Source organism: Desulforhopalus singaporensis (assembly GCF_900104445.1).
GTDB lineage: Bacteria > Desulfobacterota > Desulfobulbia > Desulfobulbales > Desulfocapsaceae > Desulforhopalus_A > Desulforhopalus_A singaporensis.
In genome coordinates, this window is sequence record NZ_FNJI01000033.1 from 1 (window position 1) to 52176 (window position 52176).

Genomic DNA, 52176 nt, shown 5'->3' on the forward strand with positions numbered 1-52176 from the left:
CGGGGTAAGGACCAGGAGCAGAACCGGGTACCCGTCATAGCTGAAGCCGGTTTCCCCCATAAAAGCCACAGTACTGAGAAAACTTGCCACCAGGGTGCCGACTATCATCACCGTCGGCGCGTTGCGGCCGACCACATAGTAATCTTCCATCCCTTTTACTTTTTTACCGGCATAGTTTCCCACGATCACATAAACAATAAAGGTTGCAAAAACACCTATGGCATAGACACTCATATGTTTTGCTCCTTATCCGTTTGGGTGGTCCCCGGTTGTTCCGCAAAATCCCTGCGCAACTGCCAGATCGCAATAAGTCCTATAAAAACAAGCACTCCGCCATAGTAAATCGAAAAAAGGTTAACGGCCAAAACATACCTCCTCTTGGGAATAGGTTTATGGTTTACAGCTTTCAGACGTTTTTTGAACTATTTCTAGGGCCAGCTTTGTTTTGCAGAATTATCGATAGACCTTCAGGAAGACCCGTTGCCAACACAGTCATTGCGCGGCGATTATCGAGTAGCGGGGAGGACACCCTCTTTGGGGTTTTCAGTTATTTCCGCCGTTTTCAGTGATTGCGGTCGGGGTTCATCCTGGTCTTGGCTACTAAGAGCAAGATTTACGCCCAAACCGCGTTTCGTCGAAAAAACTGTGAATAACGAAAAATTACAGTGGGATGGAAACAGGAGCTCGATATGCGGAAAAAATTGCGTCAACCCGCAATGTCAACATAAGTTGACGCCGCAGCCATAAGTTGACCAGCAATTACAAGATGAGTCCCATTTACCACGGGAAACGATAAACTGGCGTCTTTTACTTCCCCGGAGCCGTTTTGGCTCTTCGCCTCTTGAGTCTTTTGCTCAGAGCCTGTTTGGAGATACCGAGCAGTTCAGCCGCCCTGCTCTGGTTATTGTCGCTTTTTTCCAGGGCTTCACCGATTGCATATTGGGTAAGCTCGGAAAGTTCGGGGAAGTGTCCGAATAATGTTTCAAGGGATCTGTTGTCATTAAGCGTTGCCGCAGGAAAACCGGTCAGCTTTTCACTCTGCATTCTCTCGTCAATGAGATCCACCGTCAACTCCCCGCTCCTGCAGCGGGCTACCGCGTCATAGATATAGGTTTTCAGTTCACGGACATTGCCGGGGAAGGGGTGGCGGACAAGGGTATCAACAAACTCCCTGCTGATTTCAGGACATTTCCGGTTCATACTCTTTGCCGCCTTTTCCGCCAAATGGGAAATCAGCAGGGGGATATCGTTTTTCCTTTCCCTGAGCGGTGGCAACCGGATCAGGTGGGTGCTCAGGCGGTAGTACAGATCCATCCGAAATTCACCTTCGGGCGACACCAGGTGATTCAACTCCCTGTTCGCCGCACCTACAATCCTCGCCGTTGATCTTCGCGGCTGATCGCTACCCAGCGGGTAATAGACACCTTCCTGCAGCAATCGCAAAAGCTTTATCTGGCTGTTTCTGCTCAACTCGCCGATTTCATCGAGAAACAGGGTCCCGCCGGCCGCTTTCTCAATAAGCCCACGGCGATCGATCTCCGCTCCGGTGTACGCTCCTTTTTCATGACCGAAGAGGGTGTCGCTGAACAGCGGATCGTCAAGGCCGGAGACATCGACCGCCACAAAATTCCCCGCAAGCCGGCTGGCGTCGTGAATCGCCCTGGCCACCAGTTCCTTGCCGGCCCCTGTCTCCCCCAGTATCATTACCGGCTGCCCGCTGGTCGCAACGGCTTCAATATAGTGGAAAACTCCATGCATCACAGGGTCCCGGGTGATAATAGACGAAAAGCATTGGGGGGAATTCAGTTTTTCACCATGGACCAGTCCCTTAAGGGAGAACAATTCGTTACGCAGGGTACAGATCTCAACACCATTTCTCAGGGCCGAACCGAAGGTGTTCATATTAACCGGCTTTACCAGATAGTCATGGGCTCCCAGTTTGAGGCACTCCACCGCCGTCTCAATTTCCGAATTAGCGGTACAGATAATAACCGGCACCCGGGGGTGTCTGTTTCGCATCTCCACCAGCACCTGCCTGCCGGATTTGTGCGGCATATTCAGGTCGAGAAACAGCACACAGTTGTTTTTTCCCGCCAGAATCCGCTCCAGTTTTCTGGAGTCATCCACGGTAGTAACGTTTTTGACCCCCATGGATTTAAGTAGGAAACTGTAAGCGTCGAGCTCTGATTTTTCATCATCGACAATAATCACCTCAGTATCAACGTGGTTAAAATTCAACATTTTCCCCCCTCCTCATCCACCAGAGGCAGCTCGACGGTGAATTGCGCCCCCGGCCTCAAGTCCTGTACCGTGATACTTCCCCCCATCTCCTTTTCAACTATCATCTTGGCCATATAAAGTCCTATCCCTGTCCCGGCAGCCGTTGACTTGGTGGTAAAATAGGGATCGAAAATCTTGCCGATCAGGGATTCTTCTATACCGATCCCGGTATCCTGGATAATTATGACCACATGTTTTTCCGTGGCACTCACCGTTATGGTGATTGCATCCGCACCTTCATGGTCCTGTTGCTTTTGCAGCCGCCGCTTTCCTTCAATCGCCTCTTTCCCGTTTGACAGCACATTGACGAGGACATGCACGAACTCGTTTCGGTAGCCGAGAACCAGAAGCTTTCGACCGGCTGTCTCACTGTTTTGCACCAGCTCGATGTGGCTGTGGCTGAGCTGGGATTTCATCAGCTTCACCGCATTCTCAATCGCCGCCGTCGCGTCAAAGGCCGTCTTGTGCTTCGACGGTTTGACATATTCCCTGAAATCGTTGATCGTCGAGGACATGAACTGGATCTGTGAATCCGCCTCGGTTACCAGTTTTTCGATAAACTGCTTGTCCATCATCTTATTGTAATACGCCGGCTGGATACTGGCGATATAGGTGGCAAGAGCGTTGAGCGGCTGGCGCCATTGGTGGGCAATTGAGCTTATCATCTCTCCCATGGCGGCCATTTTCTGCGCCTGTCTCAACTGGTTTTCGGCGTTTTCCCTTTTCGAGATATCCCATACGCTGGAGAGAATAACGACATCGTTGTCCAGCCGGAATTTTTTCAAGCTCACCTCGGTCGGAAACTGACTGCCGTCGTCACGCAGAAACATCCATTTGAACGTTACCGCTTCTTTTAAAGTCAGGCTGTCCAGTATCTTCGACAGCCGCTGCATGCTGTTGGTCCCGTCGTTCTGGCTCGCCGGGGAAAAGTCGAGCATCGATTTGCCGATTATTTCAAGGCGATCTTTTCTCAGCATTTCCGCCGCCCGGTCGTTGCACTCCACATAAACATTATCCCGGGTCAGCAGGATACCGTTGGTCGCGATGTTAAAAATTGTCTGGTACCTGGTTTCCATCTCCTTGCGGCGGCTTATCTCCCCTTCGAGGTCCTTTTCCTTCCAGTACAGAAGTTTCTGCTGACTGCTGACGGTGGTGTCAAACCGTCGCTTGGCAAGCAGCAGGGCAGCGCCGCTGCCGCAGACGACCAGCAGTGTCAGCAGCGCAAGAAACGTGAGGATCTTGAACACCACCTCCATGGCGAAAAGCATCGCGGTATTCCTGGCCAGATCATAGGCCTCTTTTTTTTCGACGGTGGTGCACAGATACCACTCGGATCCGGACAGCTTTTTGTAAGACAGGATCATATCCCTGCCGGATAATACGTAATCATACGTTCCGTTCGGATGGTTGGCAAAATAATCGAGCACCCCGGCAAGCGAAGGGCTGAGATCCTGAAACCTGACATGCATCTCGTAAGAGGATTCAGGATGAACCAGGATGGTACCCATCCGGTCAAGGATAAAGGAATACCCGGAGTGACCGATAGTCGCGTTCAGAACATTTTTTTTAATGGTATCAAGAATAATATCCGAACTCAGGACCCCGGCAAACGTGTCGCCCAGCCACAGCGGCTTGGTGATGGCTATAACCTTTCTCATGGTCGTCAGATCGGTGTAAGGACTGGTAAAAGCTACGCGGTTGGCCTCGGTGCCCTTACGGTACCAGGGCCTTGTTCTCGGATCGTACCACGTCTCCGGCGTCCAGCCGCTGCCGACAATAATGATGCCGTCGCTGGTACCGACGTAGACGTCGGCAAAATCCCCTGCCCGGGTAGCCATCTGCAGAATACGCATGGTTCCGGGATTGTGTCCGATGGGCACCTCCCGCACCGCCCTGGCGGTGGCGTCGATTATGTTCATATGCTGTTCAAGCCACAGCTCGACGGTGTTGGCAAGTTCCGTCGCAATGCCCTGCTGGTGGTTCTCCACAGTTTTTTCAGTTATAATCCTGGTACTGTTATAGGTGATCACGGTAAGCACCAGTATCACCATCAGCATTCCGCCTATTATGAGGATATTTCTCTTAAGATTCATGTACCACCGGATTAGCATCGATAAGAACCGAACGGACCAACACCACATTGCCTTGACAGTCCATCACCGGTTCCGGCCACGGACGATCAGGTGTAATACTACAAAACGCAGATAAATATTGCACAACCATGTGCAAAAAACAGCAAACATATCTGTCAATCGGCAAACCTTGTCTCTTTTTCTGCAAGGGTATTGGTATAGTTATCCGCACAAGCCCCCCAGAACGGCAGCTCTTTTTTTCAGAAATATTATTGCCAACCGCTCTTTTTTCGTTTTTTTTAGGGGAGATAAAGGTAACCCCGGCCGGAGTCCTTGACCGCAGTTTTATTTCACTGATCTGCGTCGGCCGATCTCAGCATATAACGCTCAGGCAGGAACAGGAAGATGATAACAAGACCGGATCATGTAAACATCGTGGTAAGCGATCTCAAACAAAGTTGTGATTTTTTTTCACTGCTGGGATTTACAAAGGGTCCGGGGGGCCGGTTGTCGGGCGTGTGGATTTCGGAGGTGGTCGGGCTTGAAAACGTCGATGCCGACTATGTAGAGCTCACTCATCCCGGTTCAAGGATGCGCATAGAGCTCATCTGCTACAGATCCCCCGTTTCCGGAAAATCACCGGATATCGGCAAAGCCAACCGGATAGGAATCAGGCATATCGCCTTTGCCGTTGACAATATTGAAGCGACGGTTGAAAAGCTTGCGGCGGCAGGGGTCAGATTCGACAGCGGGATTCAGCTCTACCCGGCAACCGGGAAAAAACTGGTCTACTTCAAGGGACCGGACAACATTCTGCTGGAGTTAGCCGAATATCCCTTGAAATAACCTTCGCAGGGACTCTATTCCTGTTTCAGGAACCGGCAGGGCTTTAAATATCCGTTCATTTATGGACAACCGGATTCGTCTCTGTTTCCGGCCAATAATGGAAATAATGGTCGCCGGAAAGCCTGAGGCAGCAGCCAGTCTTCACCATACAACCAGCGTATGCTACAATAAAAGAGCAGCAACAGCTTGCAACATAGCTGGACGACCATATAAAAACATCATGGCGGATATCCTCTACCACCTTCTGGCTAATCTGCTGTATATCCGCCGACACAAAAAGAGCATTCACCTCAAAGAAATGAACAACCCGTTGCTTTATTTCATCTTCAAAGGCGATCTGCATACTCTTTTTTCGGCGAAAAAAAGACCGTCGTCGTTCAGCCTGTCGCTAACCCGAAAAGCATCGATAAAAGATATAATCGAAGCTTTTGGCATTCCCCACACCGAAGTCGGCAAAATAGAAGCCGGCGGAACAGAGGTCGACTTCACCTTTTGCCCTGAACACAGCCAGACCGTGGTGGTTTTCCCCTTTGATTTCCGGACGACCCAAAAACTCCCCACCCTGCTGCACCCCGAGATTGGCAAACCGATTCGATTCATGGTGGACAGGACCGTCCTCAAGCTTGGCCGTAACCTCAGACTCGCAGGGTTCGACACGACGGTTGCACCGGCAAAAAGCTTCAGACAGACAGGACTACAGGCCGAGCGCGAAGGACGAATTATCGCAACACGCAACCGTGACCTGCTAAAATGCGCCCAGGTGCGCCATGGCCAGCTGATCCGCTCCCAAGATCACCGGATACAGATCGGCGAGGTGTGCGACCGCTACGGTCTGCGCCGAAAAATGAATATTTTCACCAGATGCCCGGAATGCAACGCAATACTAGCAAAAGTTGCCAAGGATGACATTTTGCACCTTCTCGAACCTCTTACCCAAAAATACTACACATCTTTTATGCGCTGTGTGGGTTGCAGAAAAATCTACTGGCGAGGATCGCACCATCATAAGATGTCCGTTTTCATGGACCAGATCCGTAATCGTATAAGCTTTTAAAAGATCTGGCTGCGGCGATCTTGCCCCGAAAATTTCACTGGGAGACGACAACACACCACGGCCCCACGGCCAGGACCTTTTTCGCGAAGAGCTCCTGCAACGATTCGGTCTAAAGAATACGGTCGCTTTCAGCGCAGTATGCGGCGAATTCCTTTTCAGCCAGTGGCTTACTGAAAAAATATCCCTGCCCCTTGGTGCATCCCGCCTGACAAAGCAGCCGTAGCTGCTCTTTGGTTTCAATGCCTTCGGCTATCACCCCGCAGTCGATCTTTTGGGCAACGAACAGGATGGCTTCAATGATTGCAAGATCGCGCGTATCTTTGTGAACATCCTGTACAAAACCCTTGTCAATTTTCAAGGTAGTGATAGGCAGATGCTTAAGGTGGTTCAGAGAGGAGAACCCCTTGCCAAAATCGTCGATGGCCAAACAGACTCCCATCTGGCGCAAAGACTTCAGGCGAGAGATCGTCTCTCCGACATTTTCCATTGCCACGCTTTCCGTTATTTCCAGCTCCAACAGCCGCGGATCCAGCGATGTCTTCTGCAGGATCTCGGTGACCAGCGTCAAAAACCCGGGATCCTTGAACTGGGACATGGATATATTGACGCTCATCTGCAGCGGCGGGATTCCCGCTTCCTGCAATGATTTGGCGTAAGCGCAGGCCGACTGGAGCACTTTTTTGCCTACCGGCACAATCAACCCGCTCTCTTCAAGCAGCGGAATAAAGTCGCCGGGAGCAATCAGCCCTTTTTCAGGATGGTGCCACCGCAACAGAGCCTCCACCCCGAAAACCCGACCGGACGACAATTCCAGTTTCGGCTGGTAATGCAGGATAAACTCATCATTTTCCAGCGCCTGCCGGAGATCATTTTCCAGAAGCAGAAATTCATGAGCGCGGATGTCCATTTCCCGGGAATAAAACCGGAAAGTATTCCTACCGCACTTTTTCGCCTCATACATGGCGACATCGGCACGTTTGAGCAGACTTTCATTTTCTTCATCGCTGGAACGGCACACACTTATGCCGATACTGGCGGACACATAACATTTCCGGTTATCGAGAAAGAAAGGCGACTCCAGACTGTTGAGGATTCTCTGGGCAATGCGGGCAACGTACTTGATCTCCGAAACATCCTCTATCAGAATGACAAATTCGTCCCCACCAAAACGGGCGATTGTATCCACGGCGTACCGCAGATGAACGGTCATCCGTTCAGCCACTTGCAGCAGGAGCTTATCTCCGGCCCTATGCCCCATGGTGTCGTTGATCTTTTTAAACAGGTCAAGATCGAGAAAGAGAAGAGCAGTCATTGCCTTGGTGCGTTCGACCCTTTTCACCGCCCTGGTAAGACGATCCTGAAACAGCTCCCTGTTGGGGAGCCCCGTCAATGAATCATAATAGGCGAGATAGTTGAGGTGGGACTGTTTTTTTTCCAGATCCTGTTCGATGAGTTTGAAGTCGGTGACGTCGAGAACGGTCCCGGTCGCCCGCACCGGTTGGTTGCCGTCGCCCAGGGTAACCTGTCCCTGAAAATAGACATAACGGGTGACGCTATCGCCGGAGTCTATCCGGCAATTGATGCTGTAGGATCCGCCGCTGGCCAGAGCCTTTTCCAGTTCCATTCTCACCTGGGCCTGATTTTCCCTGTGTACCGCACCGCAAAGTGCGTCTATGGAGAAAACAAAAGTGTCGGGATCCGCACCAAGTATTCGATAGAACTCAGCGGAACAATGAAAACTGTTGTTCTCAATATCCCAATCCCAGCTGCCAATGCGGCCTATTCGCTGCACTTCTTCCAGATACGCCCGACTGGTACGCAGTTTTTGCTCGATCACCTTGTGTTCGGTTATATCAAGCCAGCTGCCGACAATTTCCCTGCCCCCGCCGTCTTTTGACGCCACCATCCGCAGCTCATCCCGTACCCAACGATATCTCCCTTTTTTATTGAGCAGCCGGTATTCCTGGATGACCGTTTCAGATGCTGGAAGCGTTGCCAGATTTTTTATTACCCTGGCTCTGTCGTCCGGATGGATCCTGTCCAGCCAGAAAGCGGATTTCCCCTCAAAATCGCTGCGCTCATATCCGAACTGGTGTTTAATATTGTCGCTGACAAAGGTGATGGCAAAATCGTTATCCCCATGGCAGAGATAAACCACCGCCGGACAGGCCAGGAAAATATCCTGGCGGCAACCGGAAACAGTAACTATCGGTACGGCATTATCTTCGTCTGCCAGGACGTTATTGGGGAAATTCACGGATTTCATATTGGGTAAAGCGCGCAGTAGTAGTTTTTCGGTTGCACATCTTAGCACGACAAAGTCATCGTAGCCGCGTTGCATCGTTTCTGCGCCGCGGTATCATTTGGCAACAGCCGTCTTTTCGGAACAATCCCGGGTATAAAAAATTTTTCGACGAGGTTTTCCAGCTGAAAAAACATGCTTGCCACCCCAGTCCGGACAAGTTCGTCAGGACTTGGGTGGCAAGGGCATTGTTTAATCCACGGGGAGCCAGTCGGCACCCATCCTGCGGATAACGTTAAAGCCGCCCGGCAATACGATATTGTTGCCGTAGCCGACATGATCGAGAAAAACCTGTACTTCAAACGATCTTGACCCGGCATTGCAGAATATAACCAGCTCCTTGTCCCGGGGAAGCTCAGCAAAACGATCCCGAACCTCGTCGTAGGGCAGGGAGAGCCAGAAGTCGGCGCCAAAGGCCTCGACAAACGGTTCGGCCTGGTTTGGGTGCCGCACATCGAGCACCACTCGTTCGGGGTTGGTCGCAGGGCTTTCCATCCAAGCGTAAAACTGCTCCAGGCTCAACTGACGCATGCGATTATCGCAGAGGTTATCGGCGATATAGGCGGCGGCATTGATAGGGTCGATGGCCGGTGAAAACGGCGGAGAATAGGCCATTTCGATATTGGAGAAATCATCCAGCGTTGCGCCTGCGCAAAGGGCAACCGCGGCGGCGTCGATCCTGGCGGACAATCCGTCGGTAACCGGCCCGGTGCCCTGCAGCCCGAGCACTTTTCTGGTACGGCGATCAAAAACCAGCCCGATGCACATGATATCCTGGCCCGGATAGAAATGAGCCCTGTCGGAAGGCGAAGACAGCGACAGCTCAGCGTCAAAACCCGCCGCGCGCGCCGCCTGCAGACTCAGTCCCACAGCGCCGAGCGATACATCGAACGCTTTGACGATAAAACTTCCCACCCCGCCTTTAAAGGTTGATGGAATTTTTGCCATGTTATCCGCGGCGACCCTTCCCTCCTTGTTGGCCATGGAGCCAAAAGGCGCGATAAATTTTTGTCCGGAAACCAGGTGCATAATCTCGACACAATCACCCGCGGCATAAATATCGGGGTCGGAAGTCTGCATACGCTCGTTCACCACAATGCCTCCGGTTGCACCGACCAGAAGCCCCGCATCCCGTGCCAGTTCTGATCTGGCCCTTATCCCTGCGGCCATTATTATCAGATCGGTGTCAAGCGTACTTTTTGCTGTCCGTACCGCCACCCCCTTGCCGTTTTCGGTGATAATTTGTTCGGCGGCCTCATTCAGGTACAGGTCGATGTTGTTGTCACGCAGGTTTTTTTCAAGAATCCTGGCCATCGGTTTGTCGACAATACCCGGCAGCAGCTGGTCCATATACTCTATCAGCGAAGTTTCCACTCCCCATAAATCGGACAGAGCTTCCGCCATTTCAACACCTATGGCCCCGCCGCCGATCACCACGGCCCTGCTCACCAGCCCTTTAGCGATCATCTCCTTGATCGCAACAGCCTTGTGCAGGTCGCTTATGGTGAAGACATTGGAGCTGTCTGCCCCGGGAACGGGAAGCTGAACCGGGGTACTGCCGGTTGCCAGCATCAGGGTATCGTAAGGCAGACTGCTGACTTTGCCTGTGTTCAGATCCTCAACATCAACCGTCTTGTTTTTACGGTCTATGGCCAGCGCCCGGGTGGAGGTCAAGGCATGCACCCCTTTTGCCTTCTCAAAAAAATACTCATCCCGGACCATATGAAAACTGGTTGAACGGAGTTCCTTTTCATCAGCCACATCCCCCGAGACATAATAGGGGATGCCGCATCCGCCGTAAGAAATCAGGCTATCCTGATCGATAATGGTAACTTCGGCTCCGGGAAGGAGCCTCTTCACACGACAGGCAGCCTTTGGACCAGCCGCCACCCCACCGATTATTATAATTTTTTCCGCCATTGGCCTAACCACCTGCTGTTGTTTGCAAAAGACTTATTTTTTCAGGTCATTTTTCATACCGATAACCACTTGTCAGTTTCAATCATATGAACAGTAAAGGTAAAAAAAAACAATAGTCTTTCAAAAAAGTTCCTATTTTAGTTCTATAATTTCCACCGTATCCCACCCTCCCCCCTTTGATCCTGCGATAAAAAAGCAGCCGCCCGGCTGAGCTAAGATCAATGTATTGGCAAGAGCAACATATCAAGTGTTCAAACCAGGATATATAGATCACATTTTCAACGAAACAGAGTCAGGCTGACCAAGAAATCCACAAGAACCGTTCAGGAGAATTCAAGCTGCAGACACCGTAAAGCACACTCTTTGTCCACCAGGGCGGGATATATGAGGGTGTAGTTATGGCAACGGAGGCAGAGAGATGGTAAAGATGGTGCCGACATTCTCTTCGCTTGCCACCTCAATCTCCCCATGGTGACCGTCGACAATATTTCTCGTTATCGCAAGCCCAAGGCCGGTACCTTTGTTCTTATCGGTGAAAAACGGTTTAAAGATCTGTTTGCATTTCTCCGCCGACATGCCGATGCCGCTGTCTTTTACGATAAGTTCCGTCTGCTTCTCAGCTCCCAACCGTGTGGTTATCTGCAGTTGTCCGCCGTTTTCCATGGCCTGCAGGCTGTTGACAATTATATTTATCAGTGCCCGGTACAAAAGTTCCTGATCGATCAGGTTGCTGACAAGGCCGGGGGCAAGATCGGCGACAAGTTCAACCTTTCTGTTTTTGAGCTCCGGGGAGATGAAATCAAGCACCCTGTGTACCACGCTGTTCACCGAACCCGGCTGCAGGGCAGGCTTTTGCGGCCGCGCAAAATCTAGAAATTCAACCACAATATCGTTGAGCCTCACGGTTTCATCAACGACGATCCTCGCCAGGTGTTCATTTCCCGGCGCGATTTTTTCTATACGTTTTGCAAGTATTTCGGCAGTGCTGCGAACAATCCCCAAAGGACTTTTTATCTCATGACTGACAGTCGCCACCATGGTTCCAAGGTGAGCAAGTCTTTCCGCCTGATTCAACTTTTCTTCCAGTTTCTGCCGTTCGACCGCCCGCTTTTCTATTATTTCGCCGGCCCTTGATACAATCAGGCGAAGAACCAGGAACAGGATGGACATAAGAACGGAAGAGATGACAATAATTTGTCCCTGAAAATCGAGTATGCTCGAATAGCTCCGCGACAGATCCTTCTCGATCTCTATAACCCCCATGATCACGTCGCCTTCTTCACCGTCGCGGCGTACCTGCCTGAACGGTATAAAAGTGCGAAGCTCACACTGCACGTCTTTACCTATGTGCAGCTGGCTGAATACAGTTCCACTGTATTCCAGCCTGGAGTTGGGGATCCCCTCCAGCGCCTTCTGGTATTCCGTCCCGCCCGCATCCTTCAGGCCGACCAGGTCGGGAACCGTCGAATAGGAGATAATGTTCACGCTGGAGTCATAAATGGTCACGGAATCTATTTTAAGGCCCTGGGTAACGCTCTTTATTACCGAGTCAAGCAGTTCGAACTGCTCGGGTTTGCGCAAGGCAATACCGCCGTAGCGGATAACAGCCGGAAGCACGAAACGCCGAAACACCTGCTGGTTGAGATTTTCCGCCAACAGAAGAGAATATTCCTCGTTCTGCTCAAGCATCACCTTGCGCGCGTTGTTGGAAATGAACCAGGAGAGAAGCAGAGTAAAAACAAGAATTACCCCGAGGCTGCTAAAAGAGAAATACTTGACCAGCTTGAACGACCCCAGACCCGATTCCGCCAGGCTGTCTTCTGAGATCGAATGAAAATTGTGAAGGTTGTTTCCGAAGGCCATCAGCGATCACCCCGGACAAGAGAAAGCGAAACTGAACAGCAACGGGCCGGAGCCATCATGTCCTGCTCCGTTGCTGTATAGTTCGACCTTCTCCCTTGATGCATCAGTTGGCTTTTTTGCGCAGGTAGGTCGGTGTCTCCAGATAGTCATCGTTCCAGTTCATCGAGCTGGCCGTCGTTTCACCTGAAGCTTTAGGATTGCCAGGATTGTCATGGGTCTCGAAATTTGAACTCGGCAGCCTGGCAACCCGTGGATTTCTGTTTGGTGCGGCGGGGGTTCCGGTCTTGATCGGCTCGACCTCTCTTCTCACCTGGGGAGGCTGGCTCTGTGGCTTCTCGGTGGGGGTTATCGTTTCCTGCTGCTTAACCATCCCTCCTACCCCGGTGGCAATAACGGTAACATGCATTTCGTCCCCAAGACTGTCGTCATACAGGGCACCGATAACCACCTTGGCATCGTCATCGACTTTTTCCTGGATAAGTGCCGAAGCTTCCATAAACTCAGCCATGGTAAAAGTTTCTTCAGAGGCTGAGATGTTTATGAGCAGGCCCCTTGCCCCGTCAATACCGAAATCCTCGAGAAGTTGATTGTCGATTGCTCTTTTTGCCGCTTCCACGGCTCGTCCCTCGCCGACGGCTTCTCCGGCCCCCATGATTGCCGGTCCAACCTCTTTCATAACCGTTTTAAGGTCGGCGAAATCCGCATTGATCAGTCCCGGCACATTGATCAGGTCGGTAATTCCCTTAACCGCCTGGAGCAGCACGTTATCCGCCATCGCCAGCATTTCCGACAACTTGCTGTTTTTCTGCATGATGGAAAGCAGCCTGTCGTTGGGCACGGTGATGATGGTGTCCGCATATTTCTGCAGTTCCTGCCACCCGTCCTCAGCGTTTCGAGCACGGAATTTTCCTTCAAAACTGAACGGCTTGGTCACGACGGCGACGGTGAGCGCCCCCAGTTCCTTGCTTACCTTGGCAACCACCGGCGCCGCCCCGGTTCCGGTGCCGCCTCCCAGCCCGGCGGTAACAAAAACCATGTCACAGCCCCGGAGGATCTCCTTTATCTCCTCCAGGGACTCCGTTGCCGCCATACTTCCGGTTTCGGGATCAGCACCTGCCCCAAGTCCCTTGGTAATGTTCGGTCCAAGCTGGAGGCAGACATCTGCCTGGGATTGATTCAGGGCCTGTTTATCAGTATTTGCTGCTATAAATTCCACACCCTGCAGTCTATTCGCAACCATGGTGTTAATGGCATTTCCGCCTCCGCCGCCAACCCCGAAAACCTTGACTACCGCAACATTGTCTGATTCTGCCATCCTAAACGGCATATATACCCCCTGATATGACCTTAAACAACCACTCACAGTGGAGATAAAGTATAAATATTTTTAAGTCTTACATACTATAGCATCCTGTTTGAGCCACTCAAACAAAAATCTAAAATTTCTACATGATTTTTTTTATCCAGTCTTTCACACGACTGACCAGTGTATTTTCCTTGCGGGACATCTCGTCGCGCTTGTCGCGCCCGAACATCACGAGTCCCGCCCCGGTGGTGCAGCGTGGACTGTGGAGCACATCGACCTTGCCCGACATACCTGTCGGGTAGCCGATTCGTACTGGAATATCGAAAATCTGCTCGGCAAGCTCCACAAGATTGGGCAGCAACCCGGTACCGCCAGTGATGACGACCCCGCCGTTAATCTTGTTTTTCTGGCCCGAGGCCACCAGCTCGCTGTTCATCATTTCAAGGATTTCAACGATTCTCGCCTCGATGATGTCAACGAGTACCTTCTGGGTTACCTTGCGCGGTTCGCGGTCGCCTACAGTGGGCACGTCCACGACCAGGTTCGGTTTAATGACCGAGGAAATCGCTCCCCCATAGTCTTCCTTGAGACGTTCGGCCTCCTGCAACGGCGTTCGCAGCCCCACCGAAAGATCATTGGTCAGGTTATGTCCCCCCAGACCTATCTCACAGGTATGACGTATTGTTCCGTCGCAAAATACCGCAAGGTCGGTGGTTCCTCCACCGATATCAATGAGGGCCACCCCAAGCTCCATCTCGTCCCTGCTCAGGACCGCATTGGCGGAGGCGATGGATTCAAGAACCAGTTCGGCGACCTCAAGTCCGGCCTTGTTGCAGCAGGTAACCAGATTATGAACTGCGCCGATATCGGCGGTGACGATATGGACATTGGTCACAAGCCGGACACCGGTCATGCCGATAGGATTCTGGATGCCGGTGTGATCATCAACCATGTATTCCTGGGGCATTACATGGATGATCTGCTGATTTTCGGAAATCTTGACGGTACGGGCTGCGGCAATCACTTCATCAATATCAACCTGCTTTATTTCCCTGTTGTTGACCGCAATGATTCCGGGACTGTTGAATCCCTTGATATGGTTGCCCGCAATCCCGACATAGACATATGTCGAGCGCAGATCGCATCCGGCATCTTCCTCGGCGAGCCTCACCGCCTCCCGGATCGAATCAACCGTCGACTCGATATTGACAACCACACCTTTTTTGAGCCCCTTGGATGGAACCGTACCGACCCCGATAATCTCTATATCGTTTCCGGATACCTCGCCCACGACACAGCAGATTTTGGTGGTCCCTATATCCAGCCCGACAACCAGTTCGCCCGTCCTGTAATTGTCAGGTTGATCGCCATCGGAATCCGCCACCACCAGTTCCGCCCTGTCAAGCTCGATATCTATTTTCTTGTCGTCCATTGCTGTCTTTCTATTCTGATCCAGTCTGTGCCACCAGCACTTTATCCTGCAGATAATCCATCTGGATATATTCTATTTCTGAAATAAGGTTACTGCCTTTACCCTTTTTATAAAGAGCCTTGAGTACCTGAACAAGCCGCGCGTACTTCTGACCGGTGTTGCCGTTGCCAAAAAAGATGGGAAACGTATAATCCACCAGATAGACAACCATTTCTCCTTCCGGGGTAACATGTACTTCTGAGAGTGACTGCAGCGGCAGGTGCGGGTCGTTTCCCCTGACTTTTTTTAAAAACAACAACACCTCCGCAAACGCCTTTTGCCGCACACTGCCCTCCGGCAGTTCAGCCAGCCCGGTAACGACGGGAAAATCGATATTGCCGCCGGGAGTTACCGGAAGAAAAGAGACCCCGTTCTTATCCATGTAGTAAAATTCGGCCCCCGTCTTAGCACTTCCATGTATCAGCGCAAGAGGAATATTTTCCTGTACCGCAATCTCCACCGTCGAAGGCCAGGTCCTGACGATCTCGGCGGAGGCAATCCACGGTACGGATTCAATTCTATCTTTAAGCTTTTGCTTATTCAACACCAAAAGACTTGTCTGGTAGAGAGTTATTCCCGAAGCATCCTTGAGAACCTGATCAGCTACGATGCCGTTACCGGTTATTAGCAGTTCACTTACCTGGAACATCGTTATCGATTCCACCGCGCGGCGCAACCTCGCTTGGCCGTCGAGGATGAAAAATATCAGAAAAAGAGTTACCGCGATTGTTGCCGTCCCTGTCAGGACAATTCTCTTTTTTGTTTTTCTCGCCGAACGATAACTCTGCTGGGGCCTGCTGTTTTTCATCGCCAGCCACTGCTTGATCAGCGCGACCCTGTTTCTGGGTCTCGACAGGTGATCGTTCTGCCCCGGCAGGTTTTTCGCCCACAGCGGTTTCACCTGATATCGCCTGTTCTTTCTGGTGCTGAACCGTCCAGACAGTTTTTGTATGAAATATATGCCTTTTTTAACCATGTCAGAGAATATGAATTTCCGGCTCCAGGTTTATTCCATGTTGTTCTCTTACCTTCTGCTGAATGTGGCGCATCAGGGAAAGCACGTCCCGGGCGGTCGCATGATCACGGTTTACCAGGAAATTACCATGTTTGCTTGAAACCATGGCGCCGCCAAGCTTCATCCCCTTCAGCCCGCAGAGATCTATGAGTTTTCCGGCACTTTCCCCGGGAGGATTCTTGAAAAAAGAGCCCGCATTTGGGTATCCCGTCGGCTGAAGCTGTGACCGTTTTTCCATTACCTCCCGGCATCTCTGGCGAATTTTTTCGCCATCGCCTAGATCCAGCACAAAAACGGCCGATGACACTATGCCGTGCCCCTGGAACCTGCTGAATCCGGGAAACGACCTGTAGGAAAAATGAAGATCATCCTTTCCAAGTACCACCACCCCATCGGCGGTTACCACCTCAACCTCCGTTATCACCTGCGAGATTTCTCCTCCCCAGGCACCGGCGTTCATGACAACCGCTCCCCCAACCGTCCCGGGAATACCGCAGCAGAACTCTATCCCCGACAGTCCGCGGTCGGCACAGAGGTGAGACAGGTTTCCCAGCCCCAGGCCGCCGCCGGCCCGCACCACTGTTTTTCCCGTGTGTTCATCAGTGGTCCAGCACACTTGCCTGAAACCGTCGCCAAGAAGCACGACAACGCCGTCAAACCCCTCGTCACGCACCAGTACGTTGGTGCCCCGTCCGAGAACACGCCAGGCAAGCTGTTGCTCTCTGAAGAAAGTGAGCAGCGGCTGCAGGTCGCTGGTTCTGTTTACCCGCACGACGGCAGCTGCAGGGCCTCCGATGGCAAAGGAGGTATACCTGTCAAGGGTACAGTCAAAGATCACGCCGGACGGAACCAGCTCGACTATTCTGTCCTTGTGGGCCGCTTTCATTTTCTCTCCTCACTGCGTCCCCGGCTCAAGAAGCCTCAAGATCTCTTCTCCCACCTTGACGATATTGCCGGCACCAAGTGTCAGCACAACATCACCCTCTTTCAGCACCGGGATCAGTTGTTGCGCCATAAGATCGACATCGCCTATATACTCGACATTCCGCTGACCATGTTTTTTTACAGCCTCCAATAGCGCCAGGCTGGTAACACCCTGTATCGGCTCTTCCGACGCGCCGTATATATCGCACATTACGAGCAGGTCGGCCTGGTGAAAACAGGTCTGGAACTGGTCAAACAGAGCCCTGGTGCGGCTGTACCGGTGGGGTTGGAACAGAACCACCAGCCTTTTTCCCGGCCACGCCTGCTTCATTGCTTCAAGAGTGGCGCGAATCTCGGTGGGATGATGGCCGTAGTCGTCGACAACGGTTATCCCGCCGATTTTTCCTTTCAACTGCATCCTGCGCTGTACCCCGCCAAACGTTTCAAGGCTGCTCTTGATCCGGTCAAACCCAAGCTCCAGTTCAATTCCCAGGCAGACGGTGGCAAGTGCATTGTACACATTGTGCACTCCCGGCGTAGCGATACTGATCCTGCCGAGCTCACCTTCGATATTCTTCACGTTGAACACCACCCGCCCGTTCTGCCAGCTGATATCGTCGCTGTAGACATCGGCCTGGGGAGTCAGTCCGTACGTTACCGTCCGCTTCTGAATTTTCGGCAGGATATCGGCGACATGGGGATCGTCAAGGCACACCACCGCCGCGCCGTAAAAAGGTATCTTGTCGATAAACTCCAAAAAGGTGTCTTTTATGTGATCAAGATCGCGGTAGTAATCAAGATGCTCCAGATCTATATTGGTTACTACCTCAAGAACCGGAGCCAGCTTGAGGAACGAACCGTCGCTCTCATCCGCTTCCGCAACCAGAAACTCCCCCTGGCCAAGTTTTGCATTGCCGCCCAGAGCATCTACTTTTCCGCCGATGACAATTGTCGGATCGAGCCCTGCCGAAGCCAGCAGCCAACTCACCATAGAGGTGGTCGATGTTTTGCCGTGACTCCCGGCAATGGCAATGCCGTATTTCTTGAGGCGCATCAGTTCGGCAAGCATTTCCGCCCGCATCACAACCGGTATCCCGCTGTCTTTGGCCTTGATCACCTCCGGATTTTGCAGCGATATGGCCGACGACGTGACCACCACATCGGCACCGTCGATATATTCAGCGCTGTGACCCTGGTAGATTCTACCCCCGAGGCCCTTTAGCTTTTCTGTGATGGCCGAACTGTTCAAATCCGACCCGGAGACACTGTAACCGAGAGTGAGGAGCAACTCCGCTATCCCGCTCATGCCGATGCCGCCGATTCCGACGAAATGTATATGTTTGGATTTTCGATACATTATTTTCTTTTTCTAGCTATTTCCTCAAGACAGCAGGCGACGATACGCTCCGGTGCATCAGGAAAGGCGAGCTTTTTCATGGATGCCGCCATCTTTTCACGTTTTTTCGGGTTATCAAGCAACTCCTGCACCGCTTGTGCGAGTTTTTCCGGGGTGAGACCGGCCTCCGGCAGCAAAACGGCTCCTCCGCCCTGCACATAGTAGTCAGCGTTTTTCTGCTGATGATTGTCCGCGGCAAACGGATACGGAATTAACACCGCGGGCTTGCCTAGAACGGCAAGTTCCGAGAGTGTTGTGGCTCCCGCCCTTGAAATGAGAAAATCGGCATCCCGGTATACTTTTTCCATATCGTTGAAAAATGGTGCCACTTCCACATCTATTTTGAGCGTGCGGTACGCCTTTTCTACCATCTGTGCATCTCTGCTGCCGGTCTGATGTATGATTTTCAGGTGTTGTCGACTTTTTTCCGGGACAAGCGCCAGCGCCCGGGGAACCAGCTCGTTGATGGCATGCGCTCCCTGGCTGCCGCCAAGGACCAGGATACAGGTCTTATCGCCTTTTTTTTCCTGCGCCACACCTCCGAGCCTGAGAATATTTTCCCGCACCGGATTTCCGGTATAGACAATTTTTTCCGCATCAAACAGTTGGCCTGAGCCCGGAAGCGAAAGGCATACCCGATCGGCAATTTTGCCAAGTTTGCGGTTGGCCAGGCCGGGAACGGAATTCTGTTCGTGGATGACAGTTGCGATCCCCATCTGTTTTCCGGCGGCGACCACAGGTCCGGTCACATAGCCGCCGACTCCGAGAATTACATCCGGCCTGAAGTTACGGATTATCTTCAGCGCCTGCATATAGGCAAAGGGAAGAGTCGCCACCGCCCGTATGAGCTGGAAGATATTTTTTCCCTTCAGACCGTAACAGGTCACCGTCTCACTGTCGAACCCGTACCGAGCCAGACTGTTGGTGTCTATTTTCCGGTTGGTGCCGACAAAAAGCACTTTGCAGTCCGGAAACCTGTTGCGAAACGCCTGGGCTGTCGCCACGGCAGGAAAGAGGTGTCCGCCGGTTCCGCCGCCTGTTAGCAGCAGCCGCATTTGCTGGTCACGCCTGGTCATACCGAGACCTCGCCGTTGTTTTGATGTTCCCCTTTTCCAGGCTGTACAAGCTTCATTACCGCAGCTTTGAAGACTTCTCCCCGCTGGGCGTACGAAGCGAACATGTCAAAACTCGCACAGGCGGGCGACAGCAGCACCGTATCCCCCCCGGTTGCCGCCCCTGCCGCCAGTTCGACGGCATGAACCATATCCAATGCCCGATCCGTCTCGACTATGTCTGCAAGTGCCTGGCCGATCGCCTCAGCGGCTTCCCCCAGCAGTATAACCCGCCGCACTTTCTGCGCCACAGCCTGACGCAGCAGCCGGTAATTCTCACCCTTGTCGCGTCCACCGGCGATGAGAATAACAGGACCCTGCAGCTGTGCCAGGGCGCCGATAACCGCTCCGGTATTGGTCGCCTTGGAATCGTTGTAGTATTTCACTCCGGCCGATTCGGTCACGAATTCCAGCCGATGCTGCAAAGACTTGAACTGGAGCAACCCCTCCTGGATCTGGGCCCTGGGGCATCCCATTGCTTCCAGGGCGAGCACCGCCGCACCGTAATTGAGCCCGACAAACCCGGTATCTCCATCTTTCAGGTCGCCGTCACCGATCGCATATTCTCTTGTTCCCGCTACCACCAGACGATTTCCGACAACCACGAGGTCGTTGTATCTGCCGGTTCCAAAGGACTGCAGGCGCCCCTTGTAATCCGGGTCAAGATGCTGGCAGTTGGGGTCGTCTCCGTTGACAATTGCCACCTGGTCGCTTTGCTGCCCGGAAAAAAGATTCATCTTGGCCGAAATATACCGGTCAAAGGTCCGGTGCCTGTCGAGATGATCAGGACTAATATTGAGCAGAACTCCCACATCCGGGGCAAAATTTCCACAGAGATCGAGCTGAAAAGAGGAGAGCTCAACCACTATGATGTCGTAAGAATCAGGTTCCAGGCAGTAATCATAGAGCGGGGTGCCGATGTTGCCGCCGACGAAAACCCGCCGGCCGCTTCGCGCCAGCACCTCCCCGATGAGCGTGGTCACAGTGGTTTTACCGTTAGTACCGGAGATCGCGACGACCGGGCTTTTGAGGTGCTCTGCCACCAGTTCAAGCTCTCCTGTTATCCTGACCCCCGCTTCAGCCAACCGTTTCAACAAAGGGTCGTCAAGATCGATTCCGGGACTGACAATCACCACGTCCGCCCGGCCAAGAAATGAGAAACTGTGTTCGCCTGCCTCCCAGGCGACACCTGTCCGCTGCAGTAATTCCTGCTCTTGCGCGCCAAACTGCTCGCGGGAACGTTTATCGGAGACTATAACCTTAGCGCCGCAGGCCAGGGCAAACTCCACCGCACTTCTGCCGGAGACCCCAAGCCCCATGACGGCTACTGTTTTGCCGGAGTCGGTTCCTATGTATCTGTTGTTTATCATCAGCGCAGCTTCAGGGTTGCAATGGCAAACAGGCCGAGAATTATCGACACGATCCAGAACCGGACCACGACCTTCGTCTCATGCCAGCCTTTTTTCTCGAAATGATGATGAAAAGGCGCCATCAAAAAAATTCTCTTGCCGTGAGTAAGCTTAAAGTACCCCACCTGCAAAATAACAGAAAGAGCTTCCATCACGAAGACTCCGCCCACTATGGCCAGCAAAAATTCCTGTTTGATGATAATGGCAACCGATCCCAACGCGCCGCCCAGGGCCAGAGATCCGACATCTCCCATAAAAATCTGCGCCGGATACGCGTTAAACCAGAGAAAGCCGAGACAAGCCCCGAATATTGCGCCGCAAAATATCGACAGCTCACCGCTGCCATTGACATATGGCAGCTGCAGATAATTTGCCAGCACCGCATGACCCGCCAGGTAGGAAAATACCAGGTAAACGGCGGCGGTAACCACGGTTGGTCCCGCGGCGAGCCCGTCCAGGCCGTCGGTCAGGTTTACCGCGTTGGATGCCCCGACGATGACCAGTATGGCAAAAATCACGTAGAACCAGCCGAGATCCGGGCGAAAGTCCTTGAGAAACGGGATACTCAGGTGTCCGTCAAAACCGGGTAACAGAATAATAAACAACCCGACAGCGGAGGCGCCTGCAACCTGCAGCACCAGTTTACCGCGGGCACTCAACCCCTTGGAATTTTTTTTCTTTATCTTCCGGTAATCGTCATAAGCGCCGATGCCGCCATAGAACGTCGTCACAAACATCATCAACCAGACCTGGGAAATGTCAAGACGCGCCCACAGAAAAGTCGAGAGCATGATGGAAAAAAGAATCAGCATCCCTCCCATGGTGGGGACACCCTGCTTGGCCAGATGGGTCTCCGGCCCGTCATCGCGCACAACCTGTCCGATCTGAAATTTCTTCATCGTCCGGATGAAAAGGGGACCGAGTAGCAAAACGATTACAAAAGCGGTCAACGCCCCGCAGATGGCACGGAAAGTGATATAACGAAAAACATTTAATCCTCCCAGCAATGTGTGAAGAGGATACAGTAAATGGTAAAGCATAATTTTTTATATAAAGTATGGAAAAGAGGTCACCCCTCCCGTTAATGGTTATCACCGGCTGCACCAAGCAGCTCATCGACGATAGTCTCAAATCTCAGACCTCGCGACGCCTTGACCAGGACCATGTCGTCACCGCAGCCGCCCTTGCGCCCAATCTCGGACATCAGCCAGGACACCACGTGCTCTTTATCGTCAAACGTCCTTATCCTTTCCCGCGGAAAGCCGTTCTCTACCGCCCCGCAGAGGATATGGTTCCTGAACTCTCCTGTTACCACGACTTCGTCGATATTCAGTCGTGCAACGACTCTGCCTATGTCGTAATGTGCCGCCTGCGAGTCATCGCCAAGCTCCAGCATATCGCCCAGGACCGCGTACGATCCGCCCCGGCAGATCTGTTTCAAGGTCGTCAGACCCGCTTTCATGGAAGCCGGATTGGCATTATAGGTGTCGTTGATTATACTTAATCCTTGCGGCGATTTCACGATCTGCATCCGTTTATCCGGTGCACGAAAATCCCGCAGCCCGGCGGCAATCTGCGCCAGGGTCGCCCCGGCCGCTACCCCGATTGCCGCCGCACAAAGAGCGTTTGCGACATTATGCTCACCGGGGACAAACAGTGTGACTTCCGCAACATTCAAGCCATGATGGAGCGTGAAGGTTGTGGTACCATCATCTTTCATGCGGCGGTCGGCAACCCATAGATCGGGCTGTAGCCGCATGTCGCAAGCGTTGTCGCCATCAACCGGGACAAGGGAGAAAGTTACCCGCCTTTGCCGGTAGTTTTCACTAAGTTTTTTTATTCGCTCATCGTCGAGGTTTACCACCAGGGTCGCCTCGTCGGAGGTGGCGCGATAGAGCTCTTCTTTGGCCCTGGCAACCCCTTCCACGGACCCCAGCCCTGCGAGATGGGCGCCGTGGATATTGGTTATGCAGCTGATATCCGGATCGGCAATTTCCGCAAGCCTTGCTATTTCCCCGGGAACGTTCATCCCCATTTCCAGGATAACCCCTCTCTGGTGCACCCCAAGCGGCAGCAGTGACAGCGGCAGCCCCACCAGGTTGTTGAAATTGCCCTTCGTCTTGAGCACAACGCCATCGGGATACGCCTCTCCTTCAGGCCATTTCCTGTTAAAGATGGCGGCAACCATCTCTTTTACCGTAGTTTTCCCGCAGCTCCCGGTTATCCCGACCACGACCTGATCGCAGCACTCTCTTACAGCCCGGCGCCTGAATGCAGCAAGATCCCCGAGTGCTGCGGTCGTATCCGCCACCTGTATCTGCACACACGAGCCGTCAGGCAACCCCAGGGGGTGATCCACCACCACACAGCGGCACCCGTTTGCCACAGCCTGCGCCGCATGGTCGTGACCGTCATGAATTTCCCCTTTGAGCGCGACGAATATGCCGTTTTGGGTGTACTTTCTGCTGTCGGAGACAACTTCTCCAAGCAGTGCGTCATCGCTCTTTCCTGCTGCCAGGGTGCCTCCGGTAGCTTTTAGCAGCTGCTCAATCCCCCATGAATACAGCGCGTTTCTCGCCTGCAGCCGGTCATCGAAAAATTTTTTCCCATTACGGGTAAGCTGGTAGTTTTCATGCCCCTTGCCGGCAATGATGACAATATCGCCCGGCAAGGCGGCCCTGACCCCATGACCAATCGCCTCCGCCCGCTGCCTCACAACCACGCAGCCCTTTTCATTCCGGTTTTCCTGGCTGAGCAACCACTCTATATCCCTCACTCTCATGCCGCTTTCAGCCACCCCGTCCATGATCTCCGAAATTATCAGGCCGGGCTCCTCACTTCTCGGGTTGTCGTCGGTCACAATAACCACATCGGCGAAACGTGCGGCGACAGCCCCCATAACCGGCCGCTTGCCGCGATCCCTGTCGCCGCCGCAGCCGAATATACAGTAAAGTCTTCCATGGGGCAAAGCTTTGACGGTGGTCAGCACCTTGAGCAGGGCGTCCGGGGTATGGGCGTAATCGACCATAACCGTCGCACCGTCAAGGCGCCACCCTTTATCCGCGGCGACTTTTTCAAGCCTGCCCGGCGCCCCTGCTGCCGTAGTAAGAGCCTGGCGGGTAGTGTCCATTGCTATTCCCGCTGCCTTACAGATGCCGATGGCTGCGAGGACGTTTTCGACGTTGAAATAGCCGACAAGGGGCGTGGTTACGCCAATCTTTTCACCGTCGACGACAACGGTAAGCGTCGATTTATCTAGACTCTCGATATGTTCGGAAAGGGATATCGTTGCGTTGTCTCCCCTGCCCCAGGTAATGCACTGGCGGTCTTTACCGCAACACACGTCGTTGAGGTACATAAGGGCATGCACATGTTCATGGCCTTCGCCGGACTCTGGGCACTGGGGAATCACGGTTTGCGCATTTTCAGCCAGATGCCCGGTAAACAGGAGCATTTTTGATTGAAAATAGTTGTCCATATCTTTGTGGTAATCGAGATGATCACGGGACAAGTTGGTGAACGCTGCGATATCAAATCGTAAGGTATTGACGCGGGACTGTGCCAGCGCATGGGAGGAAACCTCCATGATCACATGGGTGACCCCGTTATCGACCATCTCCCGCAGCACCCTGTGCAGTACAAGAGGATCCGGCGTGGTAAGCTGGGTCGCCAGCACCTTGGTGTCCTTTTCCGGGACCGTGTACCTATTGTTCACCGTACCGATCACCCCCACACTTACCCCAGCCTGAACAAGCACTTGCTCAACCAGATAACTGACCGTGGTTTTACCGTTGGTTCCGGTAATCCCGACGAGGGTTAAACTCTGTGCCGGATTATCGTAATAGTTGGCGACAACGATGCCGTACGCTCTGGCGGTGTCAGCGGTTTCCACCACCGTCACGCCCCGCCCGACCAGGCCGTCGATCTCCCCGGGGGACAACCGCCCGGTTTGACACAAAATTGCTACGGCACCACCCGCCGCCGCATCGGTTATAAAATCGTGACCGTCATTGGTAAGCCCTGCATGGGCGACAAAAAAACTTCCAGGGCAGACGGTTCTCGAATCGGCGGTGACGGCCAGGGGTTCTATGGTGCTGGCATCAAGATTGGGGGGACAATATAGCCCCTGGTACTGGCTGTTTGCCAACAGGCGGGTGAGGCTTTTGCGTAACATGAATGAGGCACCGGGTTGGAGATGATAATTTTTCTGTCTATTGCCCTTGACGTGTTTTACGCATCTTGTCAAGACGCATTTTTGAACTCTGTTCCAAAATGAGCCGGCAGGTTTTAATTTTTTCAAGGGAAGTCCCCGGCGGGGGCTCCTGGTCCACGACCCTTCCGGTACCTTTGATTTTTATTTCAACATCAGCTCCCTGGAGCATGCGAAGACTTTTGCGAAGACTCAACCCCTTAAGGTCCGGCATAGCCAGTGGCGCTGGAAGCAAATCTTTGTCTGAAACGGTGCCTTGTCTTTTGTCTTCCCCCTCAACCTTCTGCCCCTGGTAGTTGCCCTGTTCTCCTGGTTCGGGCTCTACAACGTCGGCAACCGTTTGCGCCACCTGGTGCAGTATGGCTATACGACCAACTTTGCGGTCGATCACTTCCTCCACGGGAATCGGCCCTTTCCCCTCCGGCAGGGGATATTCAGGTGTGTACCTGCACACAACCAGAAGGTACAAGTCCTTTTCTCCCGCAGGAATTGCCACGAAAGTAACGTCGTCGGTTACAACTTCATATTTTCCTTTGAGATCCGTGGTCTCGGCAACAACAACACGGTCCCGCAGGTACAACGCAGAAGAATGGGAGGAGTCCACCCTGCTCTTGAAAAGCTGTTTCATCTCCCTGGTACTGTCGGCAAGCCTTGGATCAAACAAAAAGTTACCTGCGCCCTGTCGCCCGAGATCTATCTCCTCGCCCGTTTTGGTGTCCAGAATATATTTCACCGCATGGGGAGTTCTCTCCAGCCCACCCTCGAGTATTGCGGAATAGGCGGTGAGAAGCCTGAACGGCGTGGTCATCTCGGGAATCAACGCAAAATCGACGTCATCGGAGACGAGGGGAAGCTTTTGGGCGACACCAGGGTCACTCTCGCCAGGCGATTCATCCTGACGGTAAAAATCGGTCGCCGTCCTCTCCCCGAGCCGGAGCAGATCCCAGAACCTCAGGTAAATCCCCAGGCTCTCAGGTGATGGCGACAGGGACCACGCCAACACCTTCCTGCCACTGTCCGCTTCACCAAAAAGTACTGCGCAATCCTTTAAAAAAAGACGAAAAGCGTCGGGCAGATAGAGCTCTGTAAAAAACAGATTTTCAAGTTCTGCACGGGTATATTTGGTAAAGTTGTTTGGATCGAATCCCGGGAATTGAGAACCACCGATCAACTCCCCCGTTTCTCCCTCGACAAGATACGCCGAAACCTTCGCTCCAGAATCGGCTGCCGCAATATCTCTTGCAATTTCATCAAGCAGCCGCTGGATCTTGAGATTGACGGTCAGAACCAGGTTCTGACTCGTGCTGACCACCTTGCCCGCTTGATGTGCCTTGAGTTTTCTCGAGGCCAGCAACCTGTCGTAATAGTATTCGACGCCTGACAACCCGGTCCCGTCTGCGACGTAACCGACGACATGCGCAGCACTCAGGTCGTTGGGATAATATCTTTTCCCCTCCTGTTGAAAATGTACTCCCGGCAGGTTGAGTTTTCTTATCTCTATTTCCTGTTCTTCACTGATATCTTCCGCAACCCAGAATCTCAGAACGCCGCTTTCGAGCTGATCAATCAGTTTGTTTGCATCGAGTGACAGGATTGAAGCGAGCGATATTGCCGTATCGCTTATCGATTCAACCTCCCTGGTCCTAACGAAGACCGCAACCCGGTCCAAGGTGACAGCAAGCTGCTTGAGGTTTCTGTCGTAGATGGTTCCCCGTTCAAGAATTCCCGAGGACCCTCCGTTTTCTGGCTTGTTTATATAACGCAACAGATACCCGGCAACGTGGTAGCGGCTGATCAGGCTATACATAACAACAACCAGAACCGCCAGCAGCCCCAGACAGAGTACCCCCCGCCTCCCCTTTTTATTTTTCCTGATTCTGAGGAGGGACTGTTTAGTCATAAAGAAAAACTAGAGATAGGAGAATGTTGCCAGTCTTCTGTTGAATTTTCCAACCTGATCCTTGGTGGCGCTGTACAGTTCCAACCTTTCCCCTGCGAGTTTTTCGATATTTCCAGGCGTCCATAATCTCGCCCTTTTCGCCAACAGGTCGATATTGCGGTTTTCAAGCTGCTGGACCTTGGCTTCCATACGGGACATGGACCGGTCCATGCTGCTCAAGGTAGAGGAAATCACGATGTTGAACAGCAACACTACCGGCAGAATCATCAGGACAATTTTACCAACTCTACGCCACATTGCCATGCTGCCGGGCACCACCATCGATCTGCGGCGATGCTTCGACAGGAAATCAACCTTGGAGGCTGATCGAATCTGAATCTGGGTTGTATTGCTGTATATCATCTTTCCCCCTTATTTCTTCTCGTAACACTTTCTCGCGACCCGCAGCCGTGCGCTGCGTGCCCGCGGATTATTTGCTATCTCTTCCCTGCTGGGCACAACAGGCTTCTGTGTCAGAATTTCAAGACTCTTGTTGCTTTTGAATTTACGTTTCACAATCCCGTCTTCCAGGGAATGAAAGGAGATCACACAAAATGTTGCTCCCGGCCTGAGAAACTCCACCCCCTCGTCAAGGATCCGGGCAAGATTTTCAAGTTCGCCGTTCACCGCAATCCTGAGTGCCTGAAACACCAGGGTTGCAACATGTATTTTCTTTGGATGAAACCGCTTTGGCACCGCCCCCGCAACAATCGATACCAGCTGGCCGGTGGTCTCTATTTTTTCTTTTTTCCGGTGGGCGACGATGGCCGCGGCAATCGGTCGGGCCTGGCGCTCCTGTCCGTAGTAAAAAAAGATATCCGCCAGCTGCTGCTCAGTAGCCCGCGCGATAATCGACGCGGCTGTCGTCTCCCCTCGATTATCCATACGCATATCGAGGTATTCCTCTTTCTGGAAGCTGAACCCCCTCTCGCCCATATCGAGTTGAAGAGACGATAGCCCTACATCCAGGAGCAGCCCGTCGATATCCTTTACCCCCATCCGGGCAAGACCGGTTGAAATGTCGGCGAAGTTCCGCCTGTCAATCACCAGCCGTTTACCATATTTTTCAAGACGTCTTGCCGCTCGCTCTATCGCTTTTTCATCCCAGTCAAAAGCGATGACCCTGCCGTCCGGAGCCGAAAGATCGAGGATTGCTTCGGTGTGTCCTCCAAGACCGAGTGTTCCGTCTACATAGGTTTTTCCCGGCTGAGGGTCCAGATAGTGCATACATTCATCAAGAAGAACCGAAACATGAATCTTTCGTGCCGAATCAGCCGTCATCAGAAAATCCCCAGCTTGGCAAGTCCGGCCTCATGTTTTTCAAAACTATCGCGGGTAGACCTGGTTTCAGCGTACCAATCGTCCTTGTTCCAGATTTCAACCCAGTCTATCATCCCGGTAAGCACCACTTCCCTCGTCAAATTCGCATCGTTTCTCAGATCGGGAGGAAGACGGATCCGGCCCTGTTTGTCGAGAACGCACTCAGTTACACCACCGACTACATAGCGGACAAAACTCCCAAGCCCGGGTTGCTCGCCACCTTGTGTCAATAATTTTGTCTCAAGTAATTCCCACTCCGCCAGGGGATATGCCCGCAAATGAGATTTCCAGGGAGCAATCATCAGAATGTCGGAGCCATGTTGACGCAGGACGTCGCGAAAACGGCTGGGGAAAATCAGCCGCCCTTTTTCGTCCAGATTGTGCTCTGTCCTGCTACGAAATCGTGTCTGCCCCACAGACGCCCCTTTGTTCCCTCTCTGCTCCCATAAAAACCACTTTACTCCACTCCACTCCTTTTTTATATCAGTAACCGAATGAGTGTCAAGGAAAAAATAGACGAAACTTCAAAGCGTTAAAAGAGAAGAAAAAACGGAACGCGCTACCACATATGGTGCCCACGTCTCGTGACGCATACAACATAAAGTGACTTTTCTAGCAAAAATTCGTTTTTGCCACAAACTGACCCCAGACGCAATAACACATGTGTTTTCAAGTGGTTTACAGAAACAAACCAGAACAGATAAAAAGGGGAAAAATCAGAGGGTGGTAAAAAGTGGAGTGGTCGATTCAAAAGAGCTGCCCGGCCGGGAACGCAACAGTTCCAGCCGGGCATATCGAACATATATGGATTGCACTTACTTCTTGTTAAGCAGGGCCGCCCTGTAGTCAACGTCACTGGTAAAACTGTGGTCAGCGGTGGGATACGAGCCATTTTTCACTTCCAGATCGTATTGTGTGACAGCTGTTTTGATGAGCGGTGCCAGATTGGCATATTTTTTCACGAACTTGGGGGTGAACTTGTCAAACATGCCGAGCATGTCATTGATCACCAGCACCTGTCCGTCGCAATAGACGCCGGCGCCTATTCCTATGGTCGGTATGGCAATCGTTTCGGTGATAACCTCTGCCAGCTTGTCAGGAATACATTCAAGGATGACGGCAAAAGCGCCGGCACTTTCAAGCGCTTTAGCCTCTTCAACCAGCCTTGCGCCATCTTCTATATCTTTTCCCTGCACCTTGTATCCACCAAGCTGGCTGGCCGTCTGGGGTGTCAGGCCGATATGCGCCACCACCGGAACGCCGGCGGTCACCAAAGCCTTGACCACGGGACACACCGCATGTCCCCCCTCAAGTTTTACGGCATCGCAGTCGGCCTCCTTCAAAAATCTGGTGCCGTTAATGACAGCATCTCTTTCCCCAGTCTGGTAGGACCCAAAAGGCATGTCGCCAACGACAAAACTGTCAGGAGCTCCACGCCGGACGGCCCGCGAATGATGAATCATCTCGTCCATGGATACGGGAACAGTGGTTTCATAACCGAGCATGACCATGCCAAGGGAGTCCCCCACCAGAAGCATATCCACTCCGCATCCGCTCATAAGTCTGGACATCGAGGCATCATATGCTGTCAGCATGGAAATTTTCCTACCTTCAACCTTCATCCGTTTTATATCCGCCAGCGTCTTACGCATCCCCTCTCTCCTGATTGTACTCCTGTGGATGTTTCACCACCTGCTTAATTAATAATCTGCGTTTGCAGCAATCCCCGAGCAACCGGACCACCTGCCCGGAAATCAGTCAAACAGTGACGGTTGCGCCGTTAGGTGCCGGGGAACCCGGCGGTCAAAGTGTTGATAAGCCTTGGCCGTGGCAACACGGCCGCGAGGCGTTCTTTTGATAAAGCCCGACTGGATGAGAAACGGCTCATACACATCTTCAAGGGTGTTCTTCTCCTCACAGACCACCGTTGCCAGGGTCTCAAGGCCGATTGGCCCTCCATCGAATTTATCAATCACGGTCAGCATTATCCGCCGGTCCATATCGTCCAGTCCGTACTGATCGACGCCCAGCAGGTTCAGAGCTTCATCCGCCACCTTTTTGTCGACCACCCGGTGCCCTCCCACTTCGGCGTAATCACGGACCCGTCGCAACAACCGGTTGGCAATCCGGGGAGTTCCCCGGGAACGTTTACCCAGCTCCAGCGCCCCGGTTTTATCGACCTCCATCCCGAGAATTCTGCCTGAGCGCTGGACTATGGCCACAAGCTCTTCAGGAGCATAGAACTCCAGGCGCAGGATAACTCCGAAGCGATCTCTCAACGGGGGAGTCAGCAATCCGGTCCTGGTGGTTGCGCCGACGAGGGTAAATTTCGGCAGATCCATCTTGACCGACCTGGCACCGGGTCCCTGACCGATAATCAGGTCGAGCTGAAAATCCTCCATGGCCGGATAGAGCACCTCTTCAACGGCGTGATTGAGGCGATGGATCTCATCGATAAACAGGACATCTCCTTCCTGCAGGCTGGTCAGGATGGCGGCAAGGTCTCCCTGTTTTTCAATGACCGGACCCGAGGTGACTTTTATCCCGGCACCCATCTCGTTGGCGATGATATAGGAGAGAGTCGTCTTGCCAAGTCCGGGGAATCCGTGAAACAGCACATGGTCAAGCGGTTCCTGGCGACCAAGAGCGGCCTGGATAAAAATCGACAGACTCTTCCGCACCTGCTCCTGGCCGATATAGTCGACAAGTTTTTTGGGGCGTAGCGCGTTTTCGTTTGACTGCTCCGGATCCTGTTGTTTTCCAGGGCTGACCAGTCGATCGTCGCTTGATCGGATATCTTCTTCAATATTCATGCAAGAGTCCTCAACGCATCACGGATGAGTTGTTCCACCGACAGAGCCTCATACGCTTTTTCATCATGTCGGCTCTTAACCGCTGCCAGCGCTCCCCGTGCAACGTTGTCGGAGTAGCCCAGGTTGGTCAGCGCCGACAATGCGTCGCTTTCGACACCATCATGAGCGGCAAAAAACGGTACCGAGTCTGTCGAGATTCTCCGGGCTGCCGCCAGATGCCCCACTTTTTCCTTTAACTCAACGCAGATCCTTTCGGCGGTTTTCTTCCCCACCCCCTGCAACCCAGTCAATCTTTTGATATCGGCGGCGACGATAGCGCTGCAAATATCCGCAACCTGCAGGCCGGACAATATCGACAGAGCGAGCTTGGGCCCGATCCCGGAAACGGTCTTCAGGATCAAAAAAAGCTCCTTACCCTCCTCCTCCAAGAAACCGTAAAGCGTAATCGCATCCTCCCGGACATTGGTATGGACATGGAAGAAGACATCTTCACCCGTTTCCGGCATTCTTGATACCGTATCGGCGGACACCAGGAGCTCGTAGCCGACACCGCTGACATCGACCACAACCCGGTCCGCATTTTTCACCAGTACCTTTCCCAAAAGCGTCGCGATCATACCTGGATGTTTTTTTATTGCGGAAATATTGACGTAAAAGACGTAACTGATGGCAAATCGTGCCCGCATTCTTCATCTGCCCGGTCATACCATCTTTATTTAAACAGTAGAGGCAATATATGACAATGTCATCGTTTGTACAACGACAAGCGCACAATTGATGGCGATTCTTCCTGATGACCGGACAGGTTCTTTATCTCAGGGCCAGCCGGTATTGATTGGCATGACATATGGCAACGGCAAGGGCATCGGCGGCATCGGTGCTGGGCGATCCTGAAAGAGAGAGTAAAACCCGCACCATGTGCTGCACCTGGCTCTTTTCAGCCTGTCCGTAACCGGCGACAGCCTGCTTGACCAGGCGCGGACTGTAGTCGCACACCAGCAGACCGTTCTGCATTGCAGCAACCACCGCAGCCCCCCTTGCGTGACCGAGTTTCAGTGCCGATCTGGGATTCGTTGCCATAAACAGATCCTCAACGGCGGCAACCACCGGGCCATGGGTCTGAATCGCTTCGTTTATCCCTTCAAAAATTTCATTGAGCCGGTGGGAGAAAGGATGGCGGGGGTTGGTCTTGACAACCCCGCATGCAACGAATTTCAAACTGCCCGGCGCCGCATCTATTATCCCGTATCCGGTGATCCTGCTTCCCGGATCGATCCCTATAATTCTCTCCACGGCTCTACAGCCTCGAATTACGACAACTGTTCCATCAACTCATCATCAATGTCGAAGTTTGCATAGACATTCTGGACGTCATCGTGATCTTCCAGATTTTCCATGAGCTTGAGCAGGGATTTTGCGACCTTCTCATCAGCGACCTCAACCGTATTCTGGGGAATCATGGAAACCGAGGCGTCTACGAATTTCACGCCTTTCTCCTCCAGTGCTCCGCGAACATCCTCAAAGTCCTCGACAGATGTCAGAATCTGGTATTCAGACTCCTCCTCGACCACATCGTCGGCACCCGCTTCAAGAGCCATATCCATTATTTCGTCTTCAGATATGGTCTCTTTATCTACGAGGATCAGACCTTTCTTGTCAAACATCCAGTTGACACAGCCTGATTCCCCGAGATTTCCGTTACTTTTGGCAAAATAATGACGTACATCGGCAACGGTTCTGTTACGGTTGTCGGTCAGACATTCCACCAGAACAGCGACACCGCCCGGTCCGTATCCTTCGTAGAGGATTTCATCATACACCTCACCCGCTATTTCGCCGGTACCTTTTTTAATCGCCCTGGTAATATTGTCCTTGGGCATATTTTCGCTTTTAGCTGCGGCGATTGCTGTCCTGAGCCGCGGGTTGCCTTCCGGATCGCCGCCGCCGGAACGGGCCGCAACGGTGATTTCCTTGATCAGGCGGGTAAAAATTTTCCCGCGCTTGGCGTCGATGGCACCTTTTTTCCTCTTAATTGTTGACCACTTGGAATGTCCTGACATATTACACCTGTTAACACTGTTGGTTCATCTTGATTTTAGCTGCTTTTTGTTCGGGAAATGCGAACTCTGTCTAATCAATCACATGTTTTTTAAATTCCATTCCCAGGACAAAAACTTCTCTACTCTCGACCCTTGAACTCTTGGGCTTGAGTACCTTCGCCATTACAAATTTTTTCTTCACTTCTTCAACAAAATCGGGAAAATCCTCTCCCTGGAACACTTTACAGAGATAGTGCCCCTTATTGAGCAGCAACTCCTCGGCCAGCATCAGAGTCTGCCGGACAAGAATCAGCGATTTCTGCGCATCGGCCCATCTGTTGCCGGTGGTTTTCGGCGCGAGATCGGATATCAACACCTTGAAAGCCGGGCGATATTTTCGCACCGCACCAATAAGCTCCGGCTCCATAATATCCTGGGTCAGCCAGTGAATAGGTGCGGAATCGGGTCGTGGGCTACGATCCGCCTGCTGCAGGTCCACCCCCACCACTATCCCCTTGGGCCCGACGACCTCCGCGGCGAACAGGGACCAGCTCCCGGGATAACACCCGAGATCAAGGACACTGTCACCCCGACGAAGGAATTTGTACTTCTGCTGCACCTCTTCAAGCTTGTAAACTGACCGGGCAGGATATTTGTTCTTTTTGGCCTTTTTTGAATAGTAGTCGTTTATTTTACGCACGTTTTAGTCCATTTGTATATCTTTGACAAGGCGAAACCGGCGCACCCACCTTCTCAACTGCGTCCGGCCGGCCTCAGGTCTCTTTTTCCGAGGAATTTTTCGACCCATTCAACGGCCGTACCCCGGTCAATGACCTTTCCTTCCACTTGAGCCACTTCCAGCTCACCTAGAATTACCGCAAAATCCGGACCGGGTTCAAGTCCAAAAAGTTCAATCAGATCTTTTCCGTTGAGCAGTTTCGGGCCCTGCAGTACCGGCTTTATGCTTTCGCGATAGGTTTTCTGCACCCGCTGGAACAAGGCGACCAGCTGCTGTTCCATCCCTGCCGGTTTTTTGGCTCCGCTGCTGGCGAGGCTGTCGGCCATGGCCAAAGCAAAAAGACCGCCAAGATCATCTTTGGCCCGCCTGCAAAGCTTGAGGACCGCGCGCCGGGACAGGCCGTTTTGGCTCCGGACGTTGCAGAGATGGAACGGGTGCATATGCATTTCTATCAATGAGCCGACGGTTCGCATATCCCTGTTGCTCCAGCGATACTTGGTGGCGAAACGAAAAAAAAGCTCTCTTCCCTCCTCGTCGTGACGATAGAAGGTAACACGTCCGCCCATATCCCTGCGAACCGCCCGGGTAACGGGCTTGCCGACGTCATGCAGCAGCGCCGCCCATTTAAGATTACGCTTGTTCGTCTGCGAGGATAAGTACCCGGTGATCATGCTGTTGTCGTGGGGAAAAAAACGGTCGGGATCACCAACTATTTTCTCCATCATCTGCAGGGTGAGCAGGCAGTGGCCGAACACGTCAAGATGGTGAAATTCCGGTTGTTCCACACCCTTTGCCGCATAAAGTTCAGGAATGAGCAGATCCAGCAGCCTGTCTTCATCCATCAGCACCACCGTTTCCGACGTACGGTCTGACTCGAACACCTGCCTGAGTTCGTACTCAACTCTTTCACGCGCAACCCGGGCAATCAGGCCGGCATCCCTTTTTATCGCGTCACGAGTTCCTCCAGACAGCATAAATCCGTGTTTTGCATATAGACGGTAACCACGGAGCATCCGTATCGGATCGGCAGCGAAGGCGCCTGGCAGGTGGTTCAGGATTTTCCGGTGGAGATCACCGAGGCCGCCGGTCGGATCGATCAGTTCGGAGACACAATACCGGTTACGATTCTCCAGCTTCAACCCGATAGCGTTGACGGTATAGTCCCGCAACCGCAGATCCTGCTCGATGGTTGCCGCCTGTTCCCTGAATGAGGAGATATCCACCTGTTTTTTTCGCCAGACGACCCTTGCCGCATCGTCGTCTGGTCCGGAGATATCGACTATGGTACCGCCCCCGAGCTCTGTTACCAGCTCCCGTGCCCAGCTCATCGACGCCTTGGCGACGGTGACGTCCAGATCCTGAGGGGACCTGCCGGTCAGAATATCGCGCAGGGTTCCTCCTGCCGCGTAGACGGCCTCTGCCCGTCTGGTGCCGACACGGTAAAGCGCTGCTGCGGCATCATCGAGGCAGTTGAGGATTACTCTGTCTTCTCTATCACCAGTCATAAGTACGTCAGGTTGTTTAATCAACGTTGCCAATCGGCTCGGTTGTTGCTATCTTCGGCGGTACTTTCCGCATAACCGGAGCTGGCCCGTCAGGTTTTGGGTAAAACCGCATTGCCGCTCCCGTGCTTAATGGCTCATGCACCAATTTCAGACCTGTATTTGGCATATCGCAAATGATCCCGACAAACAACCCCGAACCGTTCATTTATCTGGCGCCGATCAAAGGAATTACCGATGCGCTCTTTCGCACCATCCTGCTGCGTCACTTCGGAGGCTTCAGCGGCCTGATGGCCCCGTTTATCAACCCCCAGAACAGTTTTCTTCTTGAAAACAGGCTCCTCAAGGACGTTCTTCCCGAAAACAATCCGGCCGCCTGCAATCTCGTCCCCCAGCTGCTCCATACGACACCGGAACCGTTCATCACCCTGGCCAACCGGCTGGCCGATTTAGGCTTCACCCATGTCAACTGGAACCTGGGTTGCCCTGCGCCGATGGTCGCCAAAAAACAAAGAGGCTCGGGAATGCTTCCCCATACGGATCTTATCCTCGGTTTTCTCGACGCCGTCCTGCCAAAAATCAGAACGGAACTGTCAATCAAAACACGGTTAGGTTTTGCAAGCAAAACTGAGATCGCCACCCTGCTTCCGTTGATCGATCACTACCCTTTAAAAGAGATAATTATCCACCCCAGATTAGGCAAACAATTATACAGAGGCACCACGGACATCGACGGCTTTGCCATGTGTCTCGAACTCTCCCGCCACTCCCTTGTATACAACGGCGATATCGTCGATGCACCATCTTTTGCCGCCCTCGCCAACCGTTTTCCCTCGATCGGCAGATGGATGCTTGGGCGTGGAGTACTGGCCAATCCGATGCTTGCCGAAGAGCTTACAGGAGTAAAAGCAACGGTTGAGTCTGATAAAATATTCCGCCTGATGCAGTTCCACCAGGAGTTGTTTCAGAAGTACCGGCAACTGTTATCGGGCCCGGGCCATCTTCTGGGCCGGATGAAACTTATATGGTCTTACCTGATTCTGTCTTTTCCCGGCCAGCAGAAACAGCTCAAAAAAATACAGAAATGCAACACTATCGCTCACTATCTCCAGATTGTCGACGACATTTTCAGGAACAATCACTGACCAGCCGCAACGCTGCAGGCTGCATCCATTTTTGTTGCTACTGCAGCACCCATTTCCTGAACTGCTCCCCCCCAATGGGGCGAGCAACAATTTTTCGTTTTACTCCTTCGAGCCTGAGGGTCACTTCCCTTGAGGAAGCGCCTTCCGGCAGCTTCCTGCCGTAACGGACCACCAGCGAGGCGGCCAGTTGCAGATCACATTCCAGCTGTTGCCGGTCGCCATACCCGGCGGCCTTTTTCAGGACCGCAGCAGGGCCCGGCCAATCTTCCATAAGCAACAGCGCGTCCTGGTCGCCGGCCAGTCTTTCAAGACGATCGTTCTCCTTTTCATCCCGTCCGAGAACCAGCCACCCTCCCTTTGGCAGCATCAATTGCCGGCCGACAAGCAGAATCCGGATGTCGGCAACATTTATCTGCGCTCCGTCAAGAACGGATTCGCCCAGATAGAGCTGCTTGATCCTTCTGCTCAGGATCGGATCGGCAAGGATGCACCCACCTGCCGGAGAGGGATAATCGGTGATCCCGAACCGTTTGGCAAGGGCGATCTGGGCCGATCGCCCGCGACCGCTCATCCGCAGCAGTTTGCTCCGGTCGACCCACCCCCTGATCTCCGGTTCGGTCTCGCTCATCAGCTGGGCACAGAGCGGCCGAAGCAACAGGTTCCTGGTGCCGGAATCACGCTCGATAACATTCATGGTGTCACGGCGCTGAGACATCGGCCGCTGCCCCAGCACCTCCCCGGATACAAGAAAATGGGCGTTTCGTTCTGCCAGCAGCTCCTTGGCTCTTTTGAACATCATTATCTTGCAATCGATACAGGGGTTGAAGTTTTTGCCGAATCCGTGATCGGGATGATGGAGCATATCGAGATAGCCAGGGGAAATATCCTCGACATATACCGTTATGCCGTATTTTTCCTTCATCCGACTTTTGTGGGAAGCAAGGTCTTCCAGGATATCGTAATTAAAAAACGGTGTGACGAACTGCACCGCTTCAACCTCTATCTCCTGCTCCATGATCAGCCTGGTGGCCAGAATCGAATCAAGACCGCCGGAAAAGAGCGAAAGGGCCTTTACCTTTTTCACGCGTGTATACTCCTCTTGCTGTTGGCCAACAGCTCTTTGGCCCAGGCCTCGGTCTGCTCCGTGGCAGAGTCGCCGGCAAGCATCCTGACCAGTTCGGCTATCCGCATCTCGTTACTCAGTTTTTCAACCGTAGTCTGGGTTCGCCCGTTGCTCACCCGCTTCACCACCTGAAAGTGGAGCAGGCCGCGAGCGGCTATCTGGGGAAGATGGGTGATGCAGAACACCTGGTGATGTCCCGCCAATTCCTGGATTTTTCTCGCTACCGCCTCGGCCGCCTCGCCCCCTATCCCGGCATCCACCTCATCGAATATCACCGTTTCCACCATGTCTTTTTTGGCAAGAAGGCATTTCATGGCAAGCATCAGGCGTGACAACTCTCCGCCTGAGGCAATTTTGGCAAGAGGCCTTGGCGATTCACCCTGATTTGCCGAGAAAAAGAACTCCACCCTGTCCCACCCGTTTTCCCTGAGGCTGCCGGGACTCTGGTCAACAGCTTCCCGGTGCACCACGAAACGCGGTTTATCAAAGGCAAGAGAGACAAGCTCTTTTTCCATATCGGCCATCAGTCTGTCTCCCGTCCTGCGGCGCTGCATGGAGAGTTCCGCCGCCAGAGACATGACTTCTTTTTCAAAAGTGGCAACCTCACCCTCCAGTGCGGCAATCTCTTTATCCATATTTTCAAGCTGCCGCAACTCCTTTTCACCCTCCTCGGCAAAAAGGATAACATCGCCAAGGGTCGGGCCGTACTTTCTTTTAAACTGGGAAAGCAGGTCCAGTCGCTCGTTAATCTGATCCAGACGGTACGGGTCGCTTTCCAGGCTGTCTTTGTAAGCCCGTATGGAATTGATATGATCCTCGGCGAGAAACGTATAGTTGCTTATATCCTCTGACAGTTGCGCTGCACCTGCATCAAGCGTTGCAATCTGGCTGGTGTTTTGCCGAAGCCTGACAAGACCGTCCATCAGCTCATGGGACAGCAGCATATAACTATCCTGGCTGAGCGCCATAAGGGTCTGGGAGTTTTTCAACCTCTTCTTTTCCGCCGCCAGTAACTCGTCCTCACCGGCTTCGGGTGCAGCCTCCCTGATCTCACGGACCTGATAATCAAGAAAATCCCGCCGCTGTTCTTTCTCCTGTTCCCTCTGCCGCATCCCTTTAAGCTGTTGCTGTTTTATTCTCCATTGGTCGAACTTTTTTTTAAGCTTGAGGCGCCCTGGCCAATGTTCCCCCACGGTGTCCAGAAAATCCAGATGCTGCTGAGTTTGCAGAAGCTTCTGCTGATCATGCTGGCCGGCCATATTGAGTAGATCCGAGGATATTTCCGCAACCATTCTGGCCGTCGCCAGAGAACCGTTCACATAAAACCGGCTTCGCCCGGAAGAGCTCAGGATTCGTCTGATTATGATGGTCTTGTCCTCACCATATCCGCCATCGCGAAGTTTCTCCATCAGGCTGCGATGATCCCTGTTCACCTCGAACAACGCTTCTATCTCGCAGCACTCTTCTCCGCTGCGCACCCAGCCGGCTGAAGCCCGCCGACCGGAAAGCAGGTCTATTGCCCGGAGCATAATCGATTTACCGGCCCCGGTTTCACCGGTCATTACCACCAGCCCGTCTATTTCCTGGTGGTCAAAAGTCAGATCCAGAGTTTCTATCAGGGCAAGATTTTTCACTCGTAATTCGCAAAGCATCGGCTTCCATTCACATCTGATTTTAAGCGCATCCTTGACTCTGAGCCAAAAGGGCTGTAATTTACTTGGGTTTTCTATTGGCGAACACCATTTCCGACACTGAGCGTCGTTTCTGTTCGTCTTCAAACCTTATAATGCACAAGCTCCCGTCATGAAAGAAAAAACAGATCTCAGTGCAAGCCTTGAAGACTACATTGAGGCCATCTATCATATCATCGAAGAGAAACTGGTCGCCAGGAGTAAAGAGATCTCGGCAAGACTCAACGTCAGCCGGGCTTCAGTCACCGAAGCCCTCAGGGCCCTGTCCAAGAAAGGTCTCATCAACTACGCTCCATATGAAGCGATTACCCTTACCCCGGAAGGGAAGGAAGTCGCTGAAGACGTTATTTTCCGCCATGAAGCGCTCAAACGTTTTTTCATTGAAGTTCTAGCCATTGATGAACCGGTTGCCGAAGAAGGCGCCTGCAAGGTGGAACATGCCGCCCCGCCGGAGATCATCGCCCGCATGATCAAGTTTACCGAATTCATGGGGTTTTGTCCCAGGGCAGGACAGGAGATGATCGAAGGTTTTGCCGACTATTGCCGCCACGGCAAAAAAAGCGACAGCTGCGAGAGCTGTGTTTCCCAGTGCGTTGACCGGCAACAGGACACCTGAGCTGTATAGCGAAGATCAGGACCCGTGTTTTTCGATCAAGTGCGCCACTTCCCCTTCTTCCGGGAATCTCGACAACTTCTTTTTGGAAAAAACAAGATCCCCGTCGACCTCGACCTCGAAAACACCTCCGGAAGACGGGAGCAGGTCAACAACGACCCCAAATTGTTCGGCAAGCTGGTCCCCCAGACTGGAGGCCCTTGGCTTATAGTTTCACTTCTGGCAATATTCAATCGATATCTTCATCTGTCATTCATCCTGTCTCTTTCGTATCACAACGGACGGCGGTGCCGGTTTTCAGGCCTGGGTGAGCCAGCTACAAGTTCATCACTAGCAGGACTCGTTTTTTACAGGCTGAACTGTAGTCATTTTCTTTTTGCTAAGCAACATGAACTTGCCGCAAGCTCATCCGTTTGCCCTACAGGGCGCAAAAGATTATGGTACAGTTTTTTTTCAGCACCACTTTTTTTCTTTCAATCCACCGTATGCGACTTATTTCCCTGGTATTTCCATGCAGCCTGTCAAAAAGGTATATCCGACCGCTTGTCGGCACCCCGGTTAGGTGTTATTTTTTTGTCATGACTATGTTCTTGATTTAGAACTGTTACAACCGAATGCCAAGCATAAGATGATGCCACCAATCAACAGTGAACAAAATCTGATGGAGATGCTCAACTCTCTTAACAGGGAAGAAGAGCATCGCCTTTCCCGTATCGCCACGAAATCAGCAGACGGGATCAGGAGAAACCGCGAACAGACTGCAGCCTACCGTCAACAGTTCGCATTGGACGCCGACCGTATCCTCCATTCCCGCGCCTACATGCGCTACATTGACAAAACCCAGGTTTTCTCGCTGGTCAAAAACGATCATATCACCCACCGGGTACTCCATGTGCAGCTGGTGGCGAGAATCGCCAGGACCATAGGGAGGTTTTTGCGTCTTAACGAAGACCTGATCGAAGCCATAGCCCTGGGACATGATATCGGCCATCCGCCTTTCGGTCATGACGGCGAATCCTTTCTTGCCGAGATCTGCCGTGACCATGGCCTGCCGCCGTTTCAGCATAACATCCAGTCGGTTCGCTTTCTTGATCAACTTGAACGCAAAGGCAGAGGGTGGAATCTCACCCTCCAGGTTCTCGACGGAATTCTCTGCCATGACGGTGAGACGCATGCAAAAAATCTGACGCTCCAGCCGATTGCTTCCTTTGCGATGCTTGACAGGAAATTGAAGAAGAAATCACTCTCGCCCGCCCATAACCTGCTTCCGGCAACCCCTGAAGGATGCGTGGTGCGATTAGCCGACACCATCGCCTACATCGGCAAAGATATCGAAGACGCAATAATACTAGGCCTTATCACCAGAAACGACCTGCCGACCGCCTGTACTGAACTGCTTGGCTCAACCAACGGCACTATCGTCTACAACCTGGTGACCGACATCATTTCCCGAAACAGTGCGGAAAACACCCCCTCTGGCTCAGATTATTCCATCGGTTTTTCAAAGGACATTGCGGACGCGTTGAAGGAGTTAAAGGTTTTCAACTACCAACGCATCTACCTGGCACCTGAGACCAAGGAGTTAAGCCCCATGATCGGGGAATGTTACCGGAGCCTTTTCAACCACTATCTGGAAATGTTGCAGAAGAGTCCCGAAACTCTAGGAACCAATGTCGACCTGATGACAGATATATCACCGCTTCTAGAAGAAGGCTACAGCGACGAGGAAAAAGTGCGGGATTTCATTGCCGGAATGACAGACAATTTTTTCATCAGGGAAGCCGCAGCAATCGGCTGCAGGGTACCACCCCTGAGGCAGGCAGTCTTTTTCGGCAGACAGATGTCGTAATAATCACCCGCCTTCCCGGAAAAAAAGACTAAAAACCATGTAACGGTTACACGGAATATGATCCGCATAACATAGCGGTTTTCATCCTGGAATTTTTTTCTCAGGAGATAATTTTAAAGGAATCAGGTGGATCAAACTGCCAGTGAACATCGCGCATGTAATCCGCTGCCGCAATCGCATTACCGGCTTCCACCAGCTTGACAAACTCACGGTGCTGCTCCAGGTTGTTATTATTCCACTGCCTGCCAAAATCTCTTCGCGGAAAATCATAGAGCTGCATTTTCAGATTGTTGACGTATTTGATCATCCGCTCATTACTCGACAACCCCAGGAAGGCGTCGTGAAATTTGACATTGAGGATATTATGCCTGGCAATGTCGCCTGCAGCAAGCGCAGCCTCAATACCATCGTTACACTCCTTCATTCTGGCAACCCTGGTCTCGTCAAGTTTATCAAACACTGACAGAATTATCCTTGACTCGATTCCTCCCAGGATTTCATAAATATCCCTCACATCGTCCAGGGTAAAAACGTTTATCTTAACTCCCCGCTGTGGTTGGATAGTGACGAATCCCTGCTCCTGAAGCAGGAGCAGCGCCTCCCTGAGCGGGGTGCGGCTCACCCCCAGTTCTTTTATCATTTTATTAACGCTTATCGAGGCCCCTGGTTCCAGCTTTCCGATCCGCATCTGCGTCTGCAGGTAGTCATAAACCTGTACCCTCAGAAGATAACTTCCGGGACGACTTTCATTCATCATTTTGTACTCCACTCATAAAGTAAGCAGGTGGTCCCCACGATTAACCGGTTCACCCCCCTGGCGGGTCCTGCACAGCTTTTTTTATTGCCACCAGCTGGCCGACCTGAGAGGAGATGCATTTTTACTGTTTACCCTGGCTGTAGCCCGAAACGTCAACAACACGATCGTACAGATTTCAGCCATCACATATTCCTCCTCACCAGGAATATCAAATACGGGATATGCGCTTCTTACACAGCCCGCTCATGCGCAACTTGCAACCAGTTGATATTTCTTTCGTTTCTCCATAACTATGTACAAAACCACTGGTTACCAGGAGAACGACGGGATCACAACCATCTTCAACAGTAATCGCACCAGTTCCGAACTCAGTCACACTATCTGCCGGGCAGGGATACCGCGCAAAGACCTCTCTTGCCGGATGTTGCCTACACAACTACATGAGAAGATTGTTTTTTGCCAGGAAAAAAACAATTTCAGCAACTTACAAATCGCCGTACAACGACGCTGAAAGTGTTGAGCAACAAGGATTCTCCGGCCCGATATCGTATCTGTTCAAAAAAATGCAGCACCCTGCATGAAGCACGGGGTTATGCCCACCAAATCAGCCTTTACAAGCAATGTATCAGATGACCTGGTGGACAAACGATTCTCATCTTTAAGACGGGTCTACAAGTTGGCTCAACTATTGTTTAACTATGAATTCACCGATATACCCAACTTTTGCAGCACCATCTATGGCGCTTGATATAAGCCGGGCATCATCTGCCTTAAACCCACTGCAAAGCTCAAGCAAGGTCACTCCTTTCTCCACCAGTTGCCTGGCTGCCTCACAAGCCTCGTCAACAGACCCTACCCCGACGATATTTGACTTAAACTGTGGCGACTCTAGGGATTGGCTGTTTTGCCCAAGACTGTACCCTGGTGCTTTAATTATAAAACCGTACTGAAACTGTGCCATACTGTATCCTCCATGCCCTGATCTTCTATATAGGTGCGCTGGTTGCCTGATATGACCGGCCAACACCCCTCATCTTTTCCATATTCTGCAACTAACCAAAGACATGGACCGTATCCTCCGGTCCATGTCTTGTCTGGATTTTATCTACCTGAACAACGAAACGAAGTTGTCAATAACCAGTAATGTAATGAGATTTCAAGATGTTTCCCTGATTACTGGGCAACACAGCTCCGTACCGACTTGTCTGTGTCCTTATTCTCTCTCTTGTCCGCAACCCCGGCAGGAGGAGCAACCCGCACTGTTGCGATCTTGTTCTGGGTAAAGAAATCTATTCCGTCTTTGCCCTGTACCTTGTCGGTACCGAGGTGGGAATCCTTAATACCGCCAAAAGGCAGATATGGATGGGGGGCACAGACACCGACGTTGACCCCGACCATGCCGGCATCAGCTTCGGAAATGAACTTCTCCGTATAGTACTGATTTTGTGTGAAAATACACGCACCGTTGCCGAACTTCTGCTCTCTTATGAGCTGCAGGGCATCATCGATATCTCGTATTTTCATGATCGAGACCACCGGTCCGAAAATCTCTTCCTTGGCAATGGTTCTGCAGGGAGTCACATCGGTAAAGACAGTGGGCCCGACAAAGTACCCATTTTTATTGTTGTCAGGTAATTCGGGATTACGGCCGTCGAGCACCAGTTTTGACCCTTCCTCGATACCTATCTTGATATAGTTTTCTATACTTGCCTTCGCCTTTGCGGAAATTACCGGTCCCATATATATATCCGGATCCATGGCGTCACCAACGGTAACCTTTTTCGATGCTTCCACGACACGCTCGATCAGTTCGTCATAAATCTCCGGAACTGCAGCAACTATAGAACCTGCAAGACAACGCTGCCCGGCCGAGCCGTAGCATGAATGGATGAAGTTTTCAATAAAGAGGTCCCAGTTGACATCTTCCATCGCCACCAGATAATTCTTTGCCCCGCCAAGCAACATGCTCCGCTTACCGCCCCGACCGCATGCTTCCGCCATTTTTTTCGCAGTAGGCGTCGAGCCCACCAGACAGACCCCGCTCATCTTGGGATGTTCATACCAGGTGCCTGGAATCGAGCGGTTACCGTGAACAATGTTGATAACACCTTTCGGCAGTCCGATCTCGTTGAAGAGATCACCCATTTTCTGCATAAAAAGCGGAGACTGGGTTGAAGGCTTGAAGATAAATGTATTTCCTACTCCGATGGCGTAGGGAATAAACCAGCCGAAAACCAGCGCCGGGAAATTAAACGGTGCCACTCCGCCAAAAACCCCCAGCGGCTGCTTCACCACCCTGCCGTTGATGTTTTTGGCTATTCCGTCAAGGGTCTCTCCCTGGATCAGGGTAGGTATAGAACAGGCGGCTTCGATTATTTCAATAACCCTCCTGACCTCCCCCCTCGCCTCACTGATATGTTTTGCCTGATCAATCGCGATGGAGACGGCAAGCTCCTCCTGGTTATCGACCATGGCCTGGCGCATGCTGAAAAGATACCCCATACGCTTGCTCAGGGAGAGTGCTCTCCACTCCTTGTAAGCCTCATAGGAAGAGTCAACAGCTGCCAGCGATGTCTCTTCTGAAGAAAGCGGAACTTCGCCAATAGCCTCCCCTGTGGAAGGGTTGTAAAGCGGAACATACTCTACACCGGTTTCCTCTATCCATTCGCCATTTATAAAATTTTTAATCCTGGTAAATTTCTGCTCACTCATAGCATCGACTCCTCTTTACGTTGTTCAGTAAATTCTGTGTCATCCACAGTCAACTAACTGTTCTTTTGCGAGTCACCTTGATGAACCGATGACTCTTGCCTTCTGATATACTAATATATTAGTATACAGCGCTGTTGTCAACACTTTTTTTTGATTTAGCCCGGAGTTCTGCAAAGATAATAGTTCCGGCCTTCTTACAAGAGATTTTTAATGATACCAACCATAAATAAAAAAAGGTTCGTTTCCCTGCTGCAGCAGGGAAACGAACCTTTCTCATACGCTAAAAAAAAATCAGCCTTTGCTGAAGCCATTTTTACATCTGATCCATATCCGTCAGGAATTCTTTCCAGAGTTCAACACCCTTGGCGCAACCTTCAGATTTTGCAGCGACCTTCGGCCACACATCGCTGATAACTTTTTCACGAATTCTCTTTACCTCTTCAGCAGGAAGAGTGATGACTTCGCCGCCAGCTTTTTTGAGCACATCAAGAGCGTGCTTAACACCTTGCGCGTGCAGCCGGCTCGTTTCAAAGTAGGTCGGCATGAAAATGTCGTCAATGCGATCCCGCTGCCACTGGGTCAGTTCGTTCCAGCGGTCAAGATTAATATAGATCTCCTGATGCTGGGCAGGACACCACCCTGGCATAATCGCGTATTTGACGATTTCCTGGAAAGCCATGTCGTCAATGCCGCCTGTATCCCAATAGGTTCCGTCTACAGTACCAAGCTTGATGGCAGTATAGATATCACCCGCGTTCATCGATACAGGTGCACCGCCCATGGCCTCGTGAAAAAGCGCCTGGGGAGCACCGGCTCTCATTTTCTTGCCTTTGAAATCTTCCATCTTGTGTACCGGGAAAGTGGTGAAGGCAGCATTGGGTCCCTGGCAGCTCCAGCCGGCCCAGTGCAGGTTGCGGTCATGAGCCGCCTTTTGCACAATGTCACCGATGCGGTATTTGGGATCGCCCCACATGGCTACCCACGCGTCCTGGTAATTTTGTGCTCCCATTGCCATACCAAATGCCAGCATACCTTCCGGCATATCACCGCCGTATACGGTGGCCCACCCCGCGTAGCCGTCTATCATTCCGGCAGCCGTGGCTCCGAAGGCTTCAGAACCTGCGGTAATGGCTCCCGCTGGCTCCAACTGAATCTTGACCGTACCCTGGGTGGCTTCCTCAACCGCCTTGATCCATGGCACCAGGCCACTCCCCCATCCTGCGTCAGATGAGTCGAAACAGGGCTGGAATACCCACTTTGTCACTTTCTTGGGAGGACCGTAATCCGCACCAGCCATTACCATTCCGGGTAACGAAATGGCAATTATAGACAACATGGTTATCCAGCCAATCACATTTTTCTTCATTAAATCCTCCTCCTGTTTTGTTATTTGTCTGTTAAACAACCTCGACTGCGGAATCCAGCTATTTCTATTCCTTGCAAAAAGAAATAATCCTTAACCGGATCGGAATACCGTACATAAACGTCATTGTTCCTCACCGTTTTTCGGCGACATGACGATGAGAATATCGTTGACAAGTTTTTTTATTACCACCAGCAATACCAGCACGCCAGCGATGGGAATTATAGTTTTGATCGGGTAGATCGGGATCGGTACCCCCGTAGGAGTAACCTGTTTAAGCTTTATCGACAGCATCGCCGCCTGATATCCTTTCCAGACCAAGACCCCTACAAAAAGAAACGTGTAGACCACGGTAATAATGTCGCAGATGGCTTTTTTCCGTTCAGAGAAACGGGCATAAAATAGGTCGAGTTTGACAAAGGAGTTATGGTTCAGCGCATAAGCACCGCCAAAGCAGGCCATGAGGACCATCGCCGCCTGGATCGTTGTTCCTATCCACAGGGAAGGAGCATTCAGCACATATCTTAGGAAAACATCGGTCACGCCGAAAATCATACAGTAGAGAACCAGAATCCAACCGATTTTCCCCATAATCTCCATTAAGACATCAATGACTTTTTCTATCATTTTCCATGTTTGCATATCGCAGCTCCATTAAGGTGTCACGTATTTATGAAATTTTCCGTACCTGCTTTTCAGCGCATCATATTCGGCAACCAAACAGCTATCTGCGGGAAAATAAAGACCAAAGTCAAACCAAGTACCTGCAACGCAATAAACGGTCCGACGGATTTATAGACGTCACCCATGGTCACGTCTGAGGGTAGGATGGACTTTATCCAGAACAGTACAAAACCAAAAGGCGGAGTCAGGTAGGCAATCTGGATGTTGACGATAAAGAGAACGCCAAACCACAGCTTGTCAATTCCAAGCTCGTTGATTATCGGTATGTACAACGGGGTACAAAGCATAATGATCGCCCAGTCATCCATCACCATTCCCAGTATCAGGATGATGACCATCATCATCACCAGAATACCGTTTTGACCTCCTGGCATACCGAGAACCATTGAGGTTACCAGTTCCTGGCATCCCAGGGAGTTGAAGATATTGAGATAAACATTGGCGCCAATCAGAATCCACAGACCCATCCCGGAGAGTTTGAGAGTAGTCTCCAGAGAATCCCGCAAAACCTGCCAGGTCAACTTCCGGTATATCAGGTTGATGACACACGCACCGGTCGCACCGAAAGCCGCTGCCTCAGCCGGAGTTGCAACACCACCCCAGATAGCACCGAGCACAACAAGGATGAGTATCAGAAACGGCCAGATGTTGACCACCGCCCGGACCTTTTCCGCAACGGAAAACTTCTCGTCAGGTGGAATGGCAGGTCCCATATGGGGCTGCAGTTTACAGCGTATCCCTATATAGATAATATAAAAGGAAGCCAGCATCAGACCGGGAAGCACCCCGCCCAGGAAGAGACCTCCAATCGACACTTTTGCAAGCAGACCGTAAAAGATAAATGGAACACTTGGCGGGATAAGCGCTCCCAGGGCACCACCGGCACCGATCGAGCCGATTGCTATTGCCCGCTTGTATTTGTATTTCATCATCGATGGGTAGGCAATCTGGCCCATGGTGATAGTAGCAGGAGGAGTGATCCCGGTGATGGCCGCAAAAATAGTGCAAACCATGACCGTTCCCATTGCCAGACCACCGTGAATATGCCCAATGAGCTTATAAACGGCATCATAGGCGGCTTCGGCTATACCTGAGAACCGGATCAGACTTCCCATAAACAGGAAGAGCGGAACCGTTACCAGGACATGATTCCAGGGGGTGTAGTAAAAAGCACTGGGAATGGCAAGAAGAGATCTGGGCTCAAATATGAAAGCGAAGAGGACGGCGGTTCCTCCAAGTCCCAGAGCCACTGGCAAACCAAGAAACAAGCCGACAAACAGACAGGCAAAATACAAAAAGGTAATAAGTTCAATACTCATCATTTCTCCTTTTCTTACTCCATCGATGATTACAGGGGAGGGTCAGGCCTCATACTTCTTTTCAAGAGTCGTAGCGTTAGATCTCCTTTACTATCTCCTGAGGGGAGCAGTACCAAGCAGGTCAACCTGCTGGCATTTGCAAAACCGATCTCGCTGCTCAACGGTTTTTTGCTCTGCTCAACGTTCAGATGTCCGGATGCAGCTTTTTGGGCCAGCGCACTCCCAGTATCTGAGTAATATATTAGTATACTAGTAAAGCTTTACATGTCAAACAATTTTTACGTATATGTTCCCCAGACAAGACGTGAGACTCCCTGTTTCAGGTGTCGAGCCAAGACCTCTCCCTACGGACCACCATACAACGCAACCAAAACCACTATAAAGTCAGCACATTACCAGCATCCAGTCTACAATCACCTTGTCATCACCTAGATCCCGATATACATCCCTACTCCTGCTGGCAATGGAGCAGGATAAAACCCTAAAATTCGAGGATCAAAACCAGTGTATCATAATCCATAATCAAAAGGAAATTGCTATTCATCACCACAACGTGGCCCTTATATTTGGCTTTTGTTCCAGACAAGCCTCCCAGGCGCATTGGCCGCCCGCCAGCTGTTGTCTCCCAACTTTCATCAAGAAAAAACAAGAGATCGATCCATAAATCGAGACCGAAATGATCATTCTTAGCCTAAACGGACGCCACCGCCACGCCCCCAACCAACCCGCTCTTCCGGTTCTTGTCTAACTACTATTTCTTCAGAGCAGTTAACCTTAAAAGTTGACCCTGTGCTTTCGGTGTGGTATCAAGTGGTTCACGACAGAAGCAATCACTACCTGCCGATAATGATTTTGCAACTCAAAATGCACCCGTAGCTCAGCTGGATAGAGCACCGGACTTCGAATCCGGGTGTCGGGGGTTCGAATCCCTCCGGGTGTACCAATAAAATCAACGTAAGCCACTTTTTCCTTAAATAGGAAAATCTACAGAAATCTACATATCAGCCTTTCCGCATTTTTTCAGATAATTCTTTAGCCCGATTACCAACTTGTCTTGCCCAACGGGATTTGAGCATTTCATCGGCTGTAAGGTCGAATTTTTTTGCACACCAGAGGATTCTTGCCTTTGTTTCTGAATAAATCGGCCAGAATCCTGAGAGAATAGCCAATTAGCGCTCTCGGAGATGGGTTAACGACATCGGAAAAAAAGGAATAGATACGACCAAGCTGCTGTGGCCGAACCCTTTAATAAACAAAAGCCCTTCCCATATAAACGCCGATGCAGGAAGGGCTTTTGCAAAACTACGGTAAATAGGGGTAAACGAAATCCAAAACATCTTGTCTGTCCATACGAAAAACACCGCCAGTACCAACACAATTATTATTTAGGCCGAATGAAGTCACCCCGGCAACAATATTGGTATCTCCTAAGAAGTTAGGACCACCAGAGTCACCAAAGCACGTCCCACCTGTTGCGTGGTTGTTTGACAGCATCAAAGAATAATCACCCGTAAGACCCGGGACATTGATCTGAACAAGATATGGATAAGCGACCATACGTACTTTTTCGGATTCAACAAATACCGGGTTGATTCGTTGTAGTCCATAACCAACAGCAGTAAAAGAAGTATCCTGCAAACCACGCTTTGTTTTGAGTGCGTCAAGTTGATCGACCTCAGGAAGAACGCCATATGCACTAAGTTCAATGGGTGCTCCGAGAAGTACGACACCGACATCGTGTTCGACATATGATTCCATGGCGAACTCAGGATGTGTTGCCCAAGAAACTGCTTCTACAGTATTCGGTCCAGAAAGTGGATAGTTATTGGTACCGTTTTCAACGTCTGATTCCGTAAAAACCCTCATACCAGTAAATTCGGCGCCGGGCTCATTATAAGTGCAATGTCCGGCAGTTAAAAGAACTCTTGGCGACAACAAAGTCCCGGTACACCGATATGCCGGCGAACCTCCAACATCCATCACTAACAAAACGACCATGGGATGGCCGTCTCCGTCCAGTTCATTGATTTCGGTTATGCCAAATGCAATGCAACTGCCCCAAATGAGCAGCAGCATTGATAGAATAACTATTTTTATATTTTTCAACATGGTTCCCCCATATAAACAAAATTGTTTTTTGTGTAATCCATGACGAAAAAGGACTTAGCAACTAGAATTTAAGAATTTTATTGATAATTATGGCAAGCCTCCCAAAGAAAACAGAAATTTCTTTGGGAGGTGCTAGGCACAATTTGAGAATTTTCCTCATCTTATCGTCACCTATTTAGCGATTGAAGGATAAAAAAAACGCTCTAAGCCCGATGATTTTATACTTGAAGTTTATGTGAGCTAGAAAGAAGGTGTCAAGGTAACATCATGGTGATTCTTCTTTTTCTAAAATTTTTGAATTAATTTAAACGATTGCGGCCTATCTGCTACTGCGGATTTCATTTAATTTTGGGCGACTTCACGATAACTAACCGACACTAAGACCTATTCGGCGAGTAACTGCAGTTTACAGGGATTTTCCGTCTTTGCTTCAACCTGAAGTTTAGTGGTAATCAAATATATTATTACCAGTCGCACCAAGCACCAAGACATGGTAATTCTCAAGAAATTGCGCCGTAGTACCTTTCCTTGGATTTCTATTAAAGTGTTTATCCCAATACTCAGCAAGACCAACAATATTGTGAGCCTCCGGAAAAGGATCCTTTATGCGCCTATAATGCAGCCTGGCCATGGCAGTTGAATACACTGGGTCATACTGAAGACGATTAAGGTCAGGACTATCGACCGATGTTATTTGTTTCGTAAGTTTTAATTTTTCTGGCCTATATTTCAGGTATGAGTCATAAATATCAATCAAGGTAGCCGGTTCCATCTGATAGATCCCAAGGGCCGGGCCACCAATCTGATGTGTCCAGCGCCCTAACGCTGACTCATGGGCGACAGTTCCGAGCAAAAGTTCTTCAGCAGCTTGAGACCACATACCCATTTCATCAATGACAGTTCTGATTATTTGACGCAGTTTTTCCGGATCGTACATAAAATTATAGCCCCATCGCCTTTTTTACTTTTACAGCTACCCCAGCAAAAAATACCGTTATAAAACCACCGACACCGATAACCAACACCGTTTTCACGATGGTATTTCCCGACATTTTCATAAATTCGTTAAAGTGTCGATGAGACTCGATAACCTCTTTTAATTCAGAGACCTCGATATCTTCAAATCGACAATCCCTCTCCTCACTCTGCCTATCATAAAGCGCCTGTACTATCGCGGAGATATCTTCATCTGACAGTTTTCGCGGCATTAGTAATTTCTCCCGACACCCAAATACGCACCGATCCTCACACCAATCAGTCCGGCAATAGTGCGCCACAG

At 51.5% G+C, this 52176-nt stretch carries 41 protein-coding genes, 1 tRNA gene and 2 pseudogenes; 6 read left to right on the top strand and 38 right to left on the bottom strand.

The genetic code is table 11. The features are described 5' to 3' along the window. From BLQ17_RS17825 to BLQ17_RS17835, 3 genes and pseudogenes are all read right to left on the bottom strand, one after another. A pseudogene (locus BLQ17_RS17825) lies at positions 1–234 on the bottom strand (sodium:solute symporter family protein); the annotation flags it as partial. Positions 235–807: 573 nt separating this feature from the next. Continuing rightward, on the bottom strand, positions 808–2241 hold the full coding sequence (locus tag BLQ17_RS17830; RefSeq protein WP_092225328.1) for a sigma-54-dependent transcriptional regulator: 1434 nt from the start codon (positions 2239–2241) through the stop codon (positions 808–810). Continuing rightward, positions 2235–4373, bottom strand: a complete 2139-nt coding sequence (locus tag BLQ17_RS17835; protein ID WP_176761299.1) for a sensor histidine kinase — start codon at positions 4371–4373, stop codon at positions 2235–2237. Before BLQ17_RS17835 ends, BLQ17_RS17830 begins: the two co-directional genes overlap by 7 nt. 384 nt (positions 4374–4757) lie before the next feature. Here BLQ17_RS17835 and BLQ17_RS17840 point away from each other — a divergent pair, with 384 nt between their 5' ends. Next, complete coding sequence (locus BLQ17_RS17840) at positions 4758–5198, top strand: VOC family protein (protein WP_092225332.1); 441 nt, start codon at positions 4758–4760, stop codon at positions 5196–5198. A 106-nt stretch (positions 5199–5304) separates the two neighbouring features. Then, positions 5305–6252 (top strand): Mut7-C RNAse domain-containing protein, encoded by a 948-nt coding sequence (locus tag BLQ17_RS17845; RefSeq protein WP_176761300.1) that lies wholly within the window; start codon positions 5305–5307, stop codon positions 6250–6252. 109 nt (positions 6253–6361) lie between these two features. Here BLQ17_RS17845 and BLQ17_RS17850 read toward each other — a convergent pair whose 3' ends face one another. The 23 genes from BLQ17_RS17850 to BLQ17_RS17960 form a co-directional block, all read right to left on the bottom strand. Further along, positions 6362–8593, bottom strand: a complete 2232-nt coding sequence (locus BLQ17_RS17850; RefSeq protein ID WP_092225336.1) for a sensor domain-containing protein — start codon at positions 8591–8593, stop codon at positions 6362–6364. Between the two features lie 153 nt (positions 8594–8746). Continuing rightward, positions 8747–10474, bottom strand: coding sequence for an FAD-dependent oxidoreductase (locus BLQ17_RS17855; protein WP_092225338.1), 1728 nt, complete (start codon positions 10472–10474; stop codon positions 8747–8749). Between the two features lie 396 nt (positions 10475–10870). Next, positions 10871–12337, bottom strand: coding sequence for a two-component system sensor histidine kinase NtrB (locus BLQ17_RS17860; protein ID WP_092225340.1), 1467 nt, complete (start codon positions 12335–12337; stop codon positions 10871–10873). Between the two features lie 103 nt (positions 12338–12440). Then, positions 12441–13664: a cell division protein FtsZ gene (gene ftsZ / locus BLQ17_RS17865; RefSeq protein ID WP_092225342.1), complete on the bottom strand. Its 1224-nt coding sequence runs from the start codon at positions 13662–13664 to the stop codon at positions 12441–12443. Between the two features lie 118 nt (positions 13665–13782). Next, positions 13783–15075 carry a cell division protein FtsA gene (gene ftsA, locus BLQ17_RS17870; RefSeq protein WP_092225344.1) on the bottom strand — a complete coding sequence of 431 codons (1293 nt, stop codon included), beginning with the start codon at positions 15073–15075 and terminating at the stop codon, positions 13783–13785. Positions 15076–15085: 10 nt separating this feature from the next. Next, positions 15086–16015, bottom strand: a complete 930-nt coding sequence (locus tag BLQ17_RS17875) for a cell division protein FtsQ/DivIB (protein ID WP_176761301.1) — start codon at positions 16013–16015, stop codon at positions 15086–15088. Between the two features lie 76 nt (positions 16016–16091). Continuing rightward, positions 16092–17015 (bottom strand): UDP-N-acetylmuramate dehydrogenase, encoded by a 924-nt coding sequence (gene murB / locus BLQ17_RS17880; RefSeq protein WP_092225349.1) that lies wholly within the window; start codon positions 17013–17015, stop codon positions 16092–16094. A 9-nt stretch (positions 17016–17024) separates the two neighbouring features. Beyond that, on the bottom strand, positions 17025–18410 hold the full coding sequence (gene murC, locus BLQ17_RS17885) for a UDP-N-acetylmuramate--L-alanine ligase (RefSeq protein ID WP_092225351.1): 1386 nt from the start codon (positions 18408–18410) through the stop codon (positions 17025–17027). Beyond that, a complete protein-coding gene (gene murG / locus BLQ17_RS17890; protein WP_092225353.1) occupies positions 18410–19525 on the bottom strand; it encodes an undecaprenyldiphospho-muramoylpentapeptide beta-N-acetylglucosaminyltransferase in 1116 nt (371 codons plus the stop codon). The genes murC and murG overlap by 1 nt, the downstream gene beginning before the upstream one ends. Next, on the bottom strand, positions 19522–20931 hold the full coding sequence (gene murD, locus BLQ17_RS17895; RefSeq protein ID WP_092225355.1) for a UDP-N-acetylmuramoyl-L-alanine--D-glutamate ligase: 1410 nt from the start codon (positions 20929–20931) through the stop codon (positions 19522–19524). The genes murG and murD overlap by 4 nt, the downstream gene beginning before the upstream one ends. Then, the gene (mraY, locus tag BLQ17_RS17900) at positions 20931–22010 is read right to left on the bottom strand and encodes a phospho-N-acetylmuramoyl-pentapeptide-transferase (RefSeq protein ID WP_092225357.1); all 1080 of its coding nucleotides are present in this window, start codon (positions 22008–22010) and stop codon (positions 20931–20933) included. The genes murD and mraY overlap by 1 nt, the downstream gene beginning before the upstream one ends. Before the next feature lie 41 nt (positions 22011–22051). Then, the gene (locus BLQ17_RS17905) at positions 22052–25144 is read right to left on the bottom strand and encodes a UDP-N-acetylmuramoyl-L-alanyl-D-glutamate--2,6-diaminopimelate ligase (protein ID WP_092225359.1); all 3093 of its coding nucleotides are present in this window, start codon (positions 25142–25144) and stop codon (positions 22052–22054) included. Positions 25145–25181: 37 nt separating this feature from the next. After that, positions 25182–27080: a PASTA domain-containing protein gene (locus BLQ17_RS17910; RefSeq protein WP_092225361.1), complete on the bottom strand. Its 1899-nt coding sequence runs from the start codon at positions 27078–27080 to the stop codon at positions 25182–25184. Between the two features lie 9 nt (positions 27081–27089). Next, the gene (locus tag BLQ17_RS17915) at positions 27090–27482 is read right to left on the bottom strand and encodes a hypothetical protein (RefSeq protein WP_092225363.1); all 393 of its coding nucleotides are present in this window, start codon (positions 27480–27482) and stop codon (positions 27090–27092) included. Between the two features lie 9 nt (positions 27483–27491). Continuing rightward, positions 27492–28400 carry a 16S rRNA (cytosine(1402)-N(4))-methyltransferase RsmH gene (gene rsmH / locus BLQ17_RS17920; RefSeq protein WP_092225365.1) on the bottom strand — a complete coding sequence of 303 codons (909 nt, stop codon included), beginning with the start codon at positions 28398–28400 and terminating at the stop codon, positions 27492–27494. Then, the gene (gene mraZ, locus BLQ17_RS17925) at positions 28400–28855 is read right to left on the bottom strand and encodes a division/cell wall cluster transcriptional repressor MraZ (RefSeq protein ID WP_176761302.1); all 456 of its coding nucleotides are present in this window, start codon (positions 28853–28855) and stop codon (positions 28400–28402) included. The genes rsmH and mraZ overlap by 1 nt, the downstream gene beginning before the upstream one ends. 399 nt (positions 28856–29254) lie before the next feature. Further along, positions 29255–30091 (bottom strand): 3-methyl-2-oxobutanoate hydroxymethyltransferase, encoded by an 837-nt coding sequence (panB, locus tag BLQ17_RS17930; protein ID WP_092225369.1) that lies wholly within the window; start codon positions 30089–30091, stop codon positions 29255–29257. A gap of 102 nt (positions 30092–30193) precedes the next feature. Then, positions 30194–31252, bottom strand: a complete 1059-nt coding sequence (gene ruvB / locus BLQ17_RS17935; RefSeq protein ID WP_092225372.1) for a Holliday junction branch migration DNA helicase RuvB — start codon at positions 31250–31252, stop codon at positions 30194–30196. Further along, the gene (ruvA, locus tag BLQ17_RS17940; RefSeq protein ID WP_092225374.1) at positions 31249–31938 is read right to left on the bottom strand and encodes a Holliday junction branch migration protein RuvA; all 690 of its coding nucleotides are present in this window, start codon (positions 31936–31938) and stop codon (positions 31249–31251) included. Before ruvA ends, ruvB begins: the two co-directional genes overlap by 4 nt. Positions 31939–32062: 124 nt before the next feature. After that, a complete protein-coding gene (ruvC, locus tag BLQ17_RS17945) occupies positions 32063–32545 on the bottom strand; it encodes a crossover junction endodeoxyribonuclease RuvC (RefSeq protein WP_092225375.1) in 483 nt (160 codons plus the stop codon). Between the two features lie 17 nt (positions 32546–32562). Next, complete coding sequence (locus BLQ17_RS17950; RefSeq protein WP_092225377.1) at positions 32563–33312, bottom strand: YebC/PmpR family DNA-binding transcriptional regulator; 750 nt, start codon at positions 33310–33312, stop codon at positions 32563–32565. Between the two features lie 70 nt (positions 33313–33382). Further along, the gene (locus tag BLQ17_RS17955; RefSeq protein WP_092225379.1) at positions 33383–33991 is read right to left on the bottom strand and encodes an SAM-dependent methyltransferase; all 609 of its coding nucleotides are present in this window, start codon (positions 33989–33991) and stop codon (positions 33383–33385) included. Between the two features lie 53 nt (positions 33992–34044). Beyond that, positions 34045–35535 (bottom strand): HD domain-containing protein, encoded by a 1491-nt coding sequence (locus BLQ17_RS17960; protein WP_092225381.1) that lies wholly within the window; start codon positions 35533–35535, stop codon positions 34045–34047. 173 nt (positions 35536–35708) lie between these two features. Here BLQ17_RS17960 and BLQ17_RS17965 point away from each other — a divergent pair, with 173 nt between their 5' ends. Further along, positions 35709–36677, top strand: coding sequence for a tRNA-dihydrouridine synthase family protein (locus tag BLQ17_RS17965; RefSeq protein WP_092225383.1), 969 nt, complete (start codon positions 35709–35711; stop codon positions 36675–36677). 37 nt (positions 36678–36714) lie between these two features. Here BLQ17_RS17965 and BLQ17_RS17970 read toward each other — a convergent pair whose 3' ends face one another. Continuing rightward, the gene (locus BLQ17_RS17970) at positions 36715–37761 is read right to left on the bottom strand and encodes a DUF814 domain-containing protein (RefSeq protein ID WP_092225385.1); all 1047 of its coding nucleotides are present in this window, start codon (positions 37759–37761) and stop codon (positions 36715–36717) included. After that, complete coding sequence (gene recN, locus BLQ17_RS17975) at positions 37758–39452, bottom strand: DNA repair protein RecN (protein WP_092225387.1); 1695 nt, start codon at positions 39450–39452, stop codon at positions 37758–37760. The genes BLQ17_RS17970 and recN overlap by 4 nt, the downstream gene beginning before the upstream one ends. Positions 39453–39603: 151 nt before the next feature. Here recN and BLQ17_RS17980 point away from each other — a divergent pair, with 151 nt between their 5' ends. Further along, positions 39604–40107 carry a metal-dependent transcriptional regulator gene (locus BLQ17_RS17980; protein ID WP_092225389.1) on the top strand — a complete coding sequence of 168 codons (504 nt, stop codon included), beginning with the start codon at positions 39604–39606 and terminating at the stop codon, positions 40105–40107. A gap of 15 nt (positions 40108–40122) precedes the next feature. On the opposite strand, the pseudogene BLQ17_RS23450 reads toward BLQ17_RS17980, so the two are convergent. Further along, positions 40123–40305, bottom strand: a pseudogene (locus BLQ17_RS23450) (SelT/SelW/SelH family protein); the annotation flags it as partial. A 427-nt stretch (positions 40306–40732) separates the two neighbouring features. Here BLQ17_RS23450 and BLQ17_RS17990 point away from each other — a divergent pair. Then, positions 40733–41953, top strand: a complete 1221-nt coding sequence (locus BLQ17_RS17990) for a deoxyguanosinetriphosphate triphosphohydrolase family protein (RefSeq protein WP_281180559.1) — start codon at positions 40733–40735, stop codon at positions 41951–41953. A gap of 100 nt (positions 41954–42053) precedes the next feature. Here the strand turns inward: BLQ17_RS17990 and BLQ17_RS17995 are convergent, their stop codons facing one another. The 6 genes from BLQ17_RS17995 to BLQ17_RS18020 form a co-directional block, all read right to left on the bottom strand. Continuing rightward, positions 42054–42710 carry a GntR family transcriptional regulator gene (locus tag BLQ17_RS17995; protein WP_092225393.1) on the bottom strand — a complete coding sequence of 219 codons (657 nt, stop codon included), beginning with the start codon at positions 42708–42710 and terminating at the stop codon, positions 42054–42056. Between the two features lie 685 nt (positions 42711–43395). Further along, positions 43396–43671 carry a DUF6506 family protein gene (locus BLQ17_RS18000; RefSeq protein WP_092225395.1) on the bottom strand — a complete coding sequence of 92 codons (276 nt, stop codon included), beginning with the start codon at positions 43669–43671 and terminating at the stop codon, positions 43396–43398. A gap of 212 nt (positions 43672–43883) precedes the next feature. Continuing rightward, entirely contained in the window at positions 43884–45422 is a 1539-nt protein-coding gene (gene mmsA, locus BLQ17_RS18005) for a CoA-acylating methylmalonate-semialdehyde dehydrogenase (protein WP_092225397.1), read from the bottom strand. 313 nt (positions 45423–45735) lie between these two features. Beyond that, entirely contained in the window at positions 45736–46788 is a 1053-nt protein-coding gene (locus tag BLQ17_RS18010; RefSeq protein ID WP_092225399.1) for a TRAP transporter substrate-binding protein, read from the bottom strand. A 120-nt stretch (positions 46789–46908) separates the two neighbouring features. After that, positions 46909–47427 (bottom strand): TRAP transporter small permease subunit, encoded by a 519-nt coding sequence (locus BLQ17_RS18015; protein WP_092225401.1) that lies wholly within the window; start codon positions 47425–47427, stop codon positions 46909–46911. A gap of 53 nt (positions 47428–47480) precedes the next feature. Next, positions 47481–48791: a TRAP transporter large permease gene (locus tag BLQ17_RS18020; protein ID WP_092225403.1), complete on the bottom strand. Its 1311-nt coding sequence runs from the start codon at positions 48789–48791 to the stop codon at positions 47481–47483. An 863-nt stretch (positions 48792–49654) separates the two neighbouring features. On the opposite strand from BLQ17_RS18020, the gene BLQ17_RS18025 reads away from it, so the two are divergent. Further along, a tRNA-Arg gene (locus tag BLQ17_RS18025) sits at positions 49655–49731 on the top strand. Between the two features lie 359 nt (positions 49732–50090). Here the strand turns inward: BLQ17_RS18025 and BLQ17_RS18030 are convergent. The 3 genes from BLQ17_RS18030 to BLQ17_RS18040 all read right to left on the bottom strand — a co-directional run. Continuing rightward, entirely contained in the window at positions 50091–50897 is an 807-nt protein-coding gene (locus BLQ17_RS18030) for a S1 family peptidase (RefSeq protein WP_092225405.1), read from the bottom strand. 442 nt (positions 50898–51339) lie between these two features. Further along, positions 51340–51834, bottom strand: coding sequence for a hypothetical protein (locus BLQ17_RS18035; protein ID WP_092225407.1), 495 nt, complete (start codon positions 51832–51834; stop codon positions 51340–51342). Positions 51835–51838: 4 nt separating this feature from the next. Next, positions 51839–52176: hypothetical protein (locus BLQ17_RS18040; RefSeq protein ID WP_218121837.1), on the bottom strand; the 338-nt coding region annotated here is incomplete at its 5' end.

What these genes read in the sequence shown, in the direction of transcription:
- BLQ17_RS17830 (WP_092225328.1), bottom strand. Translation starts at nt 2,241, where the DNA reads ATGTTGAATTTTAACCACGTTGATACTGAGGTGATTATTGTCGATGAT.
- BLQ17_RS17835 (WP_176761299.1), bottom strand. Translation starts at nt 4,373, where the DNA reads ATGAATCTTAAGAGAAATATCCTCATAATAGGCGGAATGCTGATGGTG.
- BLQ17_RS17840 (WP_092225332.1), top strand. Translation starts at nt 4,758, where the DNA reads ATGATAACAAGACCGGATCATGTAAACATCGTGGTAAGCGATCTCAAA.
- BLQ17_RS17845 (WP_176761300.1), top strand. Translation starts at nt 5,305, where the DNA reads ATGGTCGCCGGAAAGCCTGAGGCAGCAGCCAGTCTTCACCATACAACC.
- BLQ17_RS17850 (WP_092225336.1), bottom strand. Translation starts at nt 8,593, where the DNA reads ATGCAACGCGGCTACGATGACTTTGTCGTGCTAAGATGTGCAACCGAA.
- BLQ17_RS17855 (WP_092225338.1), bottom strand. Translation starts at nt 10,474, where the DNA reads ATGGCGGAAAAAATTATAATAATCGGTGGGGTGGCGGCTGGTCCAAAG.
- BLQ17_RS17860 (WP_092225340.1), bottom strand. Translation starts at nt 12,337, where the DNA reads ATGGCCTTCGGAAACAACCTTCACAATTTTCATTCGATCTCAGAAGAC.
- ftsZ (WP_092225342.1), bottom strand. Translation starts at nt 13,664, where the DNA reads ATGCCGTTTAGGATGGCAGAATCAGACAATGTTGCGGTAGTCAAGGTT.
- ftsA (WP_092225344.1), bottom strand. Translation starts at nt 15,075, where the DNA reads ATGGACGACAAGAAAATAGATATCGAGCTTGACAGGGCGGAACTGGTG.
- murB (WP_092225349.1), bottom strand. Translation starts at nt 17,015, where the DNA reads ATGAAAGCGGCCCACAAGGACAGAATAGTCGAGCTGGTTCCGTCCGGC.
- murC (WP_092225351.1), bottom strand. Translation starts at nt 18,410, where the DNA reads ATGTATCGAAAATCCAAACATATACATTTCGTCGGAATCGGCGGCATC.
- murG (WP_092225353.1), bottom strand. Translation starts at nt 19,525, where the DNA reads ATGACCAGGCGTGACCAGCAAATGCGGCTGCTGCTAACAGGCGGCGGA.
- murD (WP_092225355.1), bottom strand. Translation starts at nt 20,931, where the DNA reads ATGATAAACAACAGATACATAGGAACCGACTCCGGCAAAACAGTAGCC.
- mraY (WP_092225357.1), bottom strand. Translation starts at nt 22,010, where the DNA reads ATGCTTTACCATTTACTGTATCCTCTTCACACATTGCTGGGAGGATTA.
- BLQ17_RS17905 (WP_092225359.1), bottom strand. Translation starts at nt 25,144, where the DNA reads ATGTTACGCAAAAGCCTCACCCGCCTGTTGGCAAACAGCCAGTACCAG.
- BLQ17_RS17910 (WP_092225361.1), bottom strand. Translation starts at nt 27,080, where the DNA reads ATGACTAAACAGTCCCTCCTCAGAATCAGGAAAAATAAAAAGGGGAGG.
- BLQ17_RS17915 (WP_092225363.1), bottom strand. Translation starts at nt 27,482, where the DNA reads ATGATATACAGCAATACAACCCAGATTCAGATTCGATCAGCCTCCAAG.
- rsmH (WP_092225365.1), bottom strand. Translation starts at nt 28,400, where the DNA reads ATGACGGCTGATTCGGCACGAAAGATTCATGTTTCGGTTCTTCTTGAT.
- panB (WP_092225369.1), bottom strand. Translation starts at nt 30,091, where the DNA reads ATGCGTAAGACGCTGGCGGATATAAAACGGATGAAGGTTGAAGGTAGG.
- ruvB (WP_092225372.1), bottom strand. Translation starts at nt 31,252, where the DNA reads ATGAATATTGAAGAAGATATCCGATCAAGCGACGATCGACTGGTCAGC.
- ruvA (WP_092225374.1), bottom strand. Translation starts at nt 31,938, where the DNA reads ATGCGGGCACGATTTGCCATCAGTTACGTCTTTTACGTCAATATTTCC.
- BLQ17_RS17950 (WP_092225377.1), bottom strand. Translation starts at nt 33,312, where the DNA reads ATGTCAGGACATTCCAAGTGGTCAACAATTAAGAGGAAAAAAGGTGCC.
- BLQ17_RS17960 (WP_092225381.1), bottom strand. Translation starts at nt 35,535, where the DNA reads ATGACTGGTGATAGAGAAGACAGAGTAATCCTCAACTGCCTCGATGAT.
- BLQ17_RS17965 (WP_092225383.1), top strand. Translation starts at nt 35,709, where the DNA reads ATGATCCCGACAAACAACCCCGAACCGTTCATTTATCTGGCGCCGATC.
- recN (WP_092225387.1), bottom strand. Translation starts at nt 39,452, where the DNA reads ATGCTTTGCGAATTACGAGTGAAAAATCTTGCCCTGATAGAAACTCTG.
- BLQ17_RS17980 (WP_092225389.1), top strand. Translation starts at nt 39,604, where the DNA reads ATGAAAGAAAAAACAGATCTCAGTGCAAGCCTTGAAGACTACATTGAG.
- BLQ17_RS17990 (WP_281180559.1), top strand. Translation starts at nt 40,733, where the DNA reads ATGATGCCACCAATCAACAGTGAACAAAATCTGATGGAGATGCTCAAC.
- BLQ17_RS17995 (WP_092225393.1), bottom strand. Translation starts at nt 42,710, where the DNA reads ATGATGAATGAAAGTCGTCCCGGAAGTTATCTTCTGAGGGTACAGGTT.
- BLQ17_RS18000 (WP_092225395.1), bottom strand. Translation starts at nt 43,671, where the DNA reads ATGGCACAGTTTCAGTACGGTTTTATAATTAAAGCACCAGGGTACAGT.
- mmsA (WP_092225397.1), bottom strand. Translation starts at nt 45,422, where the DNA reads ATGAGTGAGCAGAAATTTACCAGGATTAAAAATTTTATAAATGGCGAA.
- BLQ17_RS18010 (WP_092225399.1), bottom strand. Translation starts at nt 46,788, where the DNA reads ATGAAGAAAAATGTGATTGGCTGGATAACCATGTTGTCTATAATTGCC.
- BLQ17_RS18015 (WP_092225401.1), bottom strand. Translation starts at nt 47,427, where the DNA reads ATGCAAACATGGAAAATGATAGAAAAAGTCATTGATGTCTTAATGGAG.
- BLQ17_RS18020 (WP_092225403.1), bottom strand. Translation starts at nt 48,791, where the DNA reads ATGATGAGTATTGAACTTATTACCTTTTTGTATTTTGCCTGTCTGTTT.
- BLQ17_RS18030 (WP_092225405.1), bottom strand. Translation starts at nt 50,897, where the DNA reads ATGTTGAAAAATATAAAAATAGTTATTCTATCAATGCTGCTGCTCATT.
- BLQ17_RS18035 (WP_092225407.1), bottom strand. Translation starts at nt 51,834, where the DNA reads ATGTACGATCCGGAAAAACTGCGTCAAATAATCAGAACTGTCATTGAT.